50 protein-coding genes and 1 tRNA gene (1 of these 51 running past the window's edge) are annotated in these 56,738 nt (G+C 66.4%); 32 read left to right on the top strand and 19 right to left on the bottom strand.

Features of this window, described 5'->3' with window-relative positions; translation table 11 throughout:
- The 10 genes from coq7 to KYC_RS22175 all read left to right on the top strand — a co-directional run.
- Positions 1-66 carry the end of a 2-polyprenyl-3-methyl-6-methoxy-1,4-benzoquinone monooxygenase gene (coq7, locus tag KYC_RS22220; RefSeq protein WP_008166687.1) on the top strand. Its footprint begins 612 nt before the window's first position, so 66 of the gene's 678 nt are visible here — the last part of the coding sequence; its start codon lies off the left edge, out of view; it ends in the stop codon at positions 64-66.
- A 775-nt stretch (positions 67-841) separates the two neighbouring features.
- Positions 842-1,948: an MraY family glycosyltransferase gene (locus KYC_RS22215; RefSeq protein ID WP_008166685.1), complete on the top strand. Its 1,107-nt coding sequence runs from the start codon at positions 842-844 to the stop codon at positions 1,946-1,948.
- Positions 1,949-2,043: 95 nt separating this feature from the next.
- Complete coding sequence (gene tviB, locus KYC_RS22210; protein WP_085945506.1) at positions 2,044-3,321, top strand: Vi polysaccharide biosynthesis UDP-N-acetylglucosamine C-6 dehydrogenase TviB; 1,278 nt, start codon at positions 2,044-2,046, stop codon at positions 3,319-3,321.
- An 11-nt stretch (positions 3,322-3,332) separates the two neighbouring features.
- Positions 3,333-4,358 carry an SDR family oxidoreductase gene (locus KYC_RS22205; RefSeq protein WP_008166682.1) on the top strand — a complete coding sequence of 342 codons (1,026 nt, stop codon included), beginning with the start codon at positions 3,333-3,335 and terminating at the stop codon, positions 4,356-4,358.
- Position 4,359: 1 nt separating this feature from the next.
- Entirely contained in the window at positions 4,360-5,709 is a 1,350-nt protein-coding gene (gene murJ, locus KYC_RS22200; RefSeq protein ID WP_008166679.1) for a murein biosynthesis integral membrane protein MurJ, read from the top strand.
- Positions 5,710-6,852 (top strand): glycosyltransferase family 4 protein, encoded by a 1,143-nt coding sequence (locus tag KYC_RS22195; RefSeq protein ID WP_008166677.1) that lies wholly within the window; start codon positions 5,710-5,712, stop codon positions 6,850-6,852.
- 43 nt (positions 6,853-6,895) lie between these two features.
- Positions 6,896-8,827 (top strand): asparagine synthase (glutamine-hydrolyzing), encoded by a 1,932-nt coding sequence (gene asnB, locus KYC_RS22190; protein ID WP_043519084.1) that lies wholly within the window; start codon positions 6,896-6,898, stop codon positions 8,825-8,827.
- Between the two features lie 3 nt (positions 8,828-8,830).
- Positions 8,831-9,946, top strand: a complete 1,116-nt coding sequence (locus tag KYC_RS22185) for a glycosyltransferase family 4 protein (protein WP_008166673.1) — start codon at positions 8,831-8,833, stop codon at positions 9,944-9,946.
- Complete coding sequence (locus KYC_RS22180) at positions 9,943-11,100, top strand: glycosyltransferase family 4 protein (RefSeq protein ID WP_043519083.1); 1,158 nt, start codon at positions 9,943-9,945, stop codon at positions 11,098-11,100. The genes KYC_RS22185 and KYC_RS22180 overlap by 4 nt, the downstream gene beginning before the upstream one ends.
- A complete protein-coding gene (locus KYC_RS22175) occupies positions 11,097-12,230 on the top strand; it encodes a glycosyltransferase family 4 protein (RefSeq protein ID WP_008166669.1) in 1,134 nt (377 codons plus the stop codon). Before KYC_RS22180 ends, KYC_RS22175 begins: the two co-directional genes overlap by 4 nt.
- Here KYC_RS22175 and pgi read toward each other — a convergent pair.
- Positions 12,220-13,767 carry a glucose-6-phosphate isomerase gene (pgi, locus tag KYC_RS22170; RefSeq protein ID WP_008166667.1) on the bottom strand — a complete coding sequence of 516 codons (1,548 nt, stop codon included), beginning with the start codon at positions 13,765-13,767 and terminating at the stop codon, positions 12,220-12,222. The two genes, KYC_RS22175 and pgi, sit on opposite strands and share 11 nt — an antisense overlap.
- 7 nt (positions 13,768-13,774) lie before the next feature.
- Positions 13,775-15,166: a phosphomannomutase/phosphoglucomutase gene (locus KYC_RS22165; protein WP_008166665.1), complete on the bottom strand. Its 1,392-nt coding sequence runs from the start codon at positions 15,164-15,166 to the stop codon at positions 13,775-13,777.
- A 306-nt stretch (positions 15,167-15,472) separates the two neighbouring features.
- Between KYC_RS22165 and KYC_RS22160 the strand changes: the two genes are divergently transcribed.
- The 5 genes from KYC_RS22160 to KYC_RS22140 all read left to right on the top strand — a co-directional run bounded on the left by KYC_RS22160 (position 15,473) and on the right by KYC_RS22140 (position 20,514).
- Positions 15,473-16,105: a BPTD_3102 family carboxylase-like protein gene (locus KYC_RS22160; protein WP_008166663.1), complete on the top strand. Its 633-nt coding sequence runs from the start codon at positions 15,473-15,475 to the stop codon at positions 16,103-16,105.
- Positions 16,106-16,206: 101 nt separating this feature from the next.
- Positions 16,207-17,622, top strand: a complete 1,416-nt coding sequence (locus KYC_RS22155) for an FAD-binding oxidoreductase (RefSeq protein WP_008166661.1) — start codon at positions 16,207-16,209, stop codon at positions 17,620-17,622.
- Positions 17,623-17,649: 27 nt separating this feature from the next.
- Positions 17,650-18,363 (top strand): response regulator transcription factor, encoded by a 714-nt coding sequence (locus KYC_RS22150; RefSeq protein ID WP_008166659.1) that lies wholly within the window; start codon positions 17,650-17,652, stop codon positions 18,361-18,363.
- Positions 18,360-19,703: a sensor histidine kinase gene (locus tag KYC_RS22145; RefSeq protein ID WP_008166658.1), complete on the top strand. Its 1,344-nt coding sequence runs from the start codon at positions 18,360-18,362 to the stop codon at positions 19,701-19,703. The genes KYC_RS22150 and KYC_RS22145 overlap by 4 nt, the downstream gene beginning before the upstream one ends.
- Before the next feature lie 64 nt (positions 19,704-19,767).
- The gene (locus KYC_RS22140) at positions 19,768-20,514 is read left to right on the top strand and encodes a phosphatase PAP2 family protein (protein WP_238531980.1); all 747 of its coding nucleotides are present in this window, start codon (positions 19,768-19,770) and stop codon (positions 20,512-20,514) included.
- Here KYC_RS22140 and KYC_RS22135 read toward each other — a convergent pair.
- The 5 genes from KYC_RS22135 to KYC_RS22115 all read right to left on the bottom strand — a co-directional run bounded on the left by KYC_RS22135 (position 20,507) and on the right by KYC_RS22115 (position 25,168).
- Positions 20,507-21,790 (bottom strand): TRAP transporter large permease, encoded by a 1,284-nt coding sequence (locus KYC_RS22135; protein WP_008166656.1) that lies wholly within the window; start codon positions 21,788-21,790, stop codon positions 20,507-20,509. The two genes, KYC_RS22140 and KYC_RS22135, sit on opposite strands and share 8 nt — an antisense overlap.
- Complete coding sequence (locus KYC_RS22130) at positions 21,781-22,344, bottom strand: TRAP transporter small permease (RefSeq protein ID WP_008166655.1); 564 nt, start codon at positions 22,342-22,344, stop codon at positions 21,781-21,783. Before KYC_RS22130 ends, KYC_RS22135 begins: the two co-directional genes overlap by 10 nt.
- A 7-nt stretch (positions 22,345-22,351) precedes the next feature.
- Complete coding sequence (locus tag KYC_RS22125; RefSeq protein WP_008166654.1) at positions 22,352-23,329, bottom strand: TRAP transporter substrate-binding protein; 978 nt, start codon at positions 23,327-23,329, stop codon at positions 22,352-22,354.
- 112 nt (positions 23,330-23,441) lie between these two features.
- Complete coding sequence (locus tag KYC_RS22120) at positions 23,442-24,320, bottom strand: SMP-30/gluconolactonase/LRE family protein (RefSeq protein WP_043519082.1); 879 nt, start codon at positions 24,318-24,320, stop codon at positions 23,442-23,444.
- Between the two features lie 8 nt (positions 24,321-24,328).
- Entirely contained in the window at positions 24,329-25,168 is an 840-nt protein-coding gene (locus KYC_RS22115) for an NAD-dependent epimerase/dehydratase family protein (protein WP_043519081.1), read from the bottom strand.
- A 129-nt stretch (positions 25,169-25,297) separates the two neighbouring features.
- Here KYC_RS22115 and KYC_RS22110 point away from each other — a divergent pair, with 129 nt between their 5' ends.
- From KYC_RS22110 to KYC_RS22100, 3 genes are all read left to right on the top strand, one after another.
- On the top strand, positions 25,298-26,026 hold the full coding sequence (locus KYC_RS22110; RefSeq protein WP_008166649.1) for a FadR/GntR family transcriptional regulator: 729 nt from the start codon (positions 25,298-25,300) through the stop codon (positions 26,024-26,026).
- A 213-nt stretch (positions 26,027-26,239) separates the two neighbouring features.
- Positions 26,240-28,135, top strand: coding sequence for an LTA synthase family protein (locus tag KYC_RS22105; protein ID WP_008166647.1), 1,896 nt, complete (start codon positions 26,240-26,242; stop codon positions 28,133-28,135).
- 108 nt (positions 28,136-28,243) lie between these two features.
- The gene (locus KYC_RS22100) at positions 28,244-29,260 is read left to right on the top strand and encodes an acyltransferase (RefSeq protein WP_008166640.1); all 1,017 of its coding nucleotides are present in this window, start codon (positions 28,244-28,246) and stop codon (positions 29,258-29,260) included.
- 25 nt (positions 29,261-29,285) lie between these two features.
- Here the strand turns inward: KYC_RS22100 and fahA are convergent, their stop codons facing one another.
- Entirely contained in the window at positions 29,286-30,605 is a 1,320-nt protein-coding gene (gene fahA / locus KYC_RS22095) for a fumarylacetoacetase (RefSeq protein WP_008166638.1), read from the bottom strand.
- Positions 30,606-30,731: 126 nt separating this feature from the next.
- Positions 30,732-32,030 (bottom strand): homogentisate 1,2-dioxygenase, encoded by a 1,299-nt coding sequence (gene hmgA / locus KYC_RS22090; protein WP_008166636.1) that lies wholly within the window; start codon positions 32,028-32,030, stop codon positions 30,732-30,734.
- A gap of 170 nt (positions 32,031-32,200) precedes the next feature.
- Here hmgA and KYC_RS22085 point away from each other — a divergent pair, with 170 nt between their 5' ends.
- Entirely contained in the window at positions 32,201-33,109 is a 909-nt protein-coding gene (locus KYC_RS22085) for a LysR family transcriptional regulator (protein ID WP_008166634.1), read from the top strand.
- On the opposite strand, the gene KYC_RS22080 is transcribed toward KYC_RS22085, so the two are convergent.
- From KYC_RS22080 to mutM, 4 genes are all read right to left on the bottom strand, one after another.
- Positions 33,106-33,312 carry a DUF2783 domain-containing protein gene (locus tag KYC_RS22080; protein WP_043519091.1) on the bottom strand — a complete coding sequence of 69 codons (207 nt, stop codon included), beginning with the start codon at positions 33,310-33,312 and terminating at the stop codon, positions 33,106-33,108. The two genes, KYC_RS22085 and KYC_RS22080, sit on opposite strands and share 4 nt — an antisense overlap.
- Positions 33,313-33,331: 19 nt before the next feature.
- Positions 33,332-35,011, bottom strand: coding sequence for an FAD-dependent oxidoreductase (locus KYC_RS22075; RefSeq protein WP_008166629.1), 1,680 nt, complete (start codon positions 35,009-35,011; stop codon positions 33,332-33,334).
- A gap of 110 nt (positions 35,012-35,121) precedes the next feature.
- On the bottom strand, positions 35,122-36,075 hold the full coding sequence (locus KYC_RS22070; protein WP_008166627.1) for an MBL fold metallo-hydrolase: 954 nt from the start codon (positions 36,073-36,075) through the stop codon (positions 35,122-35,124).
- Positions 36,076-36,203: 128 nt separating this feature from the next.
- Complete coding sequence (gene mutM / locus KYC_RS22065; RefSeq protein ID WP_008166625.1) at positions 36,204-37,031, bottom strand: bifunctional DNA-formamidopyrimidine glycosylase/DNA-(apurinic or apyrimidinic site) lyase; 828 nt, start codon at positions 37,029-37,031, stop codon at positions 36,204-36,206.
- Here mutM and KYC_RS22060 point away from each other — a divergent pair.
- The 11 genes from KYC_RS22060 to KYC_RS22010 all read left to right on the top strand — a co-directional run bounded on the left by KYC_RS22060 (position 37,030) and on the right by KYC_RS22010 (position 48,406).
- Positions 37,030-38,916 carry a tetratricopeptide repeat protein gene (locus KYC_RS22060; protein WP_008166623.1) on the top strand — a complete coding sequence of 629 codons (1,887 nt, stop codon included), beginning with the start codon at positions 37,030-37,032 and terminating at the stop codon, positions 38,914-38,916. The two genes, mutM and KYC_RS22060, sit on opposite strands and share 2 nt — an antisense overlap.
- 38 nt (positions 38,917-38,954) lie before the next feature.
- Positions 38,955-39,515, top strand: coding sequence for a lipoprotein insertase outer membrane protein LolB (gene lolB / locus KYC_RS22055; RefSeq protein ID WP_043519080.1), 561 nt, complete (start codon positions 38,955-38,957; stop codon positions 39,513-39,515).
- Between the two features lie 219 nt (positions 39,516-39,734).
- Positions 39,735-41,333: a methyl-accepting chemotaxis protein gene (locus KYC_RS22050; protein WP_043519079.1), complete on the top strand. Its 1,599-nt coding sequence runs from the start codon at positions 39,735-39,737 to the stop codon at positions 41,331-41,333.
- Between the two features lie 96 nt (positions 41,334-41,429).
- On the top strand, positions 41,430-42,341 hold the full coding sequence (gene ispE / locus KYC_RS22045) for a 4-(cytidine 5'-diphospho)-2-C-methyl-D-erythritol kinase (RefSeq protein ID WP_008166616.1): 912 nt from the start codon (positions 41,430-41,432) through the stop codon (positions 42,339-42,341).
- A gap of 1 nt (position 42,342) precedes the next feature.
- Positions 42,343-42,419, top strand: a tRNA-Gln gene (locus tag KYC_RS22040).
- 163 nt (positions 42,420-42,582) lie between these two features.
- Positions 42,583-43,533: a ribose-phosphate pyrophosphokinase gene (locus KYC_RS22035; RefSeq protein WP_006227587.1), complete on the top strand. Its 951-nt coding sequence runs from the start codon at positions 42,583-42,585 to the stop codon at positions 43,531-43,533.
- Between the two features lie 149 nt (positions 43,534-43,682).
- Positions 43,683-44,291 (top strand): 50S ribosomal protein L25/general stress protein Ctc, encoded by a 609-nt coding sequence (locus tag KYC_RS22030; protein ID WP_008166609.1) that lies wholly within the window; start codon positions 43,683-43,685, stop codon positions 44,289-44,291.
- Positions 44,292-44,390: 99 nt separating this feature from the next.
- Positions 44,391-44,987 carry an aminoacyl-tRNA hydrolase gene (gene pth, locus KYC_RS22025; protein ID WP_008166608.1) on the top strand — a complete coding sequence of 199 codons (597 nt, stop codon included), beginning with the start codon at positions 44,391-44,393 and terminating at the stop codon, positions 44,985-44,987.
- Entirely contained in the window at positions 44,987-45,757 is a 771-nt protein-coding gene (locus tag KYC_RS22020) for a CPBP family glutamic-type intramembrane protease (RefSeq protein ID WP_008166607.1), read from the top strand. The genes pth and KYC_RS22020 overlap by 1 nt, the downstream gene beginning before the upstream one ends.
- A 108-nt stretch (positions 45,758-45,865) precedes the next feature.
- Positions 45,866-46,957 (top strand): redox-regulated ATPase YchF, encoded by a 1,092-nt coding sequence (ychF, locus tag KYC_RS22015; RefSeq protein ID WP_008166606.1) that lies wholly within the window; start codon positions 45,866-45,868, stop codon positions 46,955-46,957.
- Between the two features lie 405 nt (positions 46,958-47,362).
- The gene (locus KYC_RS22010; protein WP_008166605.1) at positions 47,363-48,406 is read left to right on the top strand and encodes a PDDEXK nuclease domain-containing protein; all 1,044 of its coding nucleotides are present in this window, start codon (positions 47,363-47,365) and stop codon (positions 48,404-48,406) included.
- A 44-nt stretch (positions 48,407-48,450) separates the two neighbouring features.
- On the opposite strand, the gene KYC_RS22005 is transcribed toward KYC_RS22010, so the two are convergent.
- Complete coding sequence (locus KYC_RS22005; protein ID WP_008166604.1) at positions 48,451-48,894, bottom strand: MarR family winged helix-turn-helix transcriptional regulator; 444 nt, start codon at positions 48,892-48,894, stop codon at positions 48,451-48,453.
- A gap of 3 nt (positions 48,895-48,897) precedes the next feature.
- Positions 48,898-50,496 (bottom strand): MDR family MFS transporter, encoded by a 1,599-nt coding sequence (locus KYC_RS22000; protein WP_008166603.1) that lies wholly within the window; start codon positions 50,494-50,496, stop codon positions 48,898-48,900.
- A 327-nt stretch (positions 50,497-50,823) separates the two neighbouring features.
- Between KYC_RS22000 and KYC_RS21995 the strand changes: the two genes are divergently transcribed.
- Together KYC_RS21995 and KYC_RS21990 are read left to right on the top strand one after the other, a co-directional pair.
- Positions 50,824-53,319: an AsmA family protein gene (locus tag KYC_RS21995; RefSeq protein ID WP_008166602.1), complete on the top strand. Its 2,496-nt coding sequence runs from the start codon at positions 50,824-50,826 to the stop codon at positions 53,317-53,319.
- Positions 53,316-53,702: an MOSC N-terminal beta barrel domain-containing protein gene (locus KYC_RS21990; RefSeq protein ID WP_008166601.1), complete on the top strand. Its 387-nt coding sequence runs from the start codon at positions 53,316-53,318 to the stop codon at positions 53,700-53,702. Before KYC_RS21995 ends, KYC_RS21990 begins: the two co-directional genes overlap by 4 nt.
- Positions 53,703-53,726: 24 nt before the next feature.
- Here the strand turns inward: KYC_RS21990 and KYC_RS21985 are convergent, their stop codons facing one another.
- The 4 genes from KYC_RS21985 to rsmD form a co-directional block, all read right to left on the bottom strand.
- Positions 53,727-54,950, bottom strand: a complete 1,224-nt coding sequence (locus KYC_RS21985) for a benzoate/H(+) symporter BenE family transporter (protein ID WP_008166599.1) — start codon at positions 54,948-54,950, stop codon at positions 53,727-53,729.
- The gene (locus KYC_RS21980; protein WP_006391351.1) at positions 54,947-55,198 is read right to left on the bottom strand and encodes a YfhL family 4Fe-4S dicluster ferredoxin; all 252 of its coding nucleotides are present in this window, start codon (positions 55,196-55,198) and stop codon (positions 54,947-54,949) included. The genes KYC_RS21985 and KYC_RS21980 overlap by 4 nt, the downstream gene beginning before the upstream one ends.
- 115 nt (positions 55,199-55,313) lie before the next feature.
- The gene (gene coaD, locus KYC_RS21975) at positions 55,314-55,817 is read right to left on the bottom strand and encodes a pantetheine-phosphate adenylyltransferase (protein WP_008166594.1); all 504 of its coding nucleotides are present in this window, start codon (positions 55,815-55,817) and stop codon (positions 55,314-55,316) included.
- Between the two features lie 58 nt (positions 55,818-55,875).
- On the bottom strand, positions 55,876-56,442 hold the full coding sequence (gene rsmD, locus KYC_RS21970) for a 16S rRNA (guanine(966)-N(2))-methyltransferase RsmD (RefSeq protein WP_043519090.1): 567 nt from the start codon (positions 56,440-56,442) through the stop codon (positions 55,876-55,878).
- Positions 56,443-56,738 lie beyond the last annotated feature (296 nt).

Here is a 56,738-nt window from a genome sequence, read left to right as displayed (position 1 = left end):
GCGCCCGTGAAAACGGCCATGCGCGCGATGTCCAAGGTCATGACGAGCACGGCCTACTGGATCTGAATTCGGGGTTTGCCGAAATGTTGCAATGCGCAAAATCGGCCGCATCCTGGTGCTTGACGCACCGTTTCGGTGCAAAAGCCAGGGTGGGAATACCCGCTGTCGTCTAGGGTAAATCCGCAACGGGTAAACCCCTTCGGCAAAAACCCGCTTTTCTTTAAGGTCATTGATTGGCGCGGCTTTCCCAGGGGTGCGGCGAAAATTTGCAGCAAAAATGCAACGCCCGGCAGGGCTCAAAAAAGAGATCAAAAAAAATCTTGCATCGCACAAAAAACGTGGGTACTATTCAGTCATCGGATGTTGAAACGCAGACGGCGCGGTGAAAACCCCGGAAGCGCAGCGAGCAGAAGGCCAGCTCCCAACATGCCACGGTTGTCTCCTCCACCCTCCTCCTTTGGTGGATTTAGCCCGAGATCTCACGATCTCGGGCTTTTTTTTGTCCTCAATCGTTGCGTCCCTATTTTGTAAGAGAGCATTGGCGATCCCTGAGGTTCCTCATCGCCGAACGGCCGTCCTGTCTTCGCGTTTTCCCTGAGATATTTCGCGTTGCCCGGGGCGGAACGCTCTACAATCGTCTGATGAAACCTGTACAGCCGCGCGCCTGCGGCGCCGTCGCGACGATGCCCTCCAAACACATGCGGGGCGGATGCGCCGCCCGTCTGGCCGCGTTACGTTCTGTGCCGCGGGTTTGCACTTCCTTATTCCTCCCATATATGGGCGTTACACCTGCCTCCGATAATGGCGGGCCTGTCTCGATAGACCAACCAGAGGTGATCCAGTGACCTGGCTGTACATATGCGTGGTCGCGTTCATGGTGGGGGGACTCATCGTGGCGTCCGAACGCTGGCATGGCGCTTTTACCGGCGATAGCGACCTTAATAAGCCCCAGGCCAACCATTCCCGCGCGACTCCTCGCGTCGGCGGTCTGGCGGTGCTCGCCGGCACGCTGGCCGGCCTGCTGGTGCTCGGCCCCAGCAACATGACCCTGACCTGGCTTTGGCCCGCGCTGTTCGTCGCGGCGCTTCCCGTATTCGTGGCCGGCCTGCTTGAAGACATCACCAAGGACATCGGCGCCAGCAAGCGCCTGCTGGCGGCGTTCCTGTCCGCGGCCATCGCTTGGTGGCTGCTGGGCGGTGTCAGCCGCGTCGGCATGGCCCCCGTTGATTACGTGCTTTCTTTCTGGCCGGTTTCGCTGCTGTTCACCATGTTCGCGGTGGGCGGCTGCACGCACGCGCTGAACATTGTCGACGGCATGAACGGCCTGGCCGGCATGGTCGCCACCCTGATGGCCGTGTCGATCAGCCTGGTGGCCCTGCAGGTGGGCGACGTGCCGATCTTCCTGGTGGCGGCGGCGCTGGCTTCGGCCACGCTGGGCTTCCTGGTCTGGAACTTCCCCTTCGGGCGCGTGTTCCTGGGCGACGGCGGCGCATATTTCCTGGGCTTCATGCTGGCCGAACTGGCGGTGCTGCTGGTCGTGCGCAACCCGTCGGTGTCGCCGTTCTACGCGCTGGCGGTGCTGTTCTACCCCGTCTTCGAAACCGGGTTCTCCATCTGGCGCCGCCGCTTCAAGCGCGGCGTGCCGGTGGACCAGCCGGACGCGCTGCACCTGCACCAGCTGGTGTTCCGCCGCCTGGTCCGCGTGACGTTCAGCCGTGGCCGGCGCCATGCCGTGCCCGCGTTGTGCAACGCGCTGGCGTCCCCATATATGTGGGTGCTGGCGCTGATCGGCCTGGTGCCCGCGACCATCTGGTGGGACAACGCCTGGGCCTTGAGCGCCAGCCTGGTTGTGTTCGCCAGCGTCTACATCTGGCTGTATGCGCGCCTGGTGTCCTGGCGCCGCCCGGGATGGCTGCTGCTGCCTTCCGTCTTGCGAACCACAGAATAGTTTGAGTGCCCCGGCGATCTCCGCCGGGGGCTCGGTTATCCATCACCCGACCAAATTTTTAAATGCCGTAAATGTTCTACGGTGAAGGGAGTGTTATGTTGCGAATTCAGGATGTGAAACTCGCTGTCGTCGGCCTCGGCTACGTCGGTCTGCCCCTTGCGGTGGAGTTCGGCAAAAAGCGTCCGGTCATCGGTTTCGATATCAATACGCGCCGCATCGACGCGCTGAAGGCGGGGCACGACCACACGCTGGAAGTGAGCGATGCGGAGCTGGCCGAAGCTGCCCGCCTGTCCTATACCGCCGACCGCGCCGAACTGGGCGAGGCCAACGTGTTCATCGTGACCGTGCCCACCCCGATCGACGAATACAAGCAGCCGGACCTGACGCCGCTGGTCAAGGCCAGCGAAACCATCGGCGCCGTGCTCAAGCGCGGCGACATCGTCATCTATGAGTCCACCGTCTATCCGGGCGCCACGGAAGAAGATTGCGTGCCGGTGCTGGAACGCGTGTCGGGCCTGAAGTTCAACGTGGACTTCTATGCCGGCTACAGCCCCGAGCGCATCAACCCGGGCGACAAGGAACACCGCGTCAGCACCATCAAGAAGGTCACTTCCGGCTCCACGCCCGAAGTCGCCGAGCTGGTCGACCAGCTCTACAAGGAAATCATCACCGCCGGCACCCACAAGGCCGCCAGCATCCGCGTGGCCGAAGCCGCCAAGGTCATCGAGAACACGCAGCGCGACGTGAACATCGCCCTGATCAACGAGCTGGCCCTGATCTTCAACAAGATGGACATCGACACCGAAGCCGTGCTGCAGGCCGCCGGCACCAAGTGGAACTTCCTGCCGTTCCGTCCGGGCCTGGTTGGCGGCCACTGCATCGGCGTGGACCCGTACTACCTGACCCACAAGGCGCAATCCATCGGCTACCACCCGGAAATCATCCTGGCGGGCCGCCGCCTGAACGATTCGATGGGCGGCTACGTGGTGTCGCAGCTGGTCAAGGCAATGACCAAGCGCCGCATCCATGTGCAGGGCGCCCGCGTGCTGGTGATGGGCCTGGCCTTCAAGGAAAACTGCCCCGACCTGCGCAACACGCGCATCGTGGACATCGTCCGTGAACTGGGCGACTACAACGTCGACGTGGACGTCTATGACCCGTGGGTCGAAACCGCCGAAGCCGAACACGAATACGGCCTGACCCCGGTCGCCAAGCCCGAGGAAGGCAAGTACGATGCCGTGATCCTGGCCGTGGCGCACAACCAGTTCAAGGCGATGGGCGCGGAGGGCATCCGCAAGCTCGGCAAGGCGCAACACATCCTCTATGACCTGAAGTATGTGCTGTCGCCCGCCGAATCCGATCTGCGTCTGTAAGGGATTCTGCAATGACCACTCGTTTTGAGACCATCACCCAGGAACTGTCCGCCACGCCGCGCAAGTGGCTGGTGACCGGCTGCGCGGGCTTCATCGGTTCGAACCTGCTGGAAACGCTGCTCAAGCTGGGGCAGACCGTAGTCGGCCTGGACAACTTCGCCACGGGCCACCAGCGCAACCTGGACGAGGTTCAGTCCACGGTGACCCCTGAGCAATGGGCGCGTTTCACGTTCATCGAAGGCGACATTCGCGACCTGGACGCCTGCCGCCGCGCCAACGAAGGCGTGGACTTCGTGCTGCACCAGGCCGCGCTGGGCTCGGTTCCGCGTTCGCTCAACGACCCCATCACCACCAACGAAGTCAACATCGGCGGCTTCCTGAACATGCTGGTGGCCGCGCGCGACGCCAAGGTGAAGTCCTTCGTCTATGCCGCTTCCAGCTCCACCTACGGCGACCATCCCGCGCTGCCCAAGGTGGAAGAGAACATCGGCAAGCCGCTGTCGCCGTACGCGGTGACCAAGTACGTCAACGAACTGTACGCTGACGTCTTCGCGCGCTCGTACGGCTTCGAAACCGTGGGCCTGCGCTACTTCAACGTGTTTGGCAAGCGTCAGGATCCGGACGGCGCCTATGCCGCCGTGATCCCGAAGTGGACCGCCGCGATGATCCAGGGCAAGGATGTCACCATCAACGGCGACGGTGAGACCAGCCGCGATTTCTGCTTTGTGGAAAACGCCGTGCAGGCCAACATCCTGGGCGCCATGGCCGCGCCCGAGGCCCGCAACCAGGTCTACAACGTGGCCGTCAGCGGCCGCAGCACCCTGAACCAGCTCTTCAGCTTCCTGGCGCAGGCCCTGGGCAACCAGGGCGTGAACTACGGCAAGCAGCCGGTCTATGGCGACTTCCGGGCGGGCGACGTGCGCCACTCGCAGGCCGACATCGGCAAGGCGAGCAGGCTGCTGGGCTATGCGCCCACGCATACGGTGCTCCAGGGGCTGGAAGTCGCCATGCCCTGGTACACGCAATTCCTGCGTTGATTTGAAAGCACTAGTCCGAAAACTCGGCAACATCCACCCGGACCATCAGCGCATCTTCAAGGGCGCGTTCCGGGTGGCGGTGTTTCTGCTGCTGGGCAAGGCCGCCGGCGCCATCAAAGAGATGGCGGTGGCGTACCGCTATGGCGTGAGCGACGCCGTGGACGCCTACCAATTCACGATGACCATGGCCACCTGGCTGCCGGTCACGATCGTGGGCGTCCTGTCGGTGGTCCTGATCCCGGTGCTGGTGCGGCTGAACCGCGCCGACGGCGCCGAGAAGCAACAATTCATCCGCGAGCTGCAGGGCTGGGTCGCGGCCGCGGGTATCGCGCTGGCCATCCTGACCTGGTTCGCGTGGCCCTATGTGGTGGATAGTCTGGGCCAGGGCCTGTCGGACCGCGTGCGCGGCATGACCGGCGACCTGCTGGTCGCGTTTGCTCCCGTTTCGGCCCTGCTGCTGGTCGCTGGCATCAGCGCCGCGCGCCTGCGGGCGCAGGAACGGCACGTCAACACGCTGCTCGACAGCGTCCCCGCCGTGGCCACGCTAGCCTGGGTCATGCTGGCCGCCAGCGCCGATGGCGTCGGTCCGCTGCTGTGGGGCACGCTGGTCGGCTACGCCATCCAGACCGCCTGGCTGGCCTGGCTGGCGGCGCGCGCCGATAACGGATTCTGGGGTTCGCCGCGCCTGTCGCTGCGGTCGCCGCACTGGCCCGAACTGATGGGCGCCGCCGGCGTGATGCTGATCGGCCAGGTGGCGATGAGCTTTGTCGGCCCGCTGGACCAGTACGCCGCGGCCAACCTGGGCGCAAACGCCAACGCGACGCTGGGTTACGCCAGCCGGCTGCTGTCCCTGTTGCTGGGCATCGGCGCGGTTTCCGTCGGTCGCGCCGCGCTGCCTGTGCTGGCTGACGTGCAGGCCCGCGGCGACACCGCGCGCGCGCGCAGCATGGCGCTCAAGTGGTCGCTGTTGATGGTGGGGGCGGGCGCCGTGGCCGTCGCCCTGGGCTGGGTGCTGGCGCCCTGGGGCGTCTCGGTGCTGTTCCAGCGCGGCGCCTTCACCGCCGAAAATACCGAGGCCGTCGCGCATGTGCTGCGCTGGGGCCTGTTGCAGCTGCCGTTCTACTTTGGCGTGCTGATCCTGGTTCAGTTGCTGGCCAGCCAGAACCGCTATCGCATCATGGCCGCCATCGCCGTCGGCAATTTTGCACTGAAGGCCGTGCTGAACACCGTGCTTGCGCCCAAGATGGGCGCGGCCGGCATCATGCTCGCGACCAGCCTCATGTATGTGCTGTCCTTCGCCTGCTACCTGGTGGTGGCGTTGCGCAAGGCCGAACCCAAGGAGGCCGATTGAATGTCCGTCGCCCACTCCGCCCGACCGGCGCGCGTGTTGCTGTTCATCCATTCGCTGCATGGCGGGGGCGCTGAACGCGTTGCCGCCGATCTCAGCGCGCACTGGGCCGCGGAAGGCAGCGAAGTCATGGTGGTCACGCAGGCCAGCGCCGATGGCGACGTCTATGCGCTGCACCCCAAGGTCCGCCGCGAAGTCCTGAATACGGCGGGCGAGGGTGGCGGCCTGCGCGGCATCTGGAGCAATGTGCAGCGCGTGCGCGCCTTGCGCCGGGTGATCAAGTCGTTCCGGCCCGACATCGTGCTAGGCATGATGACCACCGCCTCGGTGCTGTCCGTGCTTGCCAGCGCGGGGCTCGGATGCCGCGTCATCGCCACCGAGCACACGCATCCGCCGTCCCAGACCCTGTCGGGCTTCTGGCAGCGGCTGCGCCGCCTGACCTACCCGCGGGCCGCGCGGGTGATCGCACTGACGCGGGGCACCGCCGACTGGCTGGAACGCCATGTGCCCGGCTCCAGGCTGGCCGTCATTCCCAATCCCGTCCACTTTCCGCTGCCGCGCGCCGAGCCGATCCTGGCGCCGGTCTCTGGAGACGGGCGCAAGCGCCTGCTGGCGGTCGGCAGGCTGCACGCGGACAAGGGCTTCGACCTCCTGATCCAGGCCTACGGGCGTCTGGCGCCATCGCATCCCGACTGGGATCTGGTTATCCTGGGCGAGGGCGATGAACGGCCCGCGCTAGAAGCGCAGCTGCGGGAAGCCGGTCTGCAATCGCGCGTCTCGATGCCCGGGCGCGCCGGCAACGTCGGCGACTGGTACGACAGCGCCCAGCTGTATGTGCTGACCTCGCGTTTTGAAGGCCTTTCCAATACGCTGCTCGAATCCATGGCCAGCGGGCTGGCCGCCGTGTCGTTCGATTGCGACACGGGGCCGCGCGAGATCGTGCGCGATGGCATTGATGGCGTGCTGGTGCGGCCCAACGGCGATGTGTCGGCCCTGTGCAAGGCGCTGGACGCCGTCATGCGCGACGACGATGGCCGCGCACGCATGGCGCAGGCGGCCACGGACGTGCGCGACCGTTTCTCGGCCGCGCGCGTGCTGCAAAAATGGCAGGAAATTTTTGACGGCGTGCGGGAGTCGGGCCGCTAGGGTCCGCGCGCGCCGTTGCTACGGTTACCACGAGAACAACATCATGTGTGGAATTGTCGGAATTTGGGGCCCCATGGGGAACAAGGCGCAGGTGCTGGCGGATAGCTGCCGCCGTATCCGCCACCGTGGGCCCGACAGCAATGGCTACTGGGAAGACGCCGACGCCGAACTGGCGCTGGCGCATGTGCGCCTGGCCATCCTGGACCTGACCGAAGCGGGCCATCAGCCCATGGCGTCCGCCTGCGGCCGCTACGTCATGGTGTTCAACGGCGAAATCTACAACCATCTGGACATCCGCAAGCAGCTCGAGCAATCGGCGCTGGCGCCGTCCTGGCGCGGCCATTCCGATACCGAGACCCTGCTGGCGGGCTTTACCGCCCTGGGCATCGAGGCCACCCTGCAGGCTGCCGTGGGCATGTTCGCCATCGCGCTGTGGGACAAGGCGTCGCGCAAGCTCGTGCTGGCGCGCGACCGCATGGGCGAAAAGCCCCTGTACTACGGCTATTCGGGCGCGGAGCTGGTCTTCGCATCCGAGCTCAAGGGCCTGATGCCGGTCCCGGGCTTCGGCCGCAATCTGAACCGCAATGCGCTGGCGTCGTTCATGCGGCACAACTACATTCCGGCGCCGCAATCCATCTACGAAGGCATCGCCAAGCTGCCGCCGGGCACCTGGGTCGAGTTCACCGCTGACGACACCCGCAGCCGCCGCATGCCCGAACCGCGCGTGTACTGGTCGGCGCGCGACGCCGCGGATTCGGCGGCGAAGTCCCGCCTGTCGTTCGAATCCGACGCGCAGGCGACGGACGCGCTGGAAGGCGTGCTGTCCAAGGCCGTCGGCGGACAGATGCTGTCCGACGTGAGCCTGGGCGCCTTCCTGTCGGGCGGTATCGACTCGTCGACCATCGTGGCCCTGATGCAGGCGCAGAGCTCGCAACCCGTGCGCACGTTCGCCATCGGCTTCCACGAAAAGGGCTACGACGAGGCGCAGCACGCCAAGGCCGTCGCCACGCATCTGGGCACCGATCACACCGAACTCTACGTCACGGCGGACGACGCGCTGGCGGTGGTGCCCTCGCTGGCCGACATGTATGACGAACCCTTTGCGGACTCCTCCCAGATCCCGACTTCGCTGGTGACGCGCATGGCGCGCCAGCATGTGACGGTGGCCCTGTCGGGCGATGGCGGCGACGAGCTGTTCGGCGGCTATTCGCGCTATTTCCGCGTCGACAACTGGTGGCGCCAGTGCGAGCGTGTGCCCGCGTTGCTGCGCAAGCCGGCAGGCGCGATGCTCAGCGCTTCCACGCACCTGCCCGGACGCGGCGCGTGGCGTGGCAAGGTGGGCAAGCTGGGCGAATTGCTGCGCACGGACTCGCGGGGCGAGTTCTATCGCCACTTCGTGTCGTACTGGGCCAACCCGTCCAGCGTCGTGAAGGGCGGGGTCGAACCCTTGTCCGAGTTCGAGCGCGCGATGCAGGGTTCCACCTTTGAGTCGATGATGAAGCTGGACACGGTGACTTACCTGCCCGACGACATCCTGGTCAAGGTGGACCGCGCGGCCATGGCCGTCAGCCTGGAAACGCGGGTGCCGCTGATCGACCACCGCGTCTACGAGTTCGCCTGGAGCCTGCCGCACCAATACAAGGTGCGCGGCAATACGGGCAAGTGGCTGCTGCGGCAGGTGCTGCACCGGCATGTGCCGCAGGCCCTGGTCGACCGCCCCAAGCGCGGTTTCGCCGTGCCGTTGGCCGCCTGGCTGCGCGGCCCCCTGCGCGAATGGGCCGATGCGCTGCTGGACCCGGCGCGCCTGCGCCAGGAAGGCTGGTTCGAACCCGAACCCATCCTGCGCAAATGGCGCGAGCACACCTCGGGGCATCGCAACTGGGACAGCCACCTTTGGGGCGTGCTGATGCTGCAGGCCTGGCTGGACCGCTATCGAGCGGGCAAGGGCCAAGGAGGACCGATTGAGGACCGTTGACGAATGAAAATACTGATGCTGGTCAGCTCCATGCATGCGGGCGGCGCGGAAAGAGTGGCTGCGACGCTCGTCAACGCATGGTCCGAGCGCGGGGACAGCGTCATTCTGACGCCCACCTATTCCTCGAAGGGAACCTGCTTCTATCCGCTGTCGGACAAGGTCGAACTGGCCTGGCTGGCGGACCTGGCCGGCACCCGGGTGTCGGGACCGATGGCTGCGTTCAAGCGGCTTCAGGCCCTGCGCAAGCACATCCGCGACAGCAAGCCGGACGTGGTGGTGTCCTTCCTGACCAACGTTAATGTGGCGGCGATCCTGGCCACCCGCGGCCTGCGGGTGCCGCTCATCGTCTGCGAACGCACCAACCCGGTCGCCGAAACCACGACGGGCTCCGTCTGGCGCAGGCTGCGCCGCATCCTTTACCCCCGCGCCGACATGGTGACGGTGCAGGCGGAAGACACCGCCGGCCCGTTCGCGCGCCAGGTGCCGGGCATCAAGCGCCTGGCCGTCATTCCCAATCCGCTGCCCGCGCCGCTGCTGGATGCGCCGCTGGTGCAGCAAATCCAGGACGGCGAACCCCGCACATTGCTGGCGATGGGGCGTCTGGTGCCCGACAAGCAGTTCTCCCTGCTGATCGACATCTTCGCGCAGATCGCGCCCGAGTTCCCGGACTGGAACCTGCGCATCTGGGGCGAAGGCCCCGAGCGTGCGGCGCTGGAGCAGCAGGTGGCGCGTCTGCGGCTGCAATCGCGCATCAGCCTACCCGGACGCACCGAAACGCCCTGGGAAGAGCTGGCCCGCGGCCAGGCCTTCGTGCTGAGCTCGCTGGTCGAGGGCTTTCCCAACGTCCTGCTTGAGGCCATGTCGCTGGGCCTGCCCTGCGTGGCCTTCGACTGCCCCAGCGGCCCGCGCGAAATGACGCGGGATGGGCAGGACGCGCTGCTGGTCCCGGCCGGAGACCGCGTTGCGATGACCGACGCCCTGCATCGCCTGATGGGCGACGCGGCTTTGCGCCAGCAATTGGGCGCGCGCGGCGCGGCGGCCGTGCGCCACCGCTACGCGCTGAGCAGCGTCCTGGCCGAATGGGACGAACTGTTCGAAGCGGTGCGGGAGGGGCGATGAGCGCCCGTCCCTTGCGCATCCTGCATGTCATCACCGGCCTGGGGCAGGGCGGCGCGGAGTCCGTGCTGTTCCGCCTGGCGACGTGGCCGGGCGCTGAGGCCGAGCACACCGTCGTGTCGCTGACCGACGAGGGCATCTACGGCGAACGCCTGCGCGCGGCAGGCGTGACCGTCCACGCGCTGGGCATGAAGCGCGGGCGCGTGAGCCTGGGAGGCTTCATGGCGTTGCGCGGCCTGATCGCGAAAGCGCGCCCGGACGCCGTGCAGACCTGGATGTATCACGCCGACCTGATCGGCGGACTGGCGGCACGCCTGGCCGGCGTGCGGGCGATTGCCTGGGGCATCCGCAATTCCGGCGCGCACCTGGAGCGCAGCAGCCGCTCCGCGCGCCTGGTGCTGCGCGCGTGCGCGCTGCTGTCCGGCAGCGTGCCGCGGGCGATCGTGTGCGCGGCGCAGAATGCCGCGCAGCGCCACGCCGAAAAGGGTTACCGGCGCGACCGGCTGGTGGTGATTTCCAACGGCTATGACCTGTCGCGCTATGCGCCGGATCCCGGCGCGCGCGCACGCGCACGACTGCAGTGGGGATTGCCCGAGGACGTGCCCGTGATCGGTTGCGTGGCGCGCTGGGACCCGCTCAAGGATCACGCCAACCTGCTGCGCGCCGTCGCCGCTCTGGTGCGCGACGGCCGCGACGCCGGCCTGCGCTGCGTGCTGATCGGCCGCGACATGACTGCCGGCAATCTGGATCTGGGCGCCCTGATCGACAAGCTGGACCTGCGCGACCGCGTGGTGCTGAACGGCCCCAGCGACGACGTGCCGGCCATGATGAACGGCCTGGATGTGCATGTGCTGTCCAGCTGCGCCGAAGGCTTTCCGAACGTGGTCGCCGAAGCGATGGCCTGTGGCGTGTACTGCGTCGTGACGGACGTCGGGGACGCCGCCTACATTGTCGGGGACGCCGGCGTCGTGGTGCCGCCCGAGCAGGCCGAGGCCCTGGCGCGCGGCATCGAGTCCGCCCTGTGCGACGTGGCCGCCCGCGGCCGCGAGCGCGCGGGCGAGGCCGGACGGGCGCGCGTCCTGGAAAACTTCGACCTTGCGCGCATGGTGCAAAGCTATATCGCCGTCTGGCGCCGTATTTCTGGAGTCCAAGCATGAGCGCCGGGCGCTGTCTGCTGTTTGTCGTCAACAACCCGGCTTTCTTCATGTCGCACCGCGTGCCGGTAGCGCTGGCCGCGCAGCGCGCGGGCTACGACGTCCACGTGGCCACCATGGACGGACCGGCCGTGGCGGACATCCAGGCGCTGGGCATGACCCACCACCCGATTCCCATGACCCGCAGCGGCAAGCACCCGCTGCAGGAACTGGGCACGCTGCTGGCGCTGATCCGCCTGTTCCGCCGCCTGCGTCCTGCCGTGGTGCATCTGGTCACGATCAAGCCCGTGCTGTACGGCGGCATCGCCGCGCGGCTGACCCGCGTGCCGGGCATGGTGGCGGCGATCTCGGGCCTGGGCTTCGTGTTCCTGTCCAATTCGCTGAAGATGCGGCTGGTCCGCAGCGTGGTGGCGCGCCTGTACCGGATCGCGCTGGGTCATCCCAACAGCCGCGTGATTTTCCAGAACGCCAATGACCGCGACATGCTCAAGTCCCTGGGCGCGGTGCGCGACGACCAGGTGGTCATCATCCGGGGCGCGGGCGTAGACCTGAACGCCTATCGCGCCTCGCCCGAACCGCCGGCCCCGCCGGTCGTGGTCACCATGGTGGCGCGGCTGCTGCGCGACAAGGGCGTGCAGGAATTCGTCCAGGCGGCAAGACTGCTGCGCCAGCGCGGCGTGTCCGTGACGATGCAGCTCGTGGGCGGTGTGGACGCCGGCAACCCCACCTCCGCCACGCAGGAGGATGTTGATGCGTGGCGGCGGGAAGGCTGCGTCGAGGCGCTGGGCGAGCGATCGGATGTGGCTGCGCTGTACGCGGCCGCGCATATCGCGGTGCTGCCCTCATATCGCGAGGGCCTGCCCAAATCGCTGATCGAAGCCGCGGCGTGCGCGCGGCCGGTCGTGACGACCGACGTGCCGGGCTGCCGGGACGCCATCGAGCCGGGTGTGACCGGTTTGCTGGTGCCTGTGCGCGATGCCCAGGCGCTGGCCGACGCCATCGCCCGCCTGGCCGAAGACCCGGCATTGCGCCAGGCAATGGGATCAGCGGGCAGGGCGCTCGCGGAACGCGAATTCAATATCGAGCAGGTCGCCCGGATCCACGTGGGGCTGTACGACGCGCTCAGCGCCTGATGGCGTCGATCCAGAAGCGGGTGGAGGGATCCTGCTGGCTGGCCTGGGGCGCATCCAGTTCGCGCATGATGTTCTTGGCCAGCGCCTTGCCGAACTCCACGCCCCATTGGTCAAAGGGATTGATGCCCCAGATCACGCCCTGCGTGAACACCTTGTGCTCGTACAGGGCCAGCAGCGCGCCCAGCGTATAGGCCTCCAGGCGGGGCAGGACGATCAGCGAAGACGGGCGTCCGCCCGGATGCACCCGGTGCCGGGCCAGCAGGCGCGCGCGTGCCGGATCTCTTTCCGTGGCGGAGGTTTCCGCCAGGGCTTCTTCGTACGACTTGCCGCGCAGCAGGGCCGAGCGCTGCGCCAGGCAGTTCGCGACCAGCAGTTCGTGGTGCCGGGCGTAGGCATGGTCCGGCTGTTCGCACAGGATGAAGTCGACGGGAGCGCCCGCCTCGTCCTGGTGCAGCCATTGGAAGAACGTGTGCTGGCAATCCGTGCCCGACATGCCCCACACCGCGGGCCCCGTCGGCACGCCGGCCGGGCTGCCGTCGGCGGTGGCGACCTTGCCCAGCGATTCCATTTCCAGCTGCTGCGCCCAGGGCACGATGTGATACAGCCGCGAATCGTAGGGGGTGATGACCAGCGAGTCATAGCCCAGCACGCTGCGGTTTGCGACGCCCGCAAGCGCCATCTGGACAGGCGCGTTGTCGGCGATGGGCGCGGTGCGGAAATGTTCGTCCATGGCTGCGGCGCCCGCCAGCAGCTGGTCGAACGTGTCGTTGCCCAACGCCAGGGCGATGGGCAGGCCGATGGCCGACCAAAGCGAATAGCGGCCGCCCACCCAGTCCCAGATCTGGAAGATGTGATCGGGCAGGATGCCCAGGTTCAGCGCCGCCTCGACGTTCGAGGTGATGGCGACGACCTGTTTGATGGGATCCGCAACGCCGGCGTCGCGCAGCCAGTTCATCGCGACTTCGGCATTGGCCAGCGGTTCGGTCGTGGTGAATGATTTCGAGGCGACGATGACCAGCGTGTTGTGCGGGTCCAGCCGGCTCATCGCGTCGGCGACCGAATGTGAATCCACGTTGGACGCGAACCGGACTTCACGGCGGGCGCCCTCGTGGCGCAGGGCGCGGTTGACGAGCCGGGGGCCCCAGTCGCTGCCGCCGATACCCAGATGCAGGACGCCGCTGTAGCGGCCAGCCGCGTCGGCCTTGCGCACGAACTCGCGCAGGCGTTCGCGCTCGGCCAGCACCGCCTTGGCCACCATCGCCGGTGGTTCAGCGGCGCGCAAGGCGGTATGCCATGCCGCTCGTCCTTCAGTCCAGTTCGCGGGTCCGCCATCAAACAGCCGGGCGCGAGCGGCTTCGAAGTCCTGCTGCGCAAGCAGGTCCAGGGAGGCGGCCTGCAGGTCGGCAGACTGCGCCTGGGCGCTCAAGTCCAGGCGCAGGCCAGGCGCTGTGATGAGGCGCAGCTTCTGGCCGTCCCGGCACGCGCCGCGTGTCGCTGCGATGAATTGCTGCCACGCGGGGCTGTTGAGTAGGGACATGGACGGATCAGAAAGGCAGCGTGGCGTTCGGTGCGAGTTTGCTCAGTTCTCGCCGGAAATCGGCCTGGATGCGTTCCAGCGCCTGCGCGGACTGCGCTTCGAAGCGCAGCACGACGACGGGCGTGGTGTTCGACGGCCGCGCCAGCCCGAAGCCGTCGGCGTATTCGGCGCGCACGCCGTCGATGGTGATCACCCGCTTGGCGTCGGGGAACTGGCCCTGGTCCTGCAAGGCCTTGACCAGCGCGAACGGCTGGCCTTCTTCCATTTCGAGCTTGAGTTCCGGCGTGGAGACGTCCTGGGGCAGGGCTTCCAGAGGGGCGCACGCATCGGCGAAGCGCGACACGATTTCCAGCAGGCGGGCGCCCGTGTAGAGGCCGTCGTCGAAGCCGTACCAGCGTTCCTTGAAGAAGATGTGGCCGCTCATCTCGCCGGCCAGGGGGGCTCCGGTTTCGGCCAGCTTGGCCTTGACCAGCGAATGGCCCGTTTTCCACATCAGGGCGGCGCCGCCGGCGGCTTCGACCGACAGGCCGACGTGGCGGCTGCACTTGACGTCATAGATGATGGTGGCGCCGGGGTTGCGTTCGAGCACGTCGCGGGCGAAGAGCACGAGCTGCCGGTCGGGCCAGATGATCTGGCCGGACTTCGTGACCACGCCCAGGCGGTCGCCATCGCCGTCGAAGGCCAGGCCGAGTTCGCAGTCGCTTTCGGCGACGTGCTTGATCAGGTCCTGCAGGTTCTTGGGTTCCGCGGGGTCGGGGTGGTGATTGGGGAACGTGCCGTCCACCTCGCAGAACAGTTCGTCGACTTCGCAGCCCAGCGCGCGGAACAGCTGCGGCGCGACGGCGCCGGCCACGCCGTTGCCGCAGTCGATGGCGATCTTCATGGGGCGGGCGAGCTTGACGCCGGAGGCGACCCGGGCGACGTAGGCGTCCGCCAGGTCGAGCTGGCGGCGCGTGCCCGGCGCCGCCGCAGGGGCGGGCTGCGCGCCGTTCATGGCTTGGGCCAGCGCCTGCACGTCGTCGCCGTACAGCGCACGGCCACCCATCATCATCTTGAAGCCGTTGTACTTCGGCGGATTGTGGCTGCCGGTGATTGCCACGCCCGAGCCGGTCTGCATGATGTTGGCGGCAAAGTAGACGAGCGGCGTCGGCACCATGCCGACGTCCAGCGTGTCCACGCCGCCTTCGATCATGCCTTCCTGCAAGGCGACCGAGAGCATTTCGCTGCTGAGGCGGCCGTCGCGGCCCACCACCAGCGTCTGCACGCCTTCCGCGCGGGCGCGGGCGGCCAGCGCCACGCCCAGCGCGCGGGCGAAGGCGGCATCAATCAGGTCCGGCACAGTGCCGCGGATGTCATACGCCTTGAAAACCGAGGCCGGAAATTGAGTATTGTTGCCCACGACGATTCCTTGTTAGGGGGACAGCGCGGATTTGGCCGGGTTAATGGAAAACCCGTACTCCAAAGCCGCTATGGCAAGGGTCAAACCAGAATTATCCCCCATCGGCGCAGGGGGCTTCATCCTTCGGGCGGAGTAGGGCGTTTTCCCGGTGTGCCGATGCCCCGCATTGGTGCGCCGAAGCCTGATTACGGTGCAGGCCCGGGGCGGCCCGCAAGGGCCGTCCCAGGGTGGTTCGCATGGCACAAAAGTTGCTCGTCACCTGAAGGTGATACGCTTGCCATGCAAGCAGAAAGACCAGGAGGGGCCATGGGCGCCAAAGTATCCACAGTCATGTCATCGGGCGGCGCCACCAGCAGGCGGGGGCCACCCACGGACTTTGCCGGGCCGGCGGCTGGCCGCGAGCGTCGGCTGGACATCCACGTATCGGCGGGCGCGGACGGAATACAGGCCACTGGCCGCGCCTGGGAGCACAGCGTGTGGCGGGACGCGCGGGTTCTCATCGCGGAATGCCCGGCGCCGCACCTGGCTTCTTCGCTCGAAAAGGCGTTGCGCACGGTGGCCGCCGGTGTGGCGCGCGACCGCGGCTGGCAGGGCGCGGGCACCGTGTCCTTCTCGCTGGACGACCGCAGCGGCGTCTTCCGCGTCATCAATGCCCAGGCGCAGGCCCACGCCCAGACGGCGCCAATGGCGGAACCGGAACCCCTGGCAGCCCACGTGCTGGAAGTGCGCATCGACGGCTGCGGCGACCGCCGCCTGCCGAGCATCCATCTCATGGTCTGCGGCGCGACGCGCGGCGAGGTATTGCGCCGAGCCTATCGCGCGCTGTCCGAACTGCCCGGCCCCGCGGGGGTCGACCGGGCCTTCCTGATGAACCGCATCGCGTCCCGGGCGTTCTGCTCGGGCATGACAGGCAGGCGGCTGGACCAGGCGGTCGGCTGATGGGCGCAGGGGCTTCGGCCCCGGGCGCGCAGCCCCTACAATAGCCCGCACATCCCTTGAACAGCGTCCGGGCGCGGCCCGGCCTTCCTTGTGCGGCTTCCATGACCTTGCTGAGCGATCTACAGTCCCTCCTGGGCGTCCCCAACGTCCTGACCGGCGCCGATGCCGACACCTACGTGCAGGATTGGCGCCGCCGCTATCGCGGCGCTGCGCTGGCGGTGATACGTCCGGGCTCGACCTCCGAGGTCGCGGAGGCGGTGAAGCTCTGCGCGCGCCATGGCGTGCCCGTGGTGCCGCAAGGGGGCAATACCGGCCTGTGCGGCGGAGCCACCCCGGACGATTCGGGGACGGCGGTGGTCTTGTCCACGGCCAGGCTGACCGCCGTGCGCGCGCTGGATACCGACAACGACACCATCACCGTTGAGGCCGGCTGCGTCCTGCAGGCCGTGCAGGAGGCCGCTGCGGCGGCAAACCGGCTGTTCCCGCTGAGCCTGGCCGCCGAAGGCAGCTGCACCATCGGCGGCAACCTGGCCACCAACGCCGGCGGAACGCAGGTGCTGCGCTACGGCAATACCCGGGACCTTACGCTGGGCCTGGAAGTGGTGACCGCGGAAGGCGAGATCTGGGACGGCCTGCGCGGCCTGCGCAAGGACAACACCGGCTACGACCTGCGCGACCTGTACATCGGCAGCGAAGGCACGCTGGGCATCATCACCGCCGCCACGCTGAAACTCTATCCGCGGCCCGTCGCATCGTGTACGGCGCTTCTGACGCTGGACAGCATCGACGACGCCGTCGAGGTGCTGTCGCGCGCCCGCTCCGGCTTTGGCGCATCGCTGACCGGCTTTGAACTCATGAGCGGCGCCTGCCTGCAGGCGGTCGTGCGGCTGTTCCCGCAGCAACGTCTGCCGTTCGAAGGCGAATCCGCCGCATCGCCGTGGTTCGCCTTGCTCGAATTGTCCGACAGCGAAAGCGAGACGCATGCGCGCGAGCGCTTCGAGGCCGTGCTGGGCGACGCCATCGAGGCCGGCCTGGTGAATGACGCCGCCATCGCCGCCAACGTCGCGCAGAGCAAGGCGCTGTGGCACCTGCGCGAAAGCATCCCGCTGGCGGAAGCCGAGCTGGGCAAATCGGTAAAGCATGACGTGTCGATCCCCATTTCGTCGATCGCGGGCTATGTGCACAAGACCAACGCTCTGCTGCAGGCGCGTTTTCCCGGCGTGCGCCACGTGATCTTCGGCCACCTGGGCGATGGCAACCTGCACTACAACGTCGCCAACGCGCCCGGCCAGACCGAGGCCGAGCTGCTGGCGCTGCAGAGCGAAATCTACGGCGTGGTGCACGACAGCGTGCACGCGCACCAGGGCTCCATCAGCGCCGAGCACGGCGTGGGCCAGCTCAAGCGCGATGAACTGCCCCGCTACAAGAGTCCCGTCGAGCTGGCGCTGATGCGCAAGATCAAGCGCGCGCTGGATCCTCAAGGGCTCATGAATCCCGGCAAAGTGCTGCAGGCATAGCCGCCTGTGTCCCAGGAATCCACGATCATGTCAGCGAGTCCGGCAGCAGGCGCGCATCACCGGGTGCTGATCGTCGAAGACGACCACATCATTGCCGGCAACCTGTACAGCTTCCTGGAGGCGCGCGGCTTTCTCCCGGACGCAGCCTACAGCGGGCAGGCGGCTTTGCAGCGCCTGCAGGAGCAGCGCTTCGACGCTGTCCTGCTGGACATCGGGCTGCCCGGCATGGACGGCAACGCGGTGCTTCACGCTATGCGCACCGAACGGCGGCTGGACGTCCCGGTGCTGATGCTGACCGCCCGCGACAGCCTGGAAGACAAGTTGGCGGGGTTTTCGCATGGCGCCGACGACTACCTCACCAAGCCGTTTGCCCTGCTCGAGGTCGAAGCCCGGCTGCTGGCGCTGATCCAGCGCGCCAAGGGTTCCACGGTCGATTCCGTGCGCGTCTTCGGTCCGCTGCAATACGACACCCGCAGCCGCGCGGTCTCCGTCAACGGAGCCCCCGTCCACCTGACGCGCAAGGCCGGCATCATCATGGAAGTCCTGCTGCGCGACCCCGGCCGCGTCGTGTCGCGGGAAGAACTGGAATCGGTGCTTTGGGGCAACGAGCCGCCGTCGTCCGACGCGCTGCGCAGCCAGGTCCATCTGCTGCGGCGCGCGCTGGCCGATGCGGGTTTCGACGGCATCGAAACTGTGCATGGCACGGGCTGGCGCCTGGCATTGCCCGGGACGGCGGCATGACTCGCGCCGCCTCCGGCACGCTGACCCAGCGCGTTGTCTGGGCGCTTACCGGGACGGTGGCGCTGTTCGTCACGGCGCTTGCCCTGCTTGCCTACCTGACGTTCGACCAGATGGAGGACGATCTGGTCAACGACATCCTCAACACCGAGATGGATCGCCTGGTGCAGCACGCGCGCAGCAGCGACGAGTTCCTGCCGCGCCACGGCGCGCGCGAACTCGGCGGCTCCATGCGCGCCTGGCTGAGCGTGGACGGGCAGCCGCCCGCGGGCATGCCGGCGGAACTGCTGCCGCTGGAAAACGGCCTGCATCTGATCGAGCCGGGCGCGTACACCTGGCACGTGATGGTGGCCGAAACCGGCCGCGGCAGGGTGTATCTGCTGTACGACGCGACTGACAACGAAGAGCGCGTGCACGATTTCGGACTGATCGTGCTGGGTGTTGGCGCCATCTGCGTGGTGGGGGCCTACGCGCTGTCGCGGCGCGTGGCGGCGGTGGCCGTCGGCCCGCTGCTGGATCTGACCGATCGCCTGGCGACCTGGGCGCCCGGATCGCCCGATATGGCGGTTACGCGGGACGACGAGGCCGGCCGGTTGATCGAGGCCTTCAACCGCGTGCAGAACCAGGTGGACCGCTCGATTGCCCGCGAACGGGAATTCGCCGGCAATCTCAGCCACGAGGTGCGCACGCCCCTGGCGGCGATTCGCTCCGACAGCGAACTGATGCTGCTGACGCAGTCGCTGACGCCGGACCAGCAGCAGCGCTTGACCCGGGTGGTCGACAACGTGGACGATGTCATCGTCAGCCTGGAAAGCGCGCGCGCCATGGCCCGCGACCAGCTCCGCGCGTCGGAGCCCGTGGACATCGCCGAATGCATGGAAGACGCGTGGCGCGGCCATGCCGCCCAGGCCCGGATGGCGGACCTGCGCTTCGACAACCGCATTCCTGAGGCGCATGTGCTGACGCTGGACCGTTATGCCCTGCTGACGGTCCTGCGCAACCTGGTCCGCAACGCGGTCGAGCACGCCGCCCCGGCCACCCTCACGGCCTCGCTGGACGACCGTGGGGCGCTGGAACTGCGCGACGACGGCAAGGGCATCGACGCCAGCGATCTGCCATTCCTGTTTCGGCGTTATTTCAGCGGCCGCCTGCGCGATTCGAACACGGCGGGCGGCGATGAAACGGCCCGCGGGCTGGGCCTGGCCATCGCCAAGCGCGTTTGCGACATGCAGGGCTGGTCGCTGACCGTCGAGTCCTCCCGGCATGGCCCGGCGCGCGGCACGCGGTTCCTGCTGCGCTTCGAACCCGAGGCTGTTTCGCAGCCGCCACGCCCGCAAATTTGACGAATTTTCGACTGCCGGGCGCGTAAAGTCGCCGCTTGCCCGATCTGTCCAAATTCATCGACCCATGCCGTCCCCATTGCTGCCGGCGCTGCGCGCGCCGACGAGAGTCTGGTATTTCCTCACGCACGTCGTCGGCCTCACGCTGATCCTGATTTGCCTGGCGTGGTGGGCAAAGGACTCGGGGCTGGACCTGCAAATCGCCCGCATGCTGTTCGATCCGGTTCGGGATGATTTCCCGCTGCATGGCAGCCGCTGGCTGGAATTGCTGGGCCATCGCGTGGTGCTGGCCTTGCCGATCGGCGTGGGCCTGGCTGCCGCGGGCGTGGCGGCGGCGAGTTACCGCATCCCGGCCTGGCGTCCCTGGCGTGGCGCCGCCCTGGCGGTGGCGGCCACGTGCCTGACGGGCCAGTTGCTGATCAATCAGCTCAAGCATCACACGACCTTGCCGCGCCCGTATGACCTGGACACGCTGGGCGGCTATACGCCGTATCCGCTGCATTGGTGGACCTGGGGCCGCGCGCGCGCCGGCGGGGCCCTGCCCAGCGGCCATGCCGGAGCGGGATACGCCATGCTGAGCCTGTACTTTGCGGGCTGGGCGCTGGGCAGGCCGGCGTGGCGCTGGGGCGGGCTGGCCGTGGGCGTGGCCGCCGGTCTGGGGTTTTCCGTGGTGCGCATCCTGCAGGGCGCGCATTTTCTCAGCCAGACGCTATGGTCCGCCGCCCTCATGTGGCTGTTGGCGGCGGTGTTCTTCTATCCGGTGATCGCGGGTCGGACCGCTGCTGGCCCGGCCCGCGTTCCGCCGCTCAGTTGAGCAGCACGCCCGGCAGCCACAGCGAAAACGCCGGGACGTAGGTCACCAGCGCCAGCGCCGCCAGCAGCGCGCCGTAGAACGGCCAGATGGTCCGCATCACCGTGCCTACCGAAACGCCGCCGATGGCGCATCCCACGAACTGTGTGGTGCCGACCGGGGGCGTGTTCAACCCCAGCGCGCAGTTCAGCAGCAGGACCATGCCGAACTGGACCGGCCCCATGCCGTACTGCATGCAGATCGGCAGGAAGATCGGCGTGCAGATCAGGATGGTGGCGGCCATGTCCAGGAACGTGCCCAGCACGAACAGGATGATGTTGACCATCAGGAAGATCGCCCACGGTTCGGTGGACACCGACGCCATGAGCTGCCCGGTCTTTTCGGCCACGCCGTAGAAGCTGATCAGGTAGCCGAAGGTGGCGGAGATCCCGATAAGCAGCAGCACCACGCCCGTGGTCTTCACGGCTTTGCTGGCGGCGCGCACGAACTGGTCCCAGGTCAGCGAGCGGTAGACGAAGATCGTCAGCGCCAGCGCGTACAGCACCGCCACCGCGGCCGATTCCGTCGCGGTGAAGACGCCGCTCAGAATGCCCGCGATGATCAGCACCACCACGAACAGGCCGGGCGCCGCCGCCACCAGAGACCGGAACACGATGTGCCAGCCCGGGAAGGTGCCTGCCGGGTAGCCGCGGCTGCGCGCCACGAAGTAGGCCGCCGCCAGGTTGCACGCGGTCAGGATCAGGGCGGGCACGACGCCGGCCGCGATCAGCGCCGCGATGGACACCTTGCCGCCCGCCGCCAGCGTGTAGATGATGATGTTGTGGCTGGTGGGCATCAGCGCGCCGACCAGCGCGGCGTGCGTGGTGACATTCACCGCGTAGTCCGCGTGATAGCCCTCGCGCTTCATCATCGGGATCATCACCGATCCCATCGCCGACACATCGGCCACGGGCGAACCCGACACGCCGCCGAACAGCGTGCAGGCCACCACGTTGGACATGCCCAGGCCGCCCCGCACATGGCCTACCAGCGATTTTGCGAACGCCACGATGCGGTCGGCGATGCCGCCGTACAGCATCAGTTCGCCCGTGAAGATGAAGAAGGGGATGGCCAGGAACGAAAACGCGTTCATGCCCGAGGTCATCTGCTGGAAGGCCACCGCCAGCGGCAGGTCTTCGTACATGATGGCCGTGATGGACGACAGCCCGATGGCGAACGCCACCGGCACCCCGATCACGAGGAACCCCATGAAGGTGAAGGAAAGCAGAGTCAGCGCCATGCCGGTACCACCTTCTGGTTGCGCAGGATCGCGATGATGTGCTCGATGGAGAAGAGCGCGATCAAGGTGCCCGACAGGGTTGCGGGGATGTACTTCCAGGCGTTCGAAATACCCAGGTTGGGAATCTTGTAGGCCGCGACGGACTCCGCCAGCACGCCGCAATTCCAGGCCATCAGCACGCCGAACAGCAGCACGAGCAGATGGATGAAGATACGCAGCCTGCGCTGCCCGGCGGCGGGCAGGGCGTCCAGCAGCGATTCGAAGCCGATATGCCCCGCGTCGCGCACGCCGACCGCCGCGCCCAGCATCGTGACGTACAGCACGAGCAGCAGGGCCAGGCTTTCCGCCCAGGTCGGCGTGCTGTTGAGCACGTGGCGTCCGAAGATCTGCAGGCTGACCGCGATGATCAGGCAGATCAGCCCGAACACGCTGGTCCACATGCAGGCGCGGGCCAGCCGGGCGCAGCCGCGCGTATAGGCGTCCAGCGGGGCAGCCAGGGCTTGCGCCCGGCCCCCCGCGGCGACATCTGGTTCGTTCGTGGGAGTGGCCAACATGATGTCCTCACTTCACGGCCTGGATCTTCGCGACCAGATCTTTCATTTCGGGCGTGGTGACGAAGCGCTCGTACACGGGCTTCATCGCGCCCTGGAACGAGGGCTTGTCGACCTCCGTGATCTGCGAGCCGGCCTTTTCCACGATGGCGCGAGACTTCTGCTCGCGTTCGGCCCAGAGCTTGCGCATGAACGGCACCGATTCGCGCGCCGCCTCGCGCAGGATCTTCTGGTCGTCCGGGGGGAGTTTGTCCCATTGGCGCTTGGAGAAGATCAGCATCTCGGGCGTCATGGTGTGCTCGGTCAGCGAGTAGAACTTGGCGACCTCGTAGTGGTGCGCGCTTTCGTAGCTGGGAAAGTTGTTCTCCGCCGCGTCGACCAGCCCGGTCTTGAGCGAGGTGTAGACCTCGCCCATGGGCATCGGCGTGGCGTTGCCGCCCATGGCTTCGACCATGGCGACAGACAGGTCCGACTGCTGCACGCGGATTTTCAGGCCCTTGGCGTCGGCCAGCGTCTTGATCGGCTTCTTGCTGGTGTACATGGAGCGGGAACCGCTGTCGTACCAGGCCAGCCCCACGAACCCGGCGCCCTCGCAGGAGCGCAGGATCTGGTCGCCGATTTCGCTGTCCAGCACCTTGTGCAGGTGCTCTTTCGACCGGAACAGGAACGGCAGCGAGGGTACGCGCGTGGTCTGGCAGATGTTGTGCATGGCGGCGCTGGAAACGCGGGTCATGGCCAGGGCGCCCAGCTTCACCTGTTCGATCGAATCGTCTTCGTTGCCCAGCGCGCCGCCGGAGAACACCTTGACGGTGATGCGGCCGTTGGTGCGTTGCTTGACCAGGTCGCCGAAGTGGCGCACGGCCTGGACGGTGGGGTAATCGTCGGGATGGATGTCCGCGGAGCGCAGCTCGGCGGCGTGGGTGGCGGGAACAAGCGTCAGGAAGGCGGCCGCCGCCAGGATGGCGCGGGTCAGGCGAGGGTGCAGCATGTCTACCTCCGGTTGGGAGTACGGCGTTTCGTTGAGGGCCGAGGGGGCCCCGAAGCTCTTTGATAGGTACTGACCTGCTCGTGCGGGCGCGCAAAACGGCGCCGATCGGGTGCTAGCCGGCGCTGGCGGTTTCCTCCAGGCCTTGCGCGCCGGGGCGCAAGGCAAAGACGGCGCCGTCCAGCCCGCCGGGGGCGGCGTGCGGGGGGCGGATCGAGGTGACGAAGAGCGTTTCCATGTCCGCGCCGCCGAATGCGCACATGGCGACCTTGGCGGCGGGCACGTCCAGCGTGCGGTCCAGGCGGCCGTCCGGCGTGTAGCGGTACACCTTGCCGGCATCGTTGCCGCAGATCCAGTAGCAGCCGTCCGTGTCCACCGCGGCGCCGTCGGGGCGGCCGGCGGGCAGGGCGTCGATGAAGACGCGGCGGTTGCGCGGGACGCCCGCGCCGGTGTCGTAGTCGAAGGCCCAGACCGACGCGCGGGACGGGTGGGAGTCCGACAGGTACATGGTCCGGCCGTCGGGGCTGAACCCCAGGCCATTGGGCGTGATCAGGTCGTCCAGGAGGACGGACATGCCCTGCGCGTCATGGCGGTACAGCACGCCCGCGGGCAAGGCCAGTCCCATGTCCATGACCATGGTGCCCGCCACGAACCGGCCCTGGCGGTCGCAGCGGCCATCGTTGAATCGCATGCCGGGGGCGGCGTGGGCCACGGCGGCCAGCTGGCGCGGGACGCAGTCCGCGTCCGCCTGCAATGCCTCGCAGGCATAGAGGCCGTCTTCCATGGCCAGCAGCCAGCCTTCGCCGCGCATGGCGATGCTGCCCGCCATCTGGGGCAGCGGCCACCGCGCGAAGGCGCCGGTGGCGGGCGTCCAGCGCCAGAGCGTCCTGCCCGGGATGTCGGTCCAATAGAACGCTTGGTCGGCGGGGCGCCAGACCGGGCTTTCTCCCACGCCGCACAACATTGATCCTATGCGTTCGGCGGTCGCGGGCATGGGAAACCTCAGGCCTTGGGGAATGGGAATGGGCCGGCCTTCACGAACGCGCCGCCCTGGAAGCGCGCCGCGGGGTCGTCCGCGGACAGGGCTGGCTGCGCTTCGACCTGCGCGCGGAACCGTTCGGAAGAGTCCTTCGGCGCAAAGCCCAGCGCGGCCGCGCTGCGATTGTCCCACCAGCTGTCGCGGTTGGCCGAGGCTCCGTAGACGATGAGGTGGCCGACGTCTGGCGTGAACAGGGACCGCAGCACCAGGTCGGTCAGGTCGTCGTGGCTGAGCCAGGTGACCAGCATGCGCCGGTCCTTGGGTTCGGGAAACGAGGATCCGATGCGCAGGCATACGGTCTGGATGCCGTAGCGGTCGAAGTAGAAGCGCGACAGGTTTTCGCCATAGGCCTTGCTCAGGCCGTAGTAGCCGTCGGGCCGCAGGGGCACGTCCGCATCCAGTGTCCGGCCCTGTTCGTAGAAACCGATGACGTGATTGGAGCTGGCGAAGACCACGCGCTTCACGCCTTGCAGGCGTGCCGCTTCGTAGAGGTTGTAGACACCCTGGATGTTGGCCGGGAGGATTTCCTCGAAAGGCCGTTCCACGGACACGCCGCCCAGGTGCACGATGGCGTCCACGCCGCGCACCAGCTCAGACACCGCGGGCGCGTCGGCCAGGTTGCACGGGACGACTTCTTCGCCGTCCTGCGCGGGGGCCATAGACGCTACGTCTGAGACGCGCAGGAGGTCCGCATGGGCTTTCAAACGGGGACGAAGCACCAGGCCCAGGTTGCCGGCGGCGCCGGTCAATAACAAACGATGACACCGGGATGATGCAGGCATGTTGTTGACAGCTCGGCTCATGACGCAACGCTCTGTAAATGGCGCGGTGGAGTGGACTTGTCTGGTACGTTATCGTACAACTGACGCAAAGTATAATGAGCGCCAAAATTCAGCGTCAAGCCCTGCCCAACCGCCTTCGGATAATCCCTGATGAACGCTCCTGTCGATACCCCCGTCTTGCCGCAGCGTCGTCCCCGGAACCTGGCCCAGGGCCTGGTGGAAAGCATTTCCGAACGCATTCGCGGCGGAGACATCCGCCCCGGCGACAAGCTTCCGACCGAATCCGAAATCATGCGCCAGTTCGGCGTCAGCCGGACCGTCGTGCGCGAAGCGCTGTCGCGCCTGCAGGCATCCGGTCTGGTCGAGACCCACCACGGCGTCGGCACCTACGCGCTGGAACCCCGTGGCGGCGGCGACTTCCGGGTGGATCCGGCCGACATCGGCACGGTGCGCGATGTGCTGGTCCTGCTGGAGCTGCGCATCTGTCTGGAAAGCGAGGCCGCGGGGCTGGCGGCCACCCGGCGCAGCGATGTCCAGCTGCAGGAGATGCGGCGCGCGCTGGACGCGTTCAAGCTTGCGCTGGACAACGACGGCGACACCATCACCCCCGATTTCCAGTTCCATCTGCTGGTGGCGCAAGCCACGGACAACCGCTATTTTGCGGACCTCATGTCGCACCTGGGCTCGGCCATCATTCCCCGCACCCGCATCAATTCGGCCAAGTTCGCGCATGAAGATCGCGCCGCCTATCTGGCGCGCGTGAATCTCGAGCACGAGGACATCTACAGCGCGATCACCCGGCAGGATGCCGAGGCCGCGCGCGCCGCGATGCGCACGCACCTGAGCAACAGCCGCGAGCGCCTGCGCAGGGCGCAATAGGCGCGGGCGGCGCCGGCCTGCCAGATAGATTTCGTCACGTGCGATGTCGTACAACGTTTGAGTGGTGCGGCCCCCGTTTGACCGGACCGAAACCGCGTTACTCTTGGCGCGATTCAATTCTGGCAATCGAGGCAGCATGGTTTTGCGCGGTACACACGGCGGCATCTCTTTAGCAACAGGGCAGGGGGTTTTCCAGGCGCGGGGGGCATCCGCATGCGTCGCCTGACTCTCCGTTTTATCTTCGCCATCCTTGCCCTGCTGACGCTGTCGCGGCTGGGGCTCGCCTTCTGGATGTGGGACCGTGTGCAGGCCGCCGGCGGCCTGGGGCCGCTCCTGTTCGGCGGGCTGCGCATCGACGTCTGCCTGCTGTCGATGGTGATTGCGCTGCCGGCGGTGTTCTCCCCCTGGTTCGGGCATCGGCCGCTTGCCGCGCGCATCACCGCCTGGTGGTTTCGCGTCTGGTGGATGCTGTACGTGCTGCTGGAAGTGTCGACGCCGCAGTTCATCGCCGAATACGACACGCGTCCCAACCGCCTGTACTTCATCTACCTGCTCAATCCGAAGGAAGTGGGCTCGATGCTGTGGCAGGGCTACAAGGGCGTGCTGCTGGCCGCCTTCGTGGTGCTGGTCATTGCGGCCTGGCTCGCGGTGAAGCTCTTCCCGACGCGCGTGCGCGATCCGTTCATGGCGTGGTGGAAGCGGCCCGTCGCTTCCTTCGTGATTCTGGCGCTGGTGTTCCTGGGCGCGCGCGGCACGCTGGAGCACCGGCCGCTCAATCCCGCGAAGGTGGCTTTCAGTTCGGACGCCATGGTGAACTCACTGGCGCTCAATTCGCTATACAGCGTGTTCGACGCCGCCTATCGCATGCGCGACGAGCGCTCATCAGCGTCCATGTATCCGAAGATGGACGAGGACGAGATGAACGCCATCGTGCGCCAGGAAGCCGGCATGTCCGGGCCGCCGATGGATCCAAGCCTGCCCAGCCTGCACGAGCAGAAGGCGACGGTGCGGCGCGACAAGCCCCTGAATGTGGTGATCATCCTGCAGGAAAGCCTGGGCGCCCAGTACGTGGGCAGCCTGGGCGGCCGCGACCTGACGCCGAACATTGATCGCCTTGGCAAGGAGGGCTGGATGTTCCACCGCGCCTACGCCACCGGCACGCGTTCGGTGCGCGGCATCGAAGCGGTGACCGCAGGCTTTTTGCCTAGCGTGGCCGACGCGGTGGTGAAGTTGCCGCGGTCGCAGACCGGGTTCTTCACGCTGGCGCAGTTGCTGGGCAAGCATGGCTACCGTTCGCGCTTCGTGTATGGCGGGGAATCGCATTTCGACAACATGCGCGCGTTCTTCCTGGGCAACGGCTTCGATGAAATCGTGGACCGGCCCAAGTTTGTGAATCCCGTGTTCGAAGGGTCGTGGGGCGCGTCTGACGAAGACATGTTCAACCAGGTCGACCGCCTGCTGCGCGCCGACGGCGACAAGCCGGTGTTCACGCTGGCGTTTTCGGTGACCAACCATTCGCCCTGGGAGTATCCGGAAGGGCGCATCCAGCCGGTGGGCGATCCGGCATCGGTGGACAACACCGTGCGCTACGCCGACTGGGCCCTGGGCCAATTCTTCGATAAGGCGCGCAAGGCGCCCTATTGGGACAACACCGTGTTCCTCGTCATTGCGGACCACGATTCGCGCGTCTACGGATCCATTCCCGTGCCGGTGCGGCACTTCCAGATTCCGGCACTGATCCTGGGCGCCGGTATCGCGCCGCGGCAGGATCAGCGCCTGGTCAGCCAGATCGACATGGCGCCGACGCTGTTGTCGCTGATCGGCCTGGACAACGTGAATCCGATGCTGGGCGTGGACCTGACGCAGCGCGACCCGAACCGCGCGATGATGCAGTACGGGGACAACTTCGGCTATCTGGAAGGAGACCAGTTACTGGTGCTGGAACCGTCCAAGCAGCCGCGGCAGTTCCGCTACGAAGCGGCGCCGGTGGGCCGCGACGAAGTCTATGCGCCGGTCGAGCCGGCAGATCCGAAGCTGACGCAGGAGGCGCTGGCGCACGCGCTATGGGCAAGCTGGGCTTACCGGGAAGAGAAGTACCGCCTGCCGTGAAGCGCCCGGCCTGCGACCAGCCAGCCGGCGGGGCGAAAGCCGGCCCCAAGCCCGCCGCCTTGATCCTGCGCAAGCCGCATTTGGCGGGCAAATAGCACACTGGCGGCCATGAGAACGCCGAACCCGTCTTCCGGAGCCCCCCGTACCGCGCCCGCGGACCTATCCCACGCGCACGATAGTGCGCCGCGCCCGCGGCGCCGCCTGGCGATTCCCGTACCGCGGGGCCGGCTCGCATGGATAACCGGCGTCGCCAGTTCGATCTGGCTGGCCGCCAACACCCTGTTCTGGTGCCTGCTGCTGTTTCCGATGGCGCTGTTGAAGCTGGCGCTGCCGTTTGCCGCAGTGAGGCGGCGCGTGGACCCGGTGCTCAATGGCATCGCCACGGCGTGGGTCTCCTGCAATACGGGCTGGTTCGTGCGCATCCAGCCGCAGGCCTGGGACATCCAGGGCAATAAAGACCTGCGCTACGCGGACTGGTATCTGGTCAACTGCAATCACCAGTCATGGGTGGACATCTTCGTGCTGCAGTATTCGCTGAATCGGCGCATACCGCTCCTGAAGTTCTTTCTCAAACAGCAGCTCATCTACGTACCCGTGATCGGGCTGGCGTGGTGGGCGCTGGACTTTCCCTTCATGAAGCGCCACGGCAAGGCCGCGCTGCGCAAAAATCCCGATCTGGGCCGGCAGGACCAGGAGGCGGCGCGCCGCGCCTGCGCGAAGTTTTCGCTGGTGCCCACCAGCGTAATGGTGTTCGCCGAAGGAACCCGCTTCAGCGAGGACAAACGCGCCTCGCAAGGGTCTCCCTACCGCCACCTGCTCAAGCCCAAGGCGGGTGGGCTGGCCGTGTCGCTGAATGCGATGGGCGAGCGCTTTCGCTCGATGATCGACGTCACGATCGCCTATCCCGATGGCGCGCCCAGCTTCTGGGATTTCGCCTGCGGGCGCGCGGGTCAGGTGGTGGTGCGCATGCGTCAGCTGCCCGTGCCGCCGGCCTTCTGCGAGGCCGACTACACGCGGGACAAGGCCTTCCGCACCACGTTCCACCAGTGGCTGGGCCAGCAGTGGCAGGCCAAGGACGACGAGATCGAAGCCCTGGTCTCGCGCGGGAAGAAGTCCGCCGGGTAGCGCGCGGACTTCCTTGCCGCTGCTGTCAGACGCGCGCCGGCAGCACGACGCCGGAGCACTCGCCGAACCCGATCCGCGGGTAACCCGCCTTGACGCATTCGGCGCGGATGATGACCTGGTCGCCATCCTGCAGGAAGGTGCGCTTCTCGCCCCAAGGCAGGTCGATCGGCGCCTTGCCGCCATTGCTCAGTTCCAGCAGCGAACCCGCTTCCGACGCGCGCGGGCCGGACAGCGTGCCGGTGCCCATCATGTCGCCGGGCTGCAGGTTGCAGCCATTCACCGTGTGATGCGTAATCAGCTGCGCGACGTTCCAGTAGGCGTCGCGGAAGTTGCTGCTCGACAGCGAAACGGGAGGCTCGCTTGCCGCGCGGGACTTTTCGGTGGTCAGCAGCACTTCCATCTGCACGTCGAAGGCGCCCTTGGCGCGGTTGGCGTCGGACGCCAGGTAGGCCAGCGGCTGAGGTTCATCCGCGGCGCGGTTCCACTGCGTGCGGAAGGGCTCCAGCGCTTCCATGGTGACGATCCACGGCGAAATCGTGGACGCGAAATTCTTGGCCAGGAAGGGGCCGAGCGGCTGGTATTCCCAGGCCTGGATGTCGCGCGCCGACCAGTCGTTCAGGATGCACAGGCCGAATACGTGCGATTCCGCGTCGGCCAGGGCGATGCGGTCGCCCTGCGCATTGCCGGTGCCCACGAAAATACCGAGCTCCAATTCATAGTCCAGGCGTGCGCAGGGGCCGAACTGCGGCGCTTCTCCTTCGTTGGCCGGACGGGTCTGGCCGACGGGGCGCGGGAACTTCTGGTCGACGCCGATGCTGGACGCGCGGCCGTGGTAGCCGATGGGCACCCACTTGTAGTTGGGCAGCAGGGGATTGTCGGGACGGAACTGCTTGCCGACGGCGGTGGCGTGGTGCACCGAGATGTAGAAGTCGGTGTAGTCGCCGATGCGGGCGGGCGTCGTGTATTCGGCGTCAGCCTGCGGCACCAGCAAGGGCTCGACGGCATCGCGCAGCGCTGCGCCTTCGCGCAAGGCGCGGGACAGCGCCAGGCGCAGGGCGCTCCAGTGAGGCTGGCCCAGGGCCATCAGGGCGTTCAGGCTGTCGGTGGCGCATGCAGCCAGGGCTTCGGCGGCCAGGCCCTCGAAGGGCTTTTTGGCGGCCAGCGCGGCCAGGTCCAGGATCTGGTCGCCGATTGCCACGCCGGGACGGAAGGATTCCTGCGAGCCCTTGCGGCGGAACGCGCCATAGGGCAGGTTCTGCACGGGGAAATCCGACGCGTCCGAATTGGCGCTGGCGATCCAGCTCTTCAGGGACGGGTCGTGGGTTTCGTTGATCGTGGTGGTCATGGCTGCGTGTCTCTGTCAGTGTGTTTATGGGGGCCGGCCGGCGGACGGCGCGCCGGATGAATCAAAAGCCAAGCGGCGATGAGCTTGCGCTCATCGCCGCGGGCGTGGAAAGCAAGCGCTTTCGCGTCACGCCTTCTTGGGATCGAAGTGCTTTGCGATGCCCTGCCAGCACCGGTAGTAGTCGCCCTGCAATTCTACCGACGCCAGCGCCTGCTCGGTCGGCCGGATGACGCGGCGGGTTTCGAACATGAACGCCATCGTGTCGCGGATGTAGTGCGCCTTGCTGGTGTCGGCATGCGAGGCCTTTTCAAAGGTGTCGGCGTCGGGGCCATGGCCGCTCATGCAGTTGTGCAGGCTGGCGCCGCCCGGCGCAAAGCCGTCGGCCTTGGCGTCGTACACGCCCTGGATCAGGCCCATGAACTCGCTGGCGATGTTGCGGTGGAACCAGGGCGGACGGAACGTGTTCTCCATGGCCAGGATGCGCGGCGGGAAAATCGCGAAGTCCATGTTGGCCGTCCCCGGGGTGTCCGACGGTGCGGTCAGTACCGTGAAGATCGACGGATCGGGGTGGTCGTAGCTGATCGAGCCGATGGTGTTGAAGTTGCGCAGGTCGTACTTGTAGGGCGCATGCGTGCCGTGCCAGGCCACGACGTTCAGCGGGGAATGGTCGATCGAGGCGCGCCAGAAGCCGCCGGTGAATTTGGCGATCAGCTCGAAATCGCCGTCCACGTCTTCATACCAGGCCACCGGCGTCTTGAAATCGCGGGCGTTGGCCAGGCAGTTCGAGCCGATGGGTCCCAGCTCCGGCAGGCGCAGGGCCGCGCCGAAGTTCTCGAGCATATAGCCGCGCGCGGCGCCGTCCAGGAGTTCCACACGGAATCGCACGCCGCGGGGGATGACCGCGATCTCCAGGGGTTCCAGGTCGATAAGGCCGAGTTCCGTGGCCAGGCGCAGGCGGCCTTCCTGAGGGACCAGCATCAGCTCGCCGTCGGCGTTGTAGAAGTAGCGGCCCTGCATCGACCGGTTGGCCGCATACAGGTGGATGCCCACGCCGCCCTGTTCGTCGGGGCCGCCGTTGCCGCCCCAGGTCTTGACGCCTTCCAGGAAGTCCGTGGGGGCGGCGGGAATCGGCATCGGGCTCCAGCGCAGCTGGTTCGGGGTGACCGGGCCATGGCCGAAGGCGCTTTGCCAGCCGGCGGCGCCGTCAAAGGCTTCGAAGGGTTTGTGCTGGGCGCCGGGGCGGATGCGGTAAAGCCAGGAGCGGCGGTTTTCGACGCGGGGGGCGGTGAACGCAGTGCCGGAAAGCTGTTCAGCGTACAGGCCATAGGGGCACTGCTGCGGCGAATTGCGGCCTAGCGGCAGGGCGCCGGGCAGGGCCTCGGTCGCGCATTCGTTGCCGAAGCCGGTCTGATATTGCAGTTCCATGGAATCCTCCTGGGCGGCGGCGCGGTGCTTGGCCGCGCTGTCTGGTCTGGTTGTTGGCTGGCCGGGCGTGTTCCCGAGCCGATACGCCATTGTCGGAAAAAATCCCTATTGCGGCTACGGGAATGCAAAAATACAGACTATAAATTTTGTGAATAGTAGGGGTGGAGCCGATGGCCGATCTGCGCGATGTGGACCTGAACCTGTTGCTGCTGTTCCAGCACCTGCTGGAAGACCGCAACCTGTCGGCGGTGGCCCGGCGGATGGACCTGACGCAGCCAGCGGTCAGCAACGCGCTGCGCCGCCTGCGGGTGGCGTTCGGCGACGAACTCTTCGTGCGCACCGGCCAGGGCATGCTGCCCACGCCGCGGGCCCAGCGCCTGGCGGGGCCGGTGAGCGAGGCGCTGGGGCTGCTGTCGCAGGCGCTGAAGGACCAGGACGTGTTCGACGCGGCGACCAGCAGCCGGCGTTTTCGCGTGGCCATGACGGACGTGGGCGAAATTCACTTTATGCCGCGCCTGATGGAAGTCTGCGCGCAACGGGCGCCCCTGGTGCGTATTGATTCGGTGCGAGTGCTGGGGCCGGACCTGCCGCGCGAAATGGAGGCGGGCAGGGTGGATCTGGCGATCGGCGCGTTCGACGAAATGGGGGCGGGTACGCTGCAGCGCATGCTGTTCCGCCAGGGCTACGCCACCCTGTTCCGCCAGGCCCACCCCCGCGCGCACGCGGGAATGGGCATCAAGGCTTTCCGCGCGGAGCGCCACTTGATCGTGTCGCGTGCGGCGCCCTACGGTCAGGTCAACCAGTCGATGGAACGGGCTGGCGTGGACCTGTCCGAGCACTTCAGCGTGCCGCACTTTTCCGCCGTGCCCTACATCGTGAGCGCGACCGACCTGCTTGCCACGGTGCCGGAAAAGCTGGCCGCCAGCGCTGCCGCGCCGTTCGGCCTGCGCTTCATGACGCCGCCGTTGAAGGTGCCCGCGCTGCAGACGAACATGTACTGGCAGCGCAGAGTAGACCGTGACGGCGGCAACCAGTGGCTGCGCGCGCTGATCGTGAACGCTTTCGCGGTCGGGGCCTAGGGAAGGTCTGAACCAGTCACCGAGGCGCGCGCGTGCCGCAGGGCTTCCTTCAGCACGGCCGTGTCGCCCAGGTGATTGGCCAGCAGCAGGATCAGCGCGGCGTTCAGCTCCTGGCTCTGTTCGTTGCTCAGGTCGCGGTGGGCGTCGATCAGCGCTTCGTAGAAGTCATCCGGCGAGCCCAGGTTGGTTTCAGTGATAAGCATGATGGGTTGACCCTGGATGTCAGGCGCGGCCTGTGGCGCGGTTGACCGCTGCGGCGACGGCATCGGAGTTGATGGCGCGCCAGCGCGCGGCGATGTGCTGGTCGGGGCGGATGAGGTAGGCCGTGCCGGGCTGCGCGTCGTAGCGCTTGGCAAGGCAGCCTTCGCTATCCCTCACCACGGTCAGTTCCGCCGGCATTGCAGATAGATCGCACTGCGGTCCGGCCACCAGCACGGCTTTCACCGGCACCGGCGCCAGGCGCAGGGCTTGCAGCGCCTGCAGCGTGTCCTTGCCGGGCAGCGCGTCCGTGCAGAACAGGGCCAGCACGAATTCGCCGTCCAACTGCGACAGCCACCAGCCCGGCTCGCCGCGTGTCTGGACCGGGGCATCCAGCGCCACCGCGCCCGGCGTCATGCGGCCCGAGAAGGCATCCGTGTCCGGCGTGTTCAGCGGCGAACCCGAATACGTGGCGGGCAGCGAAAGCCGGCCGCTGTTGACCAGCGAGCGCGCGAAGGGGTGGTCTTTGGCCAGGTTCAGCACGGCATTGCGGAAACTGCGGCTGATGTCGCTCTTGGGCGTGATGAAGTCAGTGGCCCGCGACGAGTTCAGGATGTTTTCGTCGGCCGCGAATTCGCGTTCGGCGCCATAGCTGTCGATCAGCGCGTCGGGCGCAAGGCCGGCCAGCACGAGCCTCAATTTCCAGGCCAGGTTTTCCGCGTCCTGCACGCCGCTGTTGGCGCCGCGGGCGCCAAAGGGCGACACGCGGTGCGCGGAGTCGCCCGCGAACACGATGCGGCCGTGGCGGAACTTGTCCATGCGCTCGCATGCGAAGGTGTAGACGCTGACCCATTCCAGTTCAAACTGCGCGTCGGGGCCCAGCAGCGCGCGGATGCGCGGCAGCACGTTCTCGGGCTTGACGGCTTCGACGGGGTCGGCGTTCCAGCCGAGCTGGAAGTCGATGCGCCAGACGTTGTCCGGCTGCCGGTGCAGCAGCACGGACTGATTGGGGTGGAAGGGCGGGTCGAACCAGAACCAGCGCTCGGACGGAAAATCGGCCGTCATCTTGACGTCCGCGATCAGGAAGCGGTCGCGGAAGATGCGGCCGTGGCTTTCCTGGCCGATCAGCTTGCGCACGGGCGAGCGCGCGCCGTCGCACGCGATCAGCCAGTCGGCATGCAACTGATAGGGACCTTCCGGCGTTTCCACCGTCAGGGTCACGCCATCGTCGCCCTGCGTGACGTTGGCAACCTTGTTCTTCCAGCGCAGCTCGATGTGCGGCTGCTGGCGGGCCTGTTCGTACAGGTAGCCTTCGGCGTAGTACTGCTGCAGATTGATGAAGGCCGGGCGGCGATGTCCGGGTTCGGGCAGGAGGTCAAAGCGCCAGACCTCCTGTTCGCGGAAGAACACCTTGCCCACGTTCCACGACACGCCCTTGTCGATCATGCGCTGGCCCACGCCCAGACGGTCCCAGATTTCCAGCGTGCGCTTGGAAAAACAGATGGCCCGCGAGCCCGTGGACAGGCGGTAGTCGTCGTCCAACACCACCACGCGCACGCCCTGGCGCGCCAGGTCCAGCGCGGTGGTCAGGCCGACCGGGCCGGCGCCCACCACCACGACCTGATGCCGCGCGGGTTCGCCGGCAGTCTGGTCGGAATGCTTTTCATAGGCGAACTCCATCGCCTGAAAGTCGATGTCTCCCACGGTTGTCTCCTGTGTGGGTCATTTTTTTATTTATGCGGACACGCTGCGCCGCGGGGGCGCGCGTGTCCGGTTCTTGCCGGCTGGGACGGGGCGTCATGCCCGCCCGTCTATCAGCCTTCCAGCTGGGCCCACATTTCCAGGTCGCGCTTGTCGGTCCAGATGCGCGGGTGGGTGTAGCCGGTGGCCTCGTCATAGGCGCGCGACACGTCGAACGGCATGCAGTGGTCGAAGATCACCCAGTCGCTGTAGCGCGGCTTCATGAAGTCGTAGACCTCGCGGTAGATGGTCTTCAGGTCCTTGCCTTCGGCCACGCCGCGGTTCACCGCGCCGTACAGGTCCGTGAGGAAGGCGCGTGTGCCGGCCAGGCCCTGGCGCACTTCGGTGGCGTTCTTGAGCGCGGGGCCGCGGCCGGGCACCATTTTTTCGGCCTCGAAGCCGGACAGCGCGTCCAGCGTGGTGGGCCAGTCGCGGAAGTACGCGTCGCCGCAGTAGGGGGTGGACTGGTACTCGACCAGGTCGCCCGCGAACAGGATTTTCTGTTCGGGCAGCCAGGCAATGGTGTCGCCCTTGGTGTGGCCGCGGCCGACTTGAAGCAGCTTGACTTCCAGGTTGCCCAGGTTGACCGTCATTTCGCCCTTGAACGTCATCGTGGGCCAGACCAGGCCCGGCGGAATGGATTCGGCGTTGCGGAACAGGCGGGGGAACCGGCCGATCTCGCTGGCCTTGTCCTGCTCGCCGCGTTCGGCGATCAGGTCGTAAGTGTCGCGGCTGGCCAGGATTTCCTGGGCGTTGTAGGCCGACGCGCCAAACACGCGCACGGCGTGGTAGTGCGACAGCAGGATGTACTTGATGGGCTTGTCGGTGACTTCGCGGATGCGGCGGATCACGTCCTGCGCCATGACCGGGGTGGCCTGGGTGTCGATCACCATGACGGCCTCGTCGCCGATGATCACGCCCGTGTTGGGATCGCCTTCGGCCGTGTAGGCATAGGCGTTGTCGGACAGTTTTTCGAACGAGACGACCTTGTCGTCCAGGTCCGCGTGCGAGGCGAATTGCTTGCTCATGGAGGCTCCTTCCACTTTTATAGGAATAGGGTGTGTGGAAGGAATATAGTCTTGCGTTAGTGTTTATGCAATACGTTTGCTATAAACGAATTCCCTAGCCTCGGTGGGGTATTTCCGCCGGTCCCGGCTCAGTTTCTCTGGCATTTCGGGCAGTAATAGGTGGCCCGCTGCCCCTGGACGAAACGGCGGATCGGGGTGGCGCAGACCCGGCACGGCAGGCCTTCGCGTTCGTAGACCGCCGCATGGATCTCGAAGTAGGCCCCCGGTTCTCCGGTAGCGCCCACGTAATCGCGCAGCGTGCTGCCGCCGGAGGTCAGGGCGTCAGCCAGTGTGGCGCGCACCATGTCCGCCAGGCGGTCGCAACGGGCGCGCGACAGCTTGTTGGCGGGGGTCTTGGGGTTGATGCGCGCCCGGAACAGGCTTTCCGATGCATAGATGTTGCCCACGCCAACGACCGCCAGGCCGGCCAGCAGCACTTGCTTGACCGCGGCAGAGTGGTTCTTGAAATGCTGGTGCAGCCAGGCGCCGTCAAAGCGCGGGTCGAAGGGTTCGATGCCCAGCCTGGCCAGCAGCGGGTGCGCGTCGATCGGGCCGTCTGCGGCGGAGTGCCACAGCACCGCCCCGAAGCGGCGGGGGTCATGCAGGCGCAGCACCGCTTCGTCGAAGATCCATTCGACGTGGTCATGCTTGCGCAGGAATTCGCCCGGCGCCACACGGCGCAGGGATCCAGACATGCCCAGATGCACGATCTGCGTGCCGTGCTCGAAACGAAGGAGCAGATACTTGCCGCGGCGCGCGCACTCCAGCACCGTGCGTCCGCCGACCAGGGACGGCAGATCGGCCGGAATGGGCCAGCGCATGCGGGGTTCGTGGACGACCAGCCGCGTGAGCGTCCGGCCGGTGATGACGGCGTCGATTCCTCGGCGCGTGGTTTCGACTTCGGGCAGTTCCGGCATGAGCCAGTGTAAGATCATCAATTGCGTGTACGAAGATTGTGCCATCAACCGGACGGGCCGCGTGAAGTCGTCTTTCAAACAAATGAATATCGGGATTGCCGCGCTGGGGCTTGCGCTGGCAGCAATAATGGCCCCGCCGGCCCAGGCCGCCGACAGCCGGACGCGCGACGCGACAGGGCCTCGGATGGCCCCGCAGAGCCGCCAGCCCGAAACCGAGGTCATACGCTTGCGCCCGGGCCAACTGCCCTATGTGTCGCTGACCTCGGACATTTTCTACCGCGTGCTCGCTTCCGAGATCGCCGCCCAGCGCGGCATGTACGGCACGGCCGCCACCACCATGGTCGGCTTGGCGCGCGATACCGGCGATCCCCGCCTGGCCCGCCGCGGCCTGGAATTCCAGCTCGCCGGCGGCAACCTGCCCGGCGCGCTCGAGGCGGCCCGTGTCTGGGCGCGCCTGGCTCCCAACGACGTAGAGGCCGCCTCCACCGAACTCGCGCTGGCCGCAGCCAATGGCCAGACCAAGGGCCTGGCCCAGGCGCTGCGCACCCGCATCGACAATTCGCGCGACAAGCCGGCGGCCATCGGCCAGGCGCTTGCCGTGCTGAGCCGCCTGAACGACCGCCGCCTGGCGCTGCGCATTCTTGACGAATCCCTGAGCGACAGCGTGCGCAAGCTGCCCGCCGCGCATCTGGCGCTGGCCGACGTGGCCTCTGCCGCCGGCGACTACGAACGCGCCGCACAGGAAGCGCGCGCCGCCCTGGCCGCCGACCCGCGCTCGGAAGGCGCCGCCCAGCGCGTGCTGGAATACGGCTCCCGGGTGGATCCCAAGCGCGCGCAGACCGAGGCCCGTGCCTTCATCAACCGCAACCCCGGCGCGCGCAAGGTGCGGCTGATGCTGGCCGGCCAGCTGGCCGACAACGGCGACTACGACGGCGCCCTGGCGGAACTGCAGGCCATGTCGCGCCGTTCCCCCGAAGACTTCGACCTGCTCTTCATGCAGGCGCAACTGGCGTACAAGTCTGGCCAACTGCCGCAGGCCAAGGCGCTGCTGCAGCAGTATCTCGACGTCCAGAACCAGCGCCAGCGGGCGACCGTGCCCGGCGCGACCGACGCCGGCGCCGCTGCGGCCGACGCCCACGTGCTGCTGGCCCGCATCTCTGAAGACCAGGGGCACTACGACGAAGCCATCGCGGAACTCGGCCGCATCGACGACCCCACGCTGCGCTATTCGGTGCGCATGCGCCAGGCCGCCTTGCGCGCCAAGAGCGGCAACGTGGACGGCGCGCTGGCCATGATCGACGCCGCGGGCCCGCAGGACGAAGAAGAGCGCACGCTGGGCGTGCTGACCAAAGCGCAGATCCTGCGCGACGCGGATCGCGTGGGCCAGGCGGTTTCCGTGCTGGAGGCCGCCGACCAGGCGCTGCCGGACACGGTCGAGATCAAATACGAACTGGCCATGCTGTACGAACGCCAGAACCGGCTTGCCGACCTGGAACGCATGCTGCGCCAGGTCATCGCGCTGGACCCGGACCACGCACACGCGTACAACGCCCTGGGCTACACGCTGGCCGACCACAACCAGCGCCTGCCCGAGGCCCTGGACCTGATCACGCAGGCGCTGGAGCTCTCGCCCAACGATCCATTCATCCTGGATAGCATGGGTTGGGTCAAGTTCCGCATGGGCGACACCACCGCCGCGGCTGACTACCTGCGCCGCGCCTACAGCGTGCGTCCGGAAGCCGACATCGCGGCGCACTTGGCCGAAGTCCTCTGGAGCCAGGGCAAGCGCGATCAGGCTACTGACCTGCTGCGAGCCGCCTTGCAGAAGGATCCCCGGAACAAGACCGTCCTGGATGTCGTGAAGCGCCTGGGAGTCGGCCTGTGACGGCAACCTTGCGCAGTCTGCGCGACGCGGCGTCCTGCATGCGCTGGGCTTTGCTGGCGCTGCTTGCTTTCATGCTGGCCGCCTGCACGTCCCTGCCCAAGCCCATCGAAGGCGCCAGCGCCGATGCGTTCTCCCGCATCGGACGCTTCGCCATCACGGTCAACGAAGAAAGCGGCAAGCAGAATGCGGTGCAGGGCGGCTTTTCGTGGTCCGACGACGGCCGGCGCTACGTTCTGGACCTGACCAATCCATTGGGTTCCACCGAGGCCCGTGTCGAGGGGCGGCCCGGCGCCGCCAGCCTCACCAAGGCTGATGGCACGCGGCTGGTGGCCGACAACCCCGATGCGCTGGCGGAAGACGCGCTGGGCAGCAGCATGCCGGTGTCCGGCCTGCGTGACTGGCTGCGCGGCAAGCTGCCGGCGGATCCGCAGGCCACCGAGGTGACTCGCGATGAACTGGGCCGGCCCACGGCCTTCGAGCAGGGCGGCTGGCGGGCGCGGCTTTCGCGCTACGACGCCCTGGGGCCGCAGTTGCTGGTCCTGGAGCGCCAGGAACCCGGCCGTCGCATCATGGTGCGGCTGGTCGTCAACCCGTCTTGACCCAACCGCGCGGCAGGCTGTCGCGCGGTCTTATTCGGGTTAACCCTTATCACATCGCCCGCTTTTCAATCAAGCAAGTAAACGCCGCAAATCCGTCTCTGTTACTGCTTGAAATATATTGACTTGACTGAATAATTCTCCCTGCGCCCGGCCGCGGTTTGCGCCGCGGCCTGCAATGCGGGGGCGACGCTCGTCCGCCTCCCCCTTACGGAGAATGCCATGTTCAGGAATACACGCATCGCGACGGTGCTATTGGGAATCATCGCGATATTTTTCACCTTTCAACTGGTCGTGGGCGGCATGGGCTTCATTGCCCTGCGCCAGACCAACCAGGATGTCGCGCAGCTGTACCGCCTGTCGGCGCAGCAGGTCAACGCGGTGAACTCCGCGTCGCTGTCGCTGGTGGCCGCTCGCACCGACCTGAGCCGTTTTGCGACCCGCGTCGCGCAAGGCAGCGCCAGCGACACCTCGTCGCTGCAGCAGGCGCGCCAGCGCATCGTCGCGGCCGACCGCGCCTTCCAGGGATACACCGGGGACCTGTCCGCCGAGGAAAAGGCGGAATCCGCCGCCCTGATCGACGCCTACACCAAGTTCAGCGCCAATCTGCAGAGCGTGGGCAGGGTGCTCGAAGCCGGCGACATGGAGGCCTACTTCAAGCAAGGCACGCAGCAGGTACAGGAGCGGCTCGTGACCGAGCGCGACGCCTTCATCCAGCGCGCCGAAGGGACGGGGCAGACCGTCATGGACGAGATTTCCATGTTCAATACCCTGTTCAGCTCCTTGCTGGCCGGCATCCTGGCGCTGGGTCTGCTGATGGCCGTGGGCGCGCACGTGCTGATCCGCCGCATGATCGTGCGTCCGCTGCTGGAGGCCGGCGAGATCTTCCGCCGCATCGCCGAAGGCGACCTGACGCGTCGCGTGGCGGACCGCGGCCGCAACGAGATCGGCGCGCTGCTCGCCGCGCTTAAGGGTATGCAGGACAGCCTGGTGCGCACGGTGTCCGCCGTGCGCCACGGCGTGGACGAAATCAACGTCGGCGCGCGCGAGATTTCGTCGGGCAATACCGATCTTTCCAGCCGCACCGAAGAGCAGGCCGCCTCGCTCGAGGAAACCGCCGCCAGCATGGAAGAGCTGGCCACCACGGTAAAGCAGAATGCCGACACCGCGCGCGAAGCCAACCGCATGGTGGCCGCGTCGGAGGCCGTTGCGCAGCGCGGCGGTCAGGCCGTGTCCAGCGTGGTCGAAACCATGCGTGCGATTTCTGGCAGTTCTTCGCGCATTGCGGATATCGTCGGCGTGATTGACGGCATTGCCTTCCAGACCAACATCCTGGCGCTTAACGCGGCCGTGGAAGCGGCGCGTGCCGGCGAGCAGGGCAAGGGCTTTGCCGTCGTGGCAAGTGAAGTGCGTACGCTGGCCCAGCGCAGCGCGGCCGCCGCCAAGGAAATCAAGCAGCTCATCGAAGACTCTGCGCAGAAGGTCGGCGTGGGCTCCGAACAGGTGGAATACGCAGGCGCCACGATGCGCGAAATCGTCGAATCCGTGCAGCGGGTCACGAGCCTGATGGGCGAGATTTCGGCGGCGTCCGAAGAGCAGGCCACCGGCATCGACCAGGTCAACCGCGCGGTGTCGCAGATGGACAGCGTGACGCAGCAAAACGCCGCGCTGGTGGAAGAGGCAGCCGCCGCGGCTGGCGCTCTGGAAGACCAGGCACGCCAGCTTGCGGGCGCCGTCGCGGTCTTCAAGCTGCCGGCGGGGCAGGTCATTGATGCGCCGGCCGCAAGGGTGGGCGCGGGCGTTACGCCGCAGCTCGCGTAGGCCCCGCGTCAGCCGGGTCGGCGTGCTGTCCTTCGCGGCGCCGCCGGCCCGGACGTCTGGCTAGAATGGGGGCTTGTCCCGCAACGGTTGTCTTTCGTGACCCTTTACGACGTTCCCGCTCCCGCCAAGCTGAATCTTTTTCTGCACGTGGTGGGCCGCCGCGCCGACGGCTATCACCTGCTGCAGACCGTCTTTCGCTTCATCGACTTGTGCGACACGCTGCATTTCGACGTGCGCGCCGACGGCGTCATCAGCCGCGCCACCGACCTGCCCGGCGTGCCCGAGGACCAGGACCTCACGGTGCGCGCCGCCCGCGCCCTGCAAAAGGCCACCGGCACGCGCCAGGGCGCGCAGATCCACCTTGAAAAACGCATCCCGCAAGGCGGCGGGCTGGGCGGCGGGTCCAGCGACGCGGCCTCGGTCCTGATCGCCCTGAACAAGTTGTGGGGAACCGGCCTGTCGCGCCGCGAACTCATGGCCCTGGCCTTGCCGCTGGGGGCGGACGTGCCGGTATTCGTCTTTGGACAGTCGGCGTTCGCGCAGGGAATCGGCGAAGACCTGACGGCGGTGACGCTGCCGGAACGCGCCTATCTGGTGGCGCAACCGGACGCGAGCGTGCCGACTGTTGGAATATTTTCAGCGCCCGATTTGACAAGGGATTCTTCTTACATCACAATAGCGGACTTTCTTGCTTCGCAAACAATTTTTTCCAGCAAGCTTTTCGGAAAAAATGATTTGGAGCCGGTAGTCTTCCGCCTTTACCCAGAAGTGCTTGGGGCAATGCGGTGGCTTGCTGAACAGGGAATACCTGTTCGCATGTCGGGATCGGGGGCGTGTTTATTCGCCGAATTTTCCGAATTATCGAAAGCCGTTTTGGCAGAAGCAGAAATTACCGCTATAATGCGCGGCGCTGATAAAACATTCAGCCAAACGCATCCACGGTTTCGGTTAGTGCAGGCATGTACTGGGTTAGCTGAACATCCGTTGCGGAATTGGATTGCAAGATAGTTGGGGAGTCGCCAAGCTGGTTAAGGCACCGGATTTTGATTCCGGCATGCGAAGGTTCGAATCCTTCCTCCCCAGCCAACCGAATACATAACAAAGCTGTTGAACACGCCTGTAAGACACTGGCCCGGGTTCAGCAGCTTTTTTATTTTCCGGTCCCGGCGCAAGTAGTGCACACTGATCGTGCATCACTGATTGTGCATCACCTCGTTAGTGTCTTAAAACGACCATCGCATCATCCATCATGGCAAACGATAGCTTCATGATTTTCACGGGCACCGCCAACACTCGGCTGGCCGTGGACGTAGTCAACCACCTCGACATGTCCCTGGGAAAGATGACCGTCGGTCGCTTCTCGGACGGCGAAGTGATGGTCGAGATCAACGAGAACGTGCGCGGCAAGGACGTCTTCGTCCTGCAGCCCACCTGTGCGCCCACCAATGACAACCTGATGGAAATCATGGTGATGGTCGATGCCCTGCGCCGCGCGTCGGCCGGCCGCATCACCGCCGCGATTCCCTACTTCGGCTACGCCCGCCAGGACCGCCGCCCGCGCTCGGCGCGCGTGGCCATCTCGGCCAAGGTCGTGGCAAACATGTTGCAGGTCGCCGGCGTTGACCGCGTCCTGACCATGGACCTGCACGCTGACCAGATCCAGGGCTTCTTCGACATCCCGGTGGACAACATCTACGCCGGTCCGATCCTGCTGGGCGACATCTGGCGCCGCAATTTCTCGAACCTGGTCGTCGTGTCCCCGGACATCGGCGGCGTGGTCCGCGCCCGTGCGCTGGCCAAGCAGCTTGAAGCCGACCTGGCCATCATCGACAAGCGCCGTCCGCGCGCCAACGTGTCGGAAGTGATGAACATCATCGGTGAGGTCGACGGCCGCACCTGCATCATCATGGACGACATGGTCGACACCGCCGGCACGCTGTGCAAGGCGGCCCAGGCCCTGAAGGACCGCGGCGCCGGCGCCGTCTACGCCTACTGCACGCACCCCGTGCTGTCGGGCGGCGCCATCGACCGCATCGAAGCGTCGGAACTCGACGAACTCGTCGTGACCGACACCATTCCGCTCTCCGAGCAAGGCCAGGCCAGCGGCAAGATCCGCCAGCTGTCGTGCGCCGCTCTCCTGGGCGAGACCATCCTGCGTATTTCCAACGCGGAATCGGTCAGCTCGCTGTTCGTCGATTGACGCGCTTGCGTTGATCGGGCCCACAGCCCGGATTCCAGTTTTTGCGCCTTGCTGGTCGCGGCAAGGCGCAAATAAGCACGGCGCGCCTTTTGCGCGCCGTGAATTCAACCGGTGAAGTCTCTTCACCTTTATTGCTTTTGGAGTTATCCATGAAATTTACTGCCACTGCGCGTAGCGTCCAGGGTTCGAGTGCGAGCCGCCGCCTGCGCCGCGCGGGCCGCGTTCCCGCCATTGTCTATGGTGGTTCGGCTGCCCCCCTGAACATCGAACTCGACCACAACGAGATCTACCACGCGCTGCGCAAGGAAGAATTCCACGCATCGATCCTGCAAATGCAGCTCGACGGCGCCAAGGATGAGCAAGTTCTGCTGCGTTCGGTTCAATGGCACGCCTACAAGCCGCAAGTCCTGCACGTGGACTTCCAGCGCGTCGACGCCAATCAAGCGCTGCGCACCAAGGTGCCGCTGCACTTCGTGAACGCTGAAGTTTCGCCCGCTGTGAAGCTGAGCGGCGCCATCATCAGCCACGTGACGACCGAACTGGAAATCACCTGCCTGCCGTCGGCTCTGCCCCCGTTCATCGAAATCAACCTGGCTGACGTTCTGGCCGGCGGTTCGGTCCACCTGGCCGACATCAAGCTGCCCATCGGCGTGACCTACGTGCCCCACGGCGGCGAAGAAAACCCGCTGCTGGCTGCTGCCGTCACCAAGGGCGGCGCTGCCGCTGCCGACGAAGCCGAAGCTGCTCCGGCTGCCTAAGTCCTGCCGGAAGGCCCTTGCGGCTTTCCAGCGGCTTATGCCCGAAACCCTGCGTGTGCATTTGCATGCGCAGGGTTTTTTGGTTTAAACACCCCCATCATGTCTACTCCCATACGCCTCATCGTGGGACTGGGTAACCCCGGTCCCGACTACGAAACCACCCGGCACAACGCCGGCTTCTGGCTGGCCGACCACCTGGCGGACGACTTGCGCACTTCTTTTGCGCTGGAGAAGTCCTTTTTCGGGATGGTGGCCAAATCGCGCCTGGGCGCGGACAACGTCCTGCTGCTCAAGCCCAATACCTACATGAACCGCTCGGGCCAGGCGGTTGGCGCGCTGGCGCGCTTCTACAAACTGACGCCCGAACAGGTGCTGGTGCTGCATGACGAACTGGACCTGATGCCGGGGCAGGTGAAGCTCAAGCAGGGCGGCGGACACGCCGGCCACAATGGCCTGAAGGACATCCAGGCCGCGCTGGGCAGCCCCAATTTCTGGCGCCTGCGCATCGGCATCGGCCATCCGCGCACGCTGGGTCTGGCGCAGCAGGTCGCCGACTTTGTCCTGCATCCGCCGCGCCGCGATGAACAGAAGGAAATCGAAGCCGTCATCGACCGCTGCCGGGCCGTCGTGCCGGCCATGCTGGCGGGCGACTTCGCACTGGCCACGCGCCAACTGCACAGCGGCAACGAATCCTGATGAACCCCGGCCAGCCCAAGCGGAAGACAGGCTTTCGCAGCGAGATCGCGGACTTCTGGCGCTTCATCCGTCATCCGCGTCCGCTGTCGCGCCTGCCGGGACGCCCGGGCGGCAGCGGGTTGGTTGCCGACTGGTGGCCGGGCATCGGGCCGGGTCGCCTTTTGGCCTGGGCCGCCGTGCTGTGGGCCATCAATCTCTTCGCCTTGGGTCCGGTGGCCGTCGCCGCCGCCGGCCTGGGCGGCGTCACGCATCGGCTCGATCCCAACAATATTCCCTGGCTCACCGCGGTGCTGTGGGCGCCGCTGGTCGAGGAAATGCTGTTCCGCTACGGATTGCGGCGGCCCCGCCAGGCGCTATGGCTGATACCCGCCATGGTGCCCGTCGTACTGTGGGGGCCCAAGGTCTGGACCGGCTTGCTGCTGGCCGCGTTCATCCTGCTGGCGTGGTGGGGCGTGCGCCAGCGTCCGCAGGCGCTGAAGGGGTGCGATACCACCTGGCGCAGGTACTACCTGCGGCATTTCGGTCTGGTGTTCCACCTGGTTGCCCTGGCGTTCGCCGCCGTGCACCTGACCAACTTCGTCTTCAACAAGACGCCGTACTGGCTCCTGCCCCTGCTGGTGCTGCCGCAGTGGCTGACCGGGCTGGTGCTGGGCTGGATGCGCGTTCGCCGCGGCATCGGTGCGGCCATCCTGCTGCATTCCGCCTTCAATGCCGGCCCCATCCTGATGATCTGGCTCGTCATGCGCTACGCGCCCACGGCGGCAAGCTAAGCCTGAGCTATCGGGGGCCGGATGGCCCCGCGGCCGGAAGGCTGCGCGCCGTCCGGGCGGGGTAAACTAGAACGTTAACGCTCAATACCGTACTTACACAGGATTCCCATGGCTCTGCAATGCGGCATCGTCGGCCTGCCCAACGTTGGCAAATCGACACTCTTCAACGCTCTGACCCGCGCCGGCATCGCCGCCGAGAACTACCCGTTCTGCACCATCGAACCCAACGTCGGTGTGGTCGAAGTGCCGGATCCGCGCCTGCAGAAGCTGGCCGAAATCGTCAAGCCCGAACGCATCCTGTCCGCCACCGTCGAATTCGTCGACATCGCGGGCCTGGTCGCGGGCGCAAGCAAGGGTGAAGGCCTGGGCAACCAGTTCCTGTCGCACATCCGCGAAACCGACGCCATCGTCAACGTCGTGCGCTGCTTCGAAGATCCCAACGTGATCCACGTCGCCGGCAAGGTCGATCCCATCGCCGACATCGAAGTCATCGAAACCGAACTGGCCCTGGCCGACCTGCAGACCGCCGAAAAGGCCCTGCAGCGCCACCAGAAGACCGCGCGCTCGGGCGACAAGGAAGCGCAGCGCATCGTCGCCGTGCTGGAAAAGTGCATCGCCCAGCTCAACGAAGCCAAGCCCATCCGCGCGCTGGACCTGTCCACCGAAGAAAAGGCCGACATCGCCCAGCTCTGCTTCATCACCGCCAAGCGCGCGATGTACGTGGGCAACGTGGCCGACGACGGCTTCACCAACAACCCGCTGCTCGACCGCCTGACCGAATTCGCCGCCGCCCGCAACGCGCCGGTCGTGGCCATCTGCGCCGCCATCGAATCAGAGATCGTCGACCTGGACGACGCCGACCGCCAGGCCTTCCTGTCCGACATGGGCATGGAAGAACCGGGCCTGAACCGCCTGATCCGCGCCGCCTTCAAGCTGCTGGGCCTGCAGACCTACTTCACCGCGGGCGTCAAGGAAGTGCGCGCCTGGACGGTGCCGATCGGCGCCACCGCGCCCCAGGCCGCCGGCGTCATCCACACCGACTTCGAACGCGGCTTCATCCGCGCGCAGACCATCGCCTACGAAGACTTCATCACGTACAAGGGCGAGCAGGGGGCGAAGGAAGCGGGCAAGATGCGGGCTGAAGGCAAGGAATACATCGTGCAGGATGGCGATGTGATGAATTTCTTGTTTAACGTCTAAGCAGTCTTTTGACGGGCGGAAGTGCCGAGGAGCACGTCGCTTCCGCTTGAGCAACGCGCTTGTGCGACCGCGTCAAAAATTCGGGAATAGGGCAGCTCGCGAATATAAATGGGGTAGTTGTGGCTGGAATACCCCATTTAGGGCTCTGATTGCCCTCTTGATAAGACCGGGAACTGCATTTTCAGGTGTTCCCGCTTCCTGAACATGTTCCCGCGTCAGGCTTCAATTTCGCCCCGCACCACCGCGGAACGCAATGCGCCCGCGAGTCGCGGGAAACGCAACCTAAAGCGACATCCTTAACTTCGTCCGAAAAGGACGTTGCGACTGCGTTCGCCTCTACACAACGCAAGCGTCAATTGGGAGAATGCGGCATCGCCGGAATGCAACGGGGAAGATGGATAACCGATGACCGACAAGCCCGTTTCCCTGGCGTCCGCTCCACAAGGCTACGCCAACTGGCTGGCCGATCTGAAGGTTCGCATTTACAGCGCGCAACAGCGTGCGGCGTTGGCGATCAATCGGGAATTGGTGGGGCTCTATTGGCAGATTGGTAGCGACATTCTGGCGCGACAAGCCGAGCAGGGGTGGGGCGCCAAGGTGATCGACCGCCTGGCGCAAGACCTGCATGTGGCCTTTCCCGAGATGAAGGGCTTTTCTCCCCGCAACCTCAAGTACATGCGCGCGTTTGCCGAAGCCTGGCCAAACGCCGAAATTGTGCAGCAGGTTGCTGCACAATTGCCTTGGGGGCACAACCTGGTATTGCTGGATCGCCTGAAGGAACCAAAGGAGCGTCTGGCTTATGCCCGCGCTGCACTAGAACATGGCTGGTCGCGCAATGTGCTGAACATCCATATCGAAAGCCGCCTGCTGGAGCGCGCGGGCAAGGCCGTCACGAATTTTGAACAGCGCTTGCCCGCTCCACAGTCCGATCTGGCCGGGGAGTCGCTGAAAGATCCGTATCGCTTTGATTTTCTCGGCCTGAGCGCGCAAGCACAGGAGCGCGAGATCGAGAAGGCGCTGGTGCAGCACGTCACCGAGTTCTTGCTGGAGTTGGGGGCAGGTTTTGCCTTCGTGGGCCGTCAGGTTTTGCTGAACGTAGGGGGTGACGAGTTTTTCATCGACCTGCTGTTTTACCACCTCAAACTGCGAAGCTACGTGGTGATCGAGTTGAAGGGTGGCAAGTTCAAGCCCGAGCACCTGGGACAATTGGGGTTCTACTTGACAGCGGTCGACACACAAGTGAAGCGTTCAGACGACGGTCCGACCATCGGCTTGCTGCTCTGCAAAGGCAAGAACAAGGTGGTGGCTGAATACGCACTGCGCAATAACTCCCAACCGCTTGGTGTTGCCGAGTATCAATTGGTCGAATCCCTGCCCGCCGAATTGCAGACCAGCTTGCCAAGTATCGAGCAGATCGAGCGGGAACTGACCGGGCCGCCGACGACATGAACCTGGGCTCAGTCCAACAGGTCTGAGCGCGGTTCATCGCAGCCTCAACCGCCCCGTTCCCCCGCCGCCCTCACAAAATTCTCCTCCAGCACGCTCAACACCCGGTTCAGCGTATCAATATCCGCTCCTGACAGTCCCTTAAGCGACTCTTCAAAAAACTGAGCCCGCTTGGGCAGGGCTTCGTTCACCACCGCCTGTCCCGCAGCCGTCAGCATGGCGTTCGTCAGCCGGTTGTCATTCACATCCACCGCGCGTGAAATCCAGCCCAGCTTTTGCATGGCCTGCAGTTGCCGCGTGAGCGAAGCGGGATCTAGCCGGCAGCGCTCGGCCAGGTGTTTCTGCGAGCATTGGCCGTTTTCATGCAGGGCCAGCAGGATGCGCCAGCGCGGCAGCGCGTGGCCGACCTTGCTGCTGAAGGCGCTTTGCATGACGCGGTAGGTCTGGCCCATGTGCTGGATGACTTGCAGGCCTTGTTGTTGTTTGGGCAAAAGCTACTCTCCGACGCCGGCGGGCTCCGGCTTGGAGGGCCGGACCAATTGCACCAGGGGCACGCGCCGCACGCACCAGAGCGCGAAGATGGCGACGGTCAGGGCGATGAGTTGCCCTTCATGGATGGCGCCCACCAGCGCGACGCGCGCGATCTCGATGAGCGACGTTCCATCCTGGCCTTGATGCGCCAATTGTGCCAGGAACTCGGTCTGCGCCGCCGGGTTGACTAGCATCTGCGGGTCGTTGAGCTTGGGCAGCCACTGCGCGGATGCGCCGCGCAGGGTGGATTCGACGCCGCTGAAGTAGCTGTGGCTGACCATGGTGCCGACGATGGCCGTGCCCAGCATGCCGCCGATCATGCGCAGCGACTGCAGCAGGGCGGTCGCGATGCCCAGGTGGCTGCGTCCGGCGGTCTGCTGCGCGAAGACTGTCAGGTTGGGCATGATGAAGCCCATGCCCAGGCCGGCCATCAGCATGTAGGCGGCGATGAGGGCGTGCGATGTGTCGTTGTGGGTGGTGACGATGCCCAGGCAGGCGAACGCCATCAGGATGAAGCCCGCGTACAGCATGCGGTTGGGGTTGCGGATGCGGGTGATGATGCGGCCATTGACGATGCTGCCCACGGTGATGAAGACGACCATGGGGGTGATGAGCAGGCCCGCCTGCTGGGGCGACAGGCCGAAGCCGCCCTGCAGCAGCAGCGGGGCATAGAAAAGCAGCGAATACATCGTTACGCCAACCAGCAGGGCCAGGGTGAACAGCATGGCCAGGCCCCGGTTGCGGAACATGTCCAGCGGCAATAGCGGGTGCGGGCAGCGGCGTTCCCACCAGATCAGGGCGACGAAGGCGGCGATGCTGCCGGCGCCCAGGAGCAGGAGCGGGGGCGTGAAGCCGTCCTTGGGCAACAGCTCGACCAGGAGCTGCAGGGCGCCCAGCGCCACGGCAATCAGGAGCGCGCCCTGCCAGTCCAGCCGGATCTTGCCGGGCGCCTGGCTGCGCAGGTGCGGCAGGTAGCGGGCGACGAACCATAGGCCCAGGATGCCGATGGGCAGGTTCACGTAGAACACGGAGCGCCAGCCATAGTGCTCCGTCAGGGCGCCGCCCAGCGTCGGGCCCACGGCGTTGGCGATGCCGAAGGCCGAGCTGAGCATGACCTGCCAGCGCAGCCGGACGTGAGGGTCGGGAAAGAGGTCGGGGATGCTGGCGAAGGCGGTACCCACCAACATGCCGCCGCCGATGCCTTGCAGCGCTCGCGCCAGCACCAGTTCGAGCATGGTGTTGGCCGCGCCGCACAGGACCGATGCCAGCGTGAACAGCACGATGGCCGCCACCACGAACGGCTTGCGCCCGTAGTAGTCGCCGAGCCGGCCGAATATCGGGACCGTGATGACGGACGTCAGGAGGTAAGACGTCGCTACCCATGCATACAGTTCGAAGCCCCGGAGTTCCGCCACAATGGTCGGCAGCGCGGTGCCCACCACCGTCTGGTCGATGGCGACCATCATCATGACGAAGCACATGCCCAGCATGGCAAGCAGGGTCTGCCGGAAGGGGAGCACCTGGCCGGGCGAGTGCGGAGTGGTGGGGGCGGGCGCGGGCATTGTTGGATGCATCAATGATTGATTGATCAATCATTCTAGTCCTACAATCCGCCGGACAGGAAGCCGTCAGCTTGGGCGACCCCGCTGGGCGGCCCGATTTGTTACGATAGCGGTATCTGTACGCTGGGTTACCGGCGTCTTCAGCAAGCCATCCTCGGCAGTTCCTCCTTAGTCGCCCGTGCCGCAAGCCCGGCAGGAGCGAGGACACGCCCTGAAAGGCAGACCATTCTCTATGGCCAGGCGGTTTCCGCCGGCAACGCACCTTCCCCGCGCCGCGCGCGGTGGGCGGCATCAAGGATTTCCAGTCGAGGTACCGACGGGGCAGCAATGAAAACGTGGTTCAAGCGCATTTTGATAGGCCTGGTAGTGTTGGTTGTCGTGGCCGTCGTTGGCCTGGCCATCTTCTTGCTGACATTCGACCCCAACGCGTACAAGTACAAGCTGGAAGAGCTTGTCCAGGAACGCTACCAACGCACGCTCACGATCGACGGCGAGATCGAACTTTCGCTCTTCCCGCGGATCGGCCTGTATGTGCAGGGCGTGTCGCTGTCCGAGCCCAATAGCACGGAAACCTTCGCATCCATCGCGAGCACCCGCCTGGCGGTGGCTGTGTGGCCGTTGCTGTCCAACAGCTTCGTGGTGGACCACGTTGCCATCAGCGGCCTGAAGGCCCGCGTGGTGCGGGACAAGCAGGGCCAGTTCAATTTCAGCAATCTGGTGGGTGGCACGCAGCCGGTCACCGAGATGCCCGCCAATCCGGCCGAGGCCCTGGTGGGCGCGGCGCAGACCGCGGCGCAGGCGATCACCAGCGGCGCCATGCCGCCGTCGCGCAACAACATGCAGATCGACATCGCGGGCCTGGACCTGAAGGATGGCGAAGTGCAGTTGCAGGACGCCATGACCGGGATGGCTGTCGCCGTGACCCGCATCAACGCGAACACCGGCCGCGTCACCTTCAATCAACCGTTCGACGTGCGCATGTCGGCGCGCGTCGAAGGCGGTAATCCGCGCGTGGACGCCAATCTGACGGGCCAGGCGCTGTTGACGCTGGACCCCTCGGCCAAGCGCTATGCCGCCCAGAAGCTGGACCTGCGCATGGACGGCAAGCTGCCGGGCGCCGAGGCCAAGAGCCTGGCGGTGCGTGGCAATCTGGCGTTCAACGGCCAGAAGTCGGCGCTGGACGTGGCTGGCCTGGAAGTCGTATTCCAGGGCGACATCACCGATCCCGCCGCGCGCGCCACCAATGTGGATGCCAGCGTGGCCATGCCCAAGCTGGCGATTGACCCGCACAAGAGCCAGCTCCAGATCGAAAAGCTTGCCGTGCGCGCCAAGGGCAGCGTGGCGGACGGTCCGTTTGAACTGGCCGTGGATGCGCCTGCGCTCAATATTTCTCCCGCGTCGGCCACCGGCGAGGCCCTGACCGGCCGCGTGCGCCTCAGCGGCCTGGACGCCAGCTTCGGCCTGAACGGCATCAGCGGCAACGCCGGCGAACTCGACATCAAGGAAGCCAAGCTGGACAGCACGTCCAAGAATGGCGAACGCGTGGTGAAGCTGAACTTCGCGTCCCCCCTGAGCCTGAACCTGCTGGAGCGCCGCGGCGGCCTGTCGGGCCTGCGCGGCGATGTGAACATCACCGATCCGGGCCTGCCCAAGGGCAGCCTGCAGATTCCGGTCATCGGCAGCCTGGCGGTGGATTTGCTGAAAGACCAGGCCACCAGCAAGATCAACGCCGTGCTGGAAGGCGGAAAATTCGACCTCAGCGCCGACATCACGAAGCTTTCGGATTCGCCGCTGGTGAAGTTCGCGCTGGCCGTGGATACGCTGGACCTGGACAAGCTGGTGCCCCCCGTGGCCGCAGCCCCGGCCAAGCCGCCTGCGGAAGGCAAGAAGGATGAAAGCAAGCCCGCGCAGCCCGCCCCGGCCGCGCAGCCCGACGACTCGATCAACCTGTCGGCGCTGGTCGGCCCCAGTGTCGACGGCACGCTGAAGGTCGGCAAGCTGGTCGTCCGCGGCCTGAAGGCCGACGAGGTCTCCGCAGCCGTGAAGCTGGACAAGGGCAAGCTGGAAATCTCCAGCCTGACCGCGGGCCTGTACGGCGGCAAGCTGGCGGGCGCGCTGTCCGTGGATGCGGCGCAAGGCAACCAGGTGGCCACCAAGATGTCGCTGGCCGGCATCGCAATCGAGCCCCTGCTGGTGGATCTGGCGCAGCAGAATGTGCTTAGCGGCACGGGTAGCCTGGCGCTGGACCTGAAGACCGCGGGCGCCAACGCCTATGCCATGAAGAGCGGTCTTGGCGGCACCATGCAGCTGCGGCTGCGCGATGGCGCGGTCAAGGGCATCGACCTGACCCAGACGCTGCGCGACCTGAAGGCCACGTTCTCGCCCGACTCGCAAAACGAAACCGTGCCCGCGGACTCCAGCAAGCGCACGGAATTCTCCGAACTGGACGCCGACCTGGCCATCGCAAAGGGCGTGGCCACCGTGAAGCGCCTGAATTTCGTGTCGCCGCTGCTGCGCGTGACGCAGGGCGATCCGGCCACGATCGACTTCGTCAAGAGCGAGCTGGACCTGGTGGCGCGCGCGCGCGTCGTCAATCCGGCCGCCGATCCCGCCGGCAAGGAATTGATCGACCTGAAGGACGTGACCATCCCGGTCCACGTCAAGGGACCCTTCGAAAAGCCCTCCTACACGCTGCTCTGGAAGGATGCTATCGGCGGCATCCTGAAGCGCAGCCTGGAAAACAAGCTGAAGGAAGCGGTCTCGGGCAAGGGCAAGAGCGGCGCGGCCGTGGACAAGGCTTTGAAGGGACTGCTGGGCAAATGAGCGCAGATCAATTCCAGCCCATTGCCGAATGCGGCGTCACGGCGCAGGCCAGCGCCGCCGGCTATCACCGGCAGTGGCTGATCGCCAATGACTCCGGGCAGTGGCTGAACCGCGAACTGTGCCCCAGGCTGGCCGACGTTTCCGTCGAACTGCGCCTGGGCTACCTGGTGCTGAAGGCGCCGGGCATGCTGCGCCTGGACATACCGCTGGATGTCATCGAAGACGACGACAGCGTGCGCTACAGCATGAAGGTGGGCGAGCAGGTCATCGACGTGATCGACGAAGGCGAGCTGGCTGCGGCCTGGATCTCCAACTTCGTGCAGGTGCCGTGCCGCATCATGAAGGTGCACCCCGAAACGCCCGTGGCCGCCTGGCCTGTCTGACGGGCACTGCGGCCCGCCCGCCTGTCAGGCGCCGGCGCGGGTCCGCTTGAATTCGAACGCGGCATGGGCCAGCAGGCCCGCCGCCAGGCCCCAGAAGGCCGACCCGATACCCCAGAAACTGAATCCCGACGCGGTGGCCAGTAGCGTGATGAGCGCGGCTTCGCGCCGCTGCGGATTGGCCATGGCGGCCGCCATGCCGCCCATGATGGTGCCCAGCAGCGCCAGGCCCGCCAGCGCGGCCAGCAGCGCCGCGGGCAGCGCCTGGAAGAAGACCGCCACCGCGCCCGCGACGATGCTGAGCGCGACGTAGCTGACGCCGTAGGTGGCGGCGGCGATGTAGCGCTTGGCCGGATCGGAATGGGCTTCGGGGCCGGTGCAGATGGCCGCGCTGATCGCGCCCATGGTGACGCTGTGCGCGCCGAAGGGGGCTGCCAGCAGGCCCAGGAAGCCCGTGGCGGCGACCAGGCGCGAGGCCGGGGGGCGATAGCCCGCCGCCTGCAGAATCGCCAGGCCTGGGAGGTTTTGCGACGCCATGGCCACGACGAACAGCGGGACGCCCAGGCTGACTGCCGCCTGCGCGCTGAAGGCGGGGGTGGTCCAGACGAATTCAGTGAGGCGCCAGTCCAGCTGATCCACCTGCATCAAGCCCAGCGCGGCGGCCATGGCGACGGCCACGCCCATCACGACCAGCACCGCGTAGCGCGGCGCCCAGCGGCGGCACAGCAGGTAGGCGGCGCACATGGTGAGCACCAGCGCGGGCTGCTTGCTGATATTGCTGAAGATCCCCATGCCGAAGTTGAGCAGCACGCCGGCCAGCATGGCCGCGGCGACCTCGCCGGGAATTCTGCGCAGGATAGGGTCGATCCAGCCGAACAGGCCGCAGGCCAGGGTCAGGCCCGCCGCCAGCACGAAGGCGCCGACCGCTTCATTGAAGGGCACGCCGGCCAGGGCGGTGACCAGCAGCGCCGCGCCCGGGGTGGACCAGGCCATGACCACGGGCAGGCCGGTGCGCAGGCTGTAGAACGCGCCGCCCAGGCCCAGCACCAGGCTCAGCGAGCCGATCCAGGAACCGATGCGCGCCGCGTCCAGGCCGGCCGCATGGCCTGCCTGCACCATCAGCACGGCGGTGCCGCCGAAGCTCACCAGGACGGCGACCAGGCCCGCAGCCACCGCGGACGCGGACAGGTCGCGGCGGGCGTTGGGAGGGGCGGAGGGAAGGTCTATGCTGGGCGGCGCCGCGTCGCTCATGCGGCACCGGTCAGGCGGCGGTACTTTGCCATGAGCTGTTCCTGGCCTTCATTCCATTGCGGATGCAGCTCGATGCATTCCACCGGACAGACGACCTTGCATTGGGGCTCGTCGTGATGGCCTACGCATTCCGTGCAGCGGTCTGGGTCGATGACGTAGTAGTCCTCGCCCATGGAGATTGCGTCGTTCGGGCACTGGGGCTCGCAGACGTCGCAATTGATGCATTCTTCGGTGATGGTCAGGGCCATGATGGGCAGCGGCGTAAAGCAAGGGGCGCAGTCATTGTAGCGCCGGCCGGGCGCCGCCTGGAAAGCGCGAAAAGGGCGCTTGCGCGCCCTTCGGGGATGTTGCGGACGGGGGCTTTCAGCCCGGCCAGGATTGCTCGCGGCGTTCCTTGGCTTTTTCCTGCAGCCAGCGCTCGACGGACGGGAACACGAATTTGCTCACATCGCCGCCCAGCTGGGCGATTTCGCGCACGATGGTGCCCGAGATGAACTGGTACTGATCAGAGGGCGTCATGAAGAGGGTTTCGACGTCCGGCAGCAGGTGGCGGTTCATGCCGGCCATCTGGAACTCGTATTCGAAGTCGGACACGGCGCGCAGACCGCGCACGATGACTCGGCCGTTCTGTTCGCGGACGAAGTCCTTCAGCAGGCCGCCAAAGCTCTGCACTTCCACGTTGGGATAGTGGCCCAGCACTTCGCGCGCGATTTCTACGCGCTCGTCGATGCTGAAAAAGGGCTTTTTGTTGCGGCTAGTGGCGATCCCCACCACGACTTTGTCGAAAAGCGTGGCTGCACGGCGAACCAGGTCTTCGTGGCCCCTGGTCAGCGGGTCGAAAGTGCCGGGATAAACAGCGATGATCATGCGAGCTCCGTACCGTTATTAGTGGTGTACACCATCCTCCGAAGCCCGGATTATTGACCTATTTCCGCAATGCAGCAAATTCCAGAAGATGGTAGTGCACCGCGCCTGCCTTGTCCTGCCGCAGAATCTGGAAACCTTCGGGCGCTTCGATGGCGGATTCCGCCTCGACATAGACTAGCCCATGATCGGTCAGAATGCCCGGCAGAATGGGCCAGAGCCGCGGCAGCCAGCCTTGTCCGAAGGGCGGGTCCAACAGGATGAGGTCAAAACGGGACGCATCCATCCGTTCGGCGACCTGCATCGCATCGCCCACATGGATGCGTATCATGTCGGCTTTGAGCTTGTCGCGCAGTGTCCGCAGCGCGGACGCGGCGGTCCTGTCCCGTTCGACCATCTGCACATGCGCCACGCCGCGCGAGGCCGCTTCGAACCCCAGGGCGCCGCTGCCGGCGAACAGATCCAGCACCTGCTTGTCGGCGAATTCGCCGCCCCACAGGTGATTGAGCCAGTTGAACAGCGTCTCGCGAACCCGGTCGGGCGTGGGGCGCAGCGTCTCCACGTCGGGAACGGCGATGGGGGTGCGCCTGTATTGGCCCCCGACGATACGAATATACTTGTTACCCATGTTTAGCCGCTTCTTCAAGAAAAAAACCCCTCCGCCCGCCGCGCCGGCCCAGCCCGCGCCGCCGCCGGAGGTCGTCGACGCCGCCGTCGCGCCCGCGGAGCCCGTAGCGGCTCCGGTCATCCCGCCTCCCGCGCCCGAACTTCCGCAAGCACCGGTTGCGCCGGTTCCCGCACCTGTTGCGCCGCCGGCCGCGCCGGCGCCTGAGCCGGCATTCGCGCCCGCTTCCGCACCCGCGCCTGTCGCGGCGCCCGCGCCGATTGCGCCGGCCGCCCCGGCCAGCGAGCCGGTCCGCGCAC

Source organism: Achromobacter arsenitoxydans SY8 (assembly GCF_000236785.1).
GTDB classification, from domain to species: Bacteria; Pseudomonadota; Gammaproteobacteria; order Burkholderiales; family Burkholderiaceae_B; genus Achromobacter; species Achromobacter arsenitoxydans.
Note: the sequence above shows the minus strand (reverse complement) of the source record. Positions and strands in the feature narration are given on the sequence as shown.

Bases quoted from the DNA above. Each gene is read 5' to 3' on its own strand.
- KYC_RS21990 (WP_008166601.1), top strand. From the start codon at position 53,316: ATGAGCGCAGATCAATTCCAGCCCATTGCCGAATGCGGCGTCACGGCG.
- KYC_RS22150 (WP_008166659.1), top strand. From the start codon at position 17,650: ATGTCAGCGAGTCCGGCAGCAGGCGCGCATCACCGGGTGCTGATCGTC.
- KYC_RS22070 (WP_008166627.1), bottom strand. From the start codon at position 36,075: ATGAGCAAGCAATTCGCCTCGCACGCGGACCTGGACGACAAGGTCGTC.
- KYC_RS22020 (WP_008166607.1), top strand. From the start codon at position 44,987: ATGAACCCCGGCCAGCCCAAGCGGAAGACAGGCTTTCGCAGCGAGATC.
- tviB (WP_085945506.1), top strand. From the start codon at position 2,044: ATGTTGCGAATTCAGGATGTGAAACTCGCTGTCGTCGGCCTCGGCTAC.
- KYC_RS22035 (WP_006227587.1), top strand. From the start codon at position 42,583: ATGGCAAACGATAGCTTCATGATTTTCACGGGCACCGCCAACACTCGG.
- fahA (WP_008166638.1), bottom strand. From the start codon at position 30,605: ATGACCACCACGATCAACGAAACCCACGACCCGTCCCTGAAGAGCTGG.
- KYC_RS21985 (WP_008166599.1), bottom strand. From the start codon at position 54,950: ATGAGCGACGCGGCGCCGCCCAGCATAGACCTTCCCTCCGCCCCTCCC.
- rsmD (WP_043519090.1), bottom strand. From the start codon at position 56,442: ATGGGTAACAAGTATATTCGTATCGTCGGGGGCCAATACAGGCGCACC.
- KYC_RS22120 (WP_043519082.1), bottom strand. From the start codon at position 24,320: ATGCCCGCGACCGCCGAACGCATAGGATCAATGTTGTGCGGCGTGGGA.
- KYC_RS22145 (WP_008166658.1), top strand. From the start codon at position 18,360: ATGACTCGCGCCGCCTCCGGCACGCTGACCCAGCGCGTTGTCTGGGCG.
- KYC_RS22115 (WP_043519081.1), bottom strand. From the start codon at position 25,168: ATGAGCCGAGCTGTCAACAACATGCCTGCATCATCCCGGTGTCATCGT.
- KYC_RS22195 (WP_008166677.1), top strand. From the start codon at position 5,710: ATGTCCGTCGCCCACTCCGCCCGACCGGCGCGCGTGTTGCTGTTCATC.
- coaD (WP_008166594.1), bottom strand. From the start codon at position 55,817: ATGATCATCGCTGTTTATCCCGGCACTTTCGACCCGCTGACCAGGGGC.
- KYC_RS22080 (WP_043519091.1), bottom strand. From the start codon at position 33,312: ATGCTTATCACTGAAACCAACCTGGGCTCGCCGGATGACTTCTACGAA.
- KYC_RS22085 (WP_008166634.1), top strand. From the start codon at position 32,201: ATGGCCGATCTGCGCGATGTGGACCTGAACCTGTTGCTGCTGTTCCAG.
- pth (WP_008166608.1), top strand. From the start codon at position 44,391: ATGTCTACTCCCATACGCCTCATCGTGGGACTGGGTAACCCCGGTCCC.
- KYC_RS22160 (WP_008166663.1), top strand. From the start codon at position 15,473: ATGGGCGCCAAAGTATCCACAGTCATGTCATCGGGCGGCGCCACCAGC.
- KYC_RS22030 (WP_008166609.1), top strand. From the start codon at position 43,683: ATGAAATTTACTGCCACTGCGCGTAGCGTCCAGGGTTCGAGTGCGAGC.
- asnB (WP_043519084.1), top strand. From the start codon at position 6,896: ATGTGTGGAATTGTCGGAATTTGGGGCCCCATGGGGAACAAGGCGCAG.
- KYC_RS22100 (WP_008166640.1), top strand. From the start codon at position 28,244: ATGAGAACGCCGAACCCGTCTTCCGGAGCCCCCCGTACCGCGCCCGCG.
- KYC_RS22135 (WP_008166656.1), bottom strand. From the start codon at position 21,790: ATGGCGCTGACTCTGCTTTCCTTCACCTTCATGGGGTTCCTCGTGATC.
- pgi (WP_008166667.1), bottom strand. From the start codon at position 13,767: ATGTCCCTACTCAACAGCCCCGCGTGGCAGCAATTCATCGCAGCGACA.
- KYC_RS22125 (WP_008166654.1), bottom strand. From the start codon at position 23,329: ATGCTGCACCCTCGCCTGACCCGCGCCATCCTGGCGGCGGCCGCCTTC.
- KYC_RS22010 (WP_008166605.1), top strand. From the start codon at position 47,363: ATGACCGACAAGCCCGTTTCCCTGGCGTCCGCTCCACAAGGCTACGCC.
- KYC_RS21980 (WP_006391351.1), bottom strand. From the start codon at position 55,198: ATGGCCCTGACCATCACCGAAGAATGCATCAATTGCGACGTCTGCGAG.
- KYC_RS22050 (WP_043519079.1), top strand. From the start codon at position 39,735: ATGTTCAGGAATACACGCATCGCGACGGTGCTATTGGGAATCATCGCG.
- KYC_RS22185 (WP_008166673.1), top strand. From the start codon at position 8,831: ATGAAAATACTGATGCTGGTCAGCTCCATGCATGCGGGCGGCGCGGAA.
- KYC_RS22130 (WP_008166655.1), bottom strand. From the start codon at position 22,344: ATGTTGGCCACTCCCACGAACGAACCAGATGTCGCCGCGGGGGGCCGG.
- KYC_RS22060 (WP_008166623.1), top strand. From the start codon at position 37,030: ATGAGCCAGTGTAAGATCATCAATTGCGTGTACGAAGATTGTGCCATC.
- KYC_RS22000 (WP_008166603.1), bottom strand. From the start codon at position 50,496: ATGCCCGCGCCCGCCCCCACCACTCCGCACTCGCCCGGCCAGGTGCTC.
- KYC_RS22110 (WP_008166649.1), top strand. From the start codon at position 25,298: ATGAACGCTCCTGTCGATACCCCCGTCTTGCCGCAGCGTCGTCCCCGG.
- KYC_RS22175 (WP_008166669.1), top strand. From the start codon at position 11,097: ATGAGCGCCGGGCGCTGTCTGCTGTTTGTCGTCAACAACCCGGCTTTC.
- KYC_RS22205 (WP_008166682.1), top strand. From the start codon at position 3,333: ATGACCACTCGTTTTGAGACCATCACCCAGGAACTGTCCGCCACGCCG.
- lolB (WP_043519080.1), top strand. From the start codon at position 38,955: ATGCGCTGGGCTTTGCTGGCGCTGCTTGCTTTCATGCTGGCCGCCTGC.
- KYC_RS22155 (WP_008166661.1), top strand. From the start codon at position 16,207: ATGACCTTGCTGAGCGATCTACAGTCCCTCCTGGGCGTCCCCAACGTC.
- KYC_RS22180 (WP_043519083.1), top strand. From the start codon at position 9,943: ATGAGCGCCCGTCCCTTGCGCATCCTGCATGTCATCACCGGCCTGGGG.
- KYC_RS22140 (WP_238531980.1), top strand. From the start codon at position 19,768: ATGCCGTCCCCATTGCTGCCGGCGCTGCGCGCGCCGACGAGAGTCTGG.
- KYC_RS22105 (WP_008166647.1), top strand. From the start codon at position 26,240: ATGCGTCGCCTGACTCTCCGTTTTATCTTCGCCATCCTTGCCCTGCTG.
- KYC_RS21995 (WP_008166602.1), top strand. From the start codon at position 50,824: ATGAAAACGTGGTTCAAGCGCATTTTGATAGGCCTGGTAGTGTTGGTT.
- ychF (WP_008166606.1), top strand. From the start codon at position 45,866: ATGGCTCTGCAATGCGGCATCGTCGGCCTGCCCAACGTTGGCAAATCG.
- mutM (WP_008166625.1), bottom strand. From the start codon at position 37,031: ATGCCGGAACTGCCCGAAGTCGAAACCACGCGCCGAGGAATCGACGCC.
- hmgA (WP_008166636.1), bottom strand. From the start codon at position 32,030: ATGGAACTGCAATATCAGACCGGCTTCGGCAACGAATGCGCGACCGAG.